This is a genomic window from Kitasatospora sp. NPDC032757 (genome assembly GCF_055579305.1).
Genome location: NZ_JBVINN010000019.1, coordinates 1 through 54,486 on the forward strand (window position 1 = coordinate 1; position 54,486 = coordinate 54,486).

Annotated in this window: 58 protein-coding genes (1 of these 58 only partly in view); 33 read left to right on the forward strand and 25 right to left on the reverse strand. The window is 71.7% G+C overall.

Going from position 1 to position 54,486, the window contains the following annotated elements:
- Nucleotides 1–140 precede the first annotated feature (140 nt).
- The 4 genes from ACZ5WK_RS21420 to ACZ5WK_RS21435 form a co-directional block, all read right to left on the reverse strand.
- The gene (locus ACZ5WK_RS21420; protein ID WP_465548979.1) at nucleotides 141–353 is read right to left on the reverse strand and encodes a DUF5615 family PIN-like protein; all 213 of its coding nucleotides are present in this window, start codon (nucleotides 351–353) and stop codon (nucleotides 141–143) included.
- Complete coding sequence (locus tag ACZ5WK_RS21425) at nucleotides 350–997, reverse strand: DUF433 domain-containing protein (RefSeq protein WP_035847110.1); 648 nt, start codon at nucleotides 995–997, stop codon at nucleotides 350–352. The genes ACZ5WK_RS21420 and ACZ5WK_RS21425 overlap by 4 nt, the downstream gene beginning before the upstream one ends.
- Nucleotides 998–1,073: 76 nt before the next feature.
- Nucleotides 1,074–2,327, reverse strand: coding sequence for a hypothetical protein (locus tag ACZ5WK_RS21430; protein ID WP_465548981.1), 1,254 nt, complete (start codon nucleotides 2,325–2,327; stop codon nucleotides 1,074–1,076).
- 46 nt (nucleotides 2,328–2,373) lie between these two features.
- Nucleotides 2,374–2,685: a calcium-binding protein gene (locus tag ACZ5WK_RS21435; RefSeq protein ID WP_465548983.1), complete on the reverse strand. Its 312-nt coding sequence runs from the start codon at nucleotides 2,683–2,685 to the stop codon at nucleotides 2,374–2,376.
- Nucleotides 2,686–2,771: 86 nt separating this feature from the next.
- Between ACZ5WK_RS21435 and ACZ5WK_RS21440 the strand changes: the two genes are divergently transcribed.
- Entirely contained in the window at nucleotides 2,772–3,659 is an 888-nt protein-coding gene (locus tag ACZ5WK_RS21440) for an LLM class flavin-dependent oxidoreductase (RefSeq protein WP_465548985.1), read from the forward strand.
- A gap of 493 nt (nucleotides 3,660–4,152) precedes the next feature.
- Here the strand turns inward: ACZ5WK_RS21440 and ACZ5WK_RS21445 are convergent, their stop codons facing one another.
- Nucleotides 4,153–4,341: a hypothetical protein gene (locus ACZ5WK_RS21445; RefSeq protein WP_396322864.1), complete on the reverse strand. Its 189-nt coding sequence runs from the start codon at nucleotides 4,339–4,341 to the stop codon at nucleotides 4,153–4,155.
- A gap of 149 nt (nucleotides 4,342–4,490) precedes the next feature.
- On the opposite strand from ACZ5WK_RS21445, the gene ACZ5WK_RS21450 reads away from it, so the two are divergent.
- The 3 genes from ACZ5WK_RS21450 (at nucleotide 4,491) to ACZ5WK_RS21460 (ending at nucleotide 6,875) form a co-directional block, all read left to right on the forward strand.
- Complete coding sequence (locus ACZ5WK_RS21450; protein WP_465548987.1) at nucleotides 4,491–4,925, forward strand: hypothetical protein; 435 nt, start codon at nucleotides 4,491–4,493, stop codon at nucleotides 4,923–4,925.
- 82 nt (nucleotides 4,926–5,007) lie between these two features.
- The gene (locus tag ACZ5WK_RS21455; RefSeq protein ID WP_465548989.1) at nucleotides 5,008–5,982 is read left to right on the forward strand and encodes a hypothetical protein; all 975 of its coding nucleotides are present in this window, start codon (nucleotides 5,008–5,010) and stop codon (nucleotides 5,980–5,982) included.
- A gap of 68 nt (nucleotides 5,983–6,050) precedes the next feature.
- Nucleotides 6,051–6,875 carry an HAD family hydrolase gene (locus ACZ5WK_RS21460; protein ID WP_465548991.1) on the forward strand — a complete coding sequence of 275 codons (825 nt, stop codon included), beginning with the start codon at nucleotides 6,051–6,053 and terminating at the stop codon, nucleotides 6,873–6,875.
- A 5-nt stretch (nucleotides 6,876–6,880) separates the two neighbouring features.
- On the opposite strand, the gene ACZ5WK_RS21465 is transcribed toward ACZ5WK_RS21460, so the two are convergent.
- The 6 genes from ACZ5WK_RS21465 to ACZ5WK_RS21490 all read right to left on the reverse strand — a co-directional run bounded on the left by ACZ5WK_RS21465 (nucleotide 6,881) and on the right by ACZ5WK_RS21490 (nucleotide 16,045).
- Nucleotides 6,881–7,054, reverse strand: a complete 174-nt coding sequence (locus ACZ5WK_RS21465; RefSeq protein ID WP_465548993.1) for a hypothetical protein — start codon at nucleotides 7,052–7,054, stop codon at nucleotides 6,881–6,883.
- 285 nt (nucleotides 7,055–7,339) lie between these two features.
- A complete protein-coding gene (locus ACZ5WK_RS21470) occupies nucleotides 7,340–9,151 on the reverse strand; it encodes a sensor histidine kinase (protein WP_465549199.1) in 1,812 nt (603 codons plus the stop codon).
- Between the two features lie 58 nt (nucleotides 9,152–9,209).
- Nucleotides 9,210–12,737 carry a thiol reductant ABC exporter subunit CydD gene (gene cydD / locus ACZ5WK_RS21475; RefSeq protein ID WP_465548995.1) on the reverse strand — a complete coding sequence of 1,176 codons (3,528 nt, stop codon included), beginning with the start codon at nucleotides 12,735–12,737 and terminating at the stop codon, nucleotides 9,210–9,212.
- Nucleotides 12,738–12,741: 4 nt separating this feature from the next.
- On the reverse strand, nucleotides 12,742–13,767 hold the full coding sequence (cydB, locus tag ACZ5WK_RS21480) for a cytochrome d ubiquinol oxidase subunit II (RefSeq protein ID WP_465548997.1): 1,026 nt from the start codon (nucleotides 13,765–13,767) through the stop codon (nucleotides 12,742–12,744).
- A 62-nt stretch (nucleotides 13,768–13,829) separates the two neighbouring features.
- Nucleotides 13,830–15,371, reverse strand: coding sequence for a cytochrome ubiquinol oxidase subunit I (locus tag ACZ5WK_RS21485; protein ID WP_465548999.1), 1,542 nt, complete (start codon nucleotides 15,369–15,371; stop codon nucleotides 13,830–13,832).
- Between the two features lie 290 nt (nucleotides 15,372–15,661).
- Nucleotides 15,662–16,045 (reverse strand): VOC family protein, encoded by a 384-nt coding sequence (locus ACZ5WK_RS21490; RefSeq protein WP_465549001.1) that lies wholly within the window; start codon nucleotides 16,043–16,045, stop codon nucleotides 15,662–15,664.
- Between the two features lie 156 nt (nucleotides 16,046–16,201).
- Here ACZ5WK_RS21490 and ACZ5WK_RS21495 point away from each other — a divergent pair, with 156 nt between their 5' ends.
- Nucleotides 16,202–17,017, forward strand: coding sequence for a nucleotidyltransferase domain-containing protein (locus tag ACZ5WK_RS21495; protein ID WP_465549201.1), 816 nt, complete (start codon nucleotides 16,202–16,204; stop codon nucleotides 17,015–17,017).
- 50 nt (nucleotides 17,018–17,067) lie between these two features.
- On the opposite strand, the gene ACZ5WK_RS21500 is transcribed toward ACZ5WK_RS21495, so the two are convergent.
- Nucleotides 17,068–18,444, reverse strand: coding sequence for an oxygenase MpaB family protein (locus ACZ5WK_RS21500; protein ID WP_465549003.1), 1,377 nt, complete (start codon nucleotides 18,442–18,444; stop codon nucleotides 17,068–17,070).
- Between the two features lie 106 nt (nucleotides 18,445–18,550).
- A complete protein-coding gene (locus ACZ5WK_RS21505) occupies nucleotides 18,551–19,429 on the reverse strand; it encodes an aldo/keto reductase (RefSeq protein ID WP_465549005.1) in 879 nt (292 codons plus the stop codon).
- A gap of 57 nt (nucleotides 19,430–19,486) precedes the next feature.
- Between ACZ5WK_RS21505 and ACZ5WK_RS21510 the strand changes: the two genes are divergently transcribed.
- Nucleotides 19,487–20,140, forward strand: a complete 654-nt coding sequence (locus ACZ5WK_RS21510; protein ID WP_465549007.1) for a helix-turn-helix transcriptional regulator — start codon at nucleotides 19,487–19,489, stop codon at nucleotides 20,138–20,140.
- Nucleotides 20,141–20,357: 217 nt separating this feature from the next.
- Here ACZ5WK_RS21510 and ACZ5WK_RS21515 read toward each other — a convergent pair whose 3' ends face one another.
- From ACZ5WK_RS21515 to ACZ5WK_RS21545, 7 genes are all read right to left on the reverse strand, one after another.
- Nucleotides 20,358–21,308 (reverse strand): LAETG motif-containing sortase-dependent surface protein, encoded by a 951-nt coding sequence (locus ACZ5WK_RS21515; protein WP_465549009.1) that lies wholly within the window; start codon nucleotides 21,306–21,308, stop codon nucleotides 20,358–20,360.
- A gap of 224 nt (nucleotides 21,309–21,532) precedes the next feature.
- Entirely contained in the window at nucleotides 21,533–23,032 is a 1,500-nt protein-coding gene (locus tag ACZ5WK_RS21520; RefSeq protein WP_465549011.1) for a sensor histidine kinase, read from the reverse strand.
- Nucleotides 23,033–23,045: 13 nt separating this feature from the next.
- The gene (locus tag ACZ5WK_RS21525) at nucleotides 23,046–23,822 is read right to left on the reverse strand and encodes a response regulator transcription factor (protein ID WP_465549013.1); all 777 of its coding nucleotides are present in this window, start codon (nucleotides 23,820–23,822) and stop codon (nucleotides 23,046–23,048) included.
- A 349-nt stretch (nucleotides 23,823–24,171) separates the two neighbouring features.
- Entirely contained in the window at nucleotides 24,172–24,864 is a 693-nt protein-coding gene (locus ACZ5WK_RS21530) for a hypothetical protein (protein ID WP_465549015.1), read from the reverse strand.
- Nucleotides 24,865–24,885: 21 nt separating this feature from the next.
- Nucleotides 24,886–26,097, reverse strand: coding sequence for an ABC transporter permease (locus ACZ5WK_RS21535; RefSeq protein ID WP_465549017.1), 1,212 nt, complete (start codon nucleotides 26,095–26,097; stop codon nucleotides 24,886–24,888).
- Nucleotides 26,094–26,912: an ABC transporter ATP-binding protein gene (locus tag ACZ5WK_RS21540; RefSeq protein WP_465549019.1), complete on the reverse strand. Its 819-nt coding sequence runs from the start codon at nucleotides 26,910–26,912 to the stop codon at nucleotides 26,094–26,096. Before ACZ5WK_RS21540 ends, ACZ5WK_RS21535 begins: the two co-directional genes overlap by 4 nt.
- Nucleotides 26,909–28,306, reverse strand: a complete 1,398-nt coding sequence (locus ACZ5WK_RS21545; protein ID WP_465549021.1) for an efflux RND transporter periplasmic adaptor subunit — start codon at nucleotides 28,304–28,306, stop codon at nucleotides 26,909–26,911. Before ACZ5WK_RS21545 ends, ACZ5WK_RS21540 begins: the two co-directional genes overlap by 4 nt.
- Nucleotides 28,307–28,566: 260 nt before the next feature.
- On the opposite strand from ACZ5WK_RS21545, the gene ACZ5WK_RS21550 reads away from it, so the two are divergent.
- The 11 genes from ACZ5WK_RS21550 to tgmC all read left to right on the forward strand — a co-directional run bounded on the left by ACZ5WK_RS21550 (nucleotide 28,567) and on the right by tgmC (nucleotide 36,905).
- A complete protein-coding gene (locus ACZ5WK_RS21550) occupies nucleotides 28,567–28,983 on the forward strand; it encodes an SRPBCC family protein (protein WP_465549023.1) in 417 nt (138 codons plus the stop codon).
- Nucleotides 28,983–29,411, forward strand: coding sequence for a MarR family winged helix-turn-helix transcriptional regulator (locus ACZ5WK_RS21555; protein WP_465549025.1), 429 nt, complete (start codon nucleotides 28,983–28,985; stop codon nucleotides 29,409–29,411). Before ACZ5WK_RS21550 ends, ACZ5WK_RS21555 begins: the two co-directional genes overlap by 1 nt.
- 307 nt (nucleotides 29,412–29,718) lie before the next feature.
- Nucleotides 29,719–30,387: a DUF4097 family beta strand repeat-containing protein gene (locus ACZ5WK_RS21560; protein ID WP_465549027.1), complete on the forward strand. Its 669-nt coding sequence runs from the start codon at nucleotides 29,719–29,721 to the stop codon at nucleotides 30,385–30,387.
- A 112-nt stretch (nucleotides 30,388–30,499) separates the two neighbouring features.
- Nucleotides 30,500–31,303 (forward strand): alpha/beta fold hydrolase, encoded by an 804-nt coding sequence (locus tag ACZ5WK_RS21565; RefSeq protein ID WP_465549029.1) that lies wholly within the window; start codon nucleotides 30,500–30,502, stop codon nucleotides 31,301–31,303.
- A 187-nt stretch (nucleotides 31,304–31,490) separates the two neighbouring features.
- A complete protein-coding gene (locus ACZ5WK_RS21570) occupies nucleotides 31,491–32,384 on the forward strand; it encodes a DUF2268 domain-containing putative Zn-dependent protease (protein WP_465549031.1) in 894 nt (297 codons plus the stop codon).
- A 463-nt stretch (nucleotides 32,385–32,847) separates the two neighbouring features.
- Nucleotides 32,848–33,060 (forward strand): hypothetical protein, encoded by a 213-nt coding sequence (locus ACZ5WK_RS21575; RefSeq protein ID WP_465549033.1) that lies wholly within the window; start codon nucleotides 32,848–32,850, stop codon nucleotides 33,058–33,060.
- The gene (locus ACZ5WK_RS21580) at nucleotides 33,044–33,559 is read left to right on the forward strand and encodes a DUF6879 family protein (RefSeq protein ID WP_465549035.1); all 516 of its coding nucleotides are present in this window, start codon (nucleotides 33,044–33,046) and stop codon (nucleotides 33,557–33,559) included. Before ACZ5WK_RS21575 ends, ACZ5WK_RS21580 begins: the two co-directional genes overlap by 17 nt.
- Nucleotides 33,556–34,389, forward strand: a complete 834-nt coding sequence (locus ACZ5WK_RS21585) for a helix-turn-helix domain-containing protein (RefSeq protein WP_465549037.1) — start codon at nucleotides 33,556–33,558, stop codon at nucleotides 34,387–34,389. Before ACZ5WK_RS21580 ends, ACZ5WK_RS21585 begins: the two co-directional genes overlap by 4 nt.
- 136 nt (nucleotides 34,390–34,525) lie before the next feature.
- Nucleotides 34,526–34,801, forward strand: coding sequence for a putative ATP-grasp-modified RiPP (gene tgmA / locus ACZ5WK_RS21590; protein ID WP_405360684.1), 276 nt, complete (start codon nucleotides 34,526–34,528; stop codon nucleotides 34,799–34,801).
- Between the two features lie 29 nt (nucleotides 34,802–34,830).
- Nucleotides 34,831–35,766: an ATP-grasp ribosomal peptide maturase gene (gene tgmB, locus ACZ5WK_RS21595; RefSeq protein ID WP_405365623.1), complete on the forward strand. Its 936-nt coding sequence runs from the start codon at nucleotides 34,831–34,833 to the stop codon at nucleotides 35,764–35,766.
- A complete protein-coding gene (gene tgmC, locus ACZ5WK_RS21600) occupies nucleotides 35,763–36,905 on the forward strand; it encodes an ATP-grasp peptide maturase system methyltransferase (protein ID WP_465549040.1) in 1,143 nt (380 codons plus the stop codon). Before tgmB ends, tgmC begins: the two co-directional genes overlap by 4 nt.
- Before the next feature lie 56 nt (nucleotides 36,906–36,961).
- On the opposite strand, the gene ACZ5WK_RS21605 is transcribed toward tgmC, so the two are convergent.
- Nucleotides 36,962–37,165 (reverse strand): DUF397 domain-containing protein, encoded by a 204-nt coding sequence (locus ACZ5WK_RS21605; protein WP_465549042.1) that lies wholly within the window; start codon nucleotides 37,163–37,165, stop codon nucleotides 36,962–36,964.
- A complete protein-coding gene (locus ACZ5WK_RS21610; protein ID WP_465549044.1) occupies nucleotides 37,158–38,021 on the reverse strand; it encodes a helix-turn-helix domain-containing protein in 864 nt (287 codons plus the stop codon). Before ACZ5WK_RS21610 ends, ACZ5WK_RS21605 begins: the two co-directional genes overlap by 8 nt.
- A gap of 335 nt (nucleotides 38,022–38,356) precedes the next feature.
- Here ACZ5WK_RS21610 and ACZ5WK_RS21615 point away from each other — a divergent pair, with 335 nt between their 5' ends.
- From ACZ5WK_RS21615 to ACZ5WK_RS21670, 12 genes are all read left to right on the forward strand, one after another.
- Nucleotides 38,357–38,728, forward strand: coding sequence for an ATP-binding protein (locus ACZ5WK_RS21615; protein ID WP_465549046.1), 372 nt, complete (start codon nucleotides 38,357–38,359; stop codon nucleotides 38,726–38,728).
- A complete protein-coding gene (locus tag ACZ5WK_RS21620) occupies nucleotides 38,725–38,982 on the forward strand; it encodes a hypothetical protein (protein ID WP_405360668.1) in 258 nt (85 codons plus the stop codon). Before ACZ5WK_RS21615 ends, ACZ5WK_RS21620 begins: the two co-directional genes overlap by 4 nt.
- Nucleotides 38,970–39,209: a hypothetical protein gene (locus ACZ5WK_RS21625; RefSeq protein WP_465549048.1), complete on the forward strand. Its 240-nt coding sequence runs from the start codon at nucleotides 38,970–38,972 to the stop codon at nucleotides 39,207–39,209. The genes ACZ5WK_RS21620 and ACZ5WK_RS21625 overlap by 13 nt, the downstream gene beginning before the upstream one ends.
- Nucleotides 39,206–39,487 carry a hypothetical protein gene (locus ACZ5WK_RS21630; RefSeq protein ID WP_465549215.1) on the forward strand — a complete coding sequence of 94 codons (282 nt, stop codon included), beginning with the start codon at nucleotides 39,206–39,208 and terminating at the stop codon, nucleotides 39,485–39,487. The genes ACZ5WK_RS21625 and ACZ5WK_RS21630 overlap by 4 nt, the downstream gene beginning before the upstream one ends.
- Nucleotides 39,488–39,797: 310 nt before the next feature.
- Nucleotides 39,798–40,418, forward strand: coding sequence for a hypothetical protein (locus ACZ5WK_RS21635; protein WP_465549050.1), 621 nt, complete (start codon nucleotides 39,798–39,800; stop codon nucleotides 40,416–40,418).
- Nucleotides 40,419–40,745: 327 nt separating this feature from the next.
- The gene (locus ACZ5WK_RS21640) at nucleotides 40,746–41,285 is read left to right on the forward strand and encodes a hypothetical protein (protein WP_465549052.1); all 540 of its coding nucleotides are present in this window, start codon (nucleotides 40,746–40,748) and stop codon (nucleotides 41,283–41,285) included.
- 431 nt (nucleotides 41,286–41,716) lie between these two features.
- Complete coding sequence (locus ACZ5WK_RS21645) at nucleotides 41,717–42,046, forward strand: WXG100 family type VII secretion target (protein WP_396322901.1); 330 nt, start codon at nucleotides 41,717–41,719, stop codon at nucleotides 42,044–42,046.
- 42 nt (nucleotides 42,047–42,088) lie between these two features.
- Nucleotides 42,089–43,585 (forward strand): WXG100-like domain-containing protein, encoded by a 1,497-nt coding sequence (locus tag ACZ5WK_RS21650; protein ID WP_405365626.1) that lies wholly within the window; start codon nucleotides 42,089–42,091, stop codon nucleotides 43,583–43,585.
- Nucleotides 43,582–44,115 carry a hypothetical protein gene (locus ACZ5WK_RS21655; protein ID WP_465549054.1) on the forward strand — a complete coding sequence of 178 codons (534 nt, stop codon included), beginning with the start codon at nucleotides 43,582–43,584 and terminating at the stop codon, nucleotides 44,113–44,115. Before ACZ5WK_RS21650 ends, ACZ5WK_RS21655 begins: the two co-directional genes overlap by 4 nt.
- Nucleotides 44,116–44,207: 92 nt before the next feature.
- Entirely contained in the window at nucleotides 44,208–44,696 is a 489-nt protein-coding gene (locus ACZ5WK_RS21660; protein WP_465549056.1) for a hypothetical protein, read from the forward strand.
- Nucleotides 44,693–45,022, forward strand: a complete 330-nt coding sequence (locus tag ACZ5WK_RS21665) for a hypothetical protein (protein WP_465549058.1) — start codon at nucleotides 44,693–44,695, stop codon at nucleotides 45,020–45,022. The genes ACZ5WK_RS21660 and ACZ5WK_RS21665 overlap by 4 nt, the downstream gene beginning before the upstream one ends.
- A 100-nt stretch (nucleotides 45,023–45,122) precedes the next feature.
- Nucleotides 45,123–45,917, forward strand: a complete 795-nt coding sequence (locus tag ACZ5WK_RS21670; RefSeq protein ID WP_465549060.1) for a DUF2785 domain-containing protein — start codon at nucleotides 45,123–45,125, stop codon at nucleotides 45,915–45,917.
- Here the strand turns inward: ACZ5WK_RS21670 and ACZ5WK_RS21675 are convergent.
- Nucleotides 45,907–46,827, reverse strand: a complete 921-nt coding sequence (locus tag ACZ5WK_RS21675; RefSeq protein WP_465549062.1) for a helix-turn-helix domain-containing protein — start codon at nucleotides 46,825–46,827, stop codon at nucleotides 45,907–45,909. The genes ACZ5WK_RS21670 and ACZ5WK_RS21675 overlap by 11 nt on opposite strands.
- A 255-nt stretch (nucleotides 46,828–47,082) precedes the next feature.
- Between ACZ5WK_RS21675 and ACZ5WK_RS21680 the strand changes: the two genes are divergently transcribed.
- On the forward strand, nucleotides 47,083–48,438 hold the full coding sequence (locus tag ACZ5WK_RS21680; protein WP_465549064.1) for an MFS transporter: 1,356 nt from the start codon (nucleotides 47,083–47,085) through the stop codon (nucleotides 48,436–48,438).
- An 85-nt stretch (nucleotides 48,439–48,523) separates the two neighbouring features.
- On the opposite strand, the gene hisC is transcribed toward ACZ5WK_RS21680, so the two are convergent.
- Entirely contained in the window at nucleotides 48,524–49,600 is a 1,077-nt protein-coding gene (hisC, locus tag ACZ5WK_RS21685) for a histidinol-phosphate transaminase (protein WP_465549066.1), read from the reverse strand.
- Nucleotides 49,601–49,984: 384 nt separating this feature from the next.
- On the opposite strand from hisC, the gene ACZ5WK_RS21690 reads away from it, so the two are divergent.
- The 3 genes from ACZ5WK_RS21690 to ACZ5WK_RS21700 all read left to right on the forward strand — a co-directional run bounded on the left by ACZ5WK_RS21690 (nucleotide 49,985) and on the right by ACZ5WK_RS21700 (nucleotide 53,803).
- Nucleotides 49,985–51,142, forward strand: a complete 1,158-nt coding sequence (locus tag ACZ5WK_RS21690; protein ID WP_396322911.1) for a LacI family DNA-binding transcriptional regulator — start codon at nucleotides 49,985–49,987, stop codon at nucleotides 51,140–51,142.
- A 167-nt stretch (nucleotides 51,143–51,309) separates the two neighbouring features.
- Nucleotides 51,310–52,608, forward strand: coding sequence for a metallophosphoesterase family protein (locus ACZ5WK_RS21695; protein WP_465549068.1), 1,299 nt, complete (start codon nucleotides 51,310–51,312; stop codon nucleotides 52,606–52,608).
- Nucleotides 52,609–52,876: 268 nt separating this feature from the next.
- Nucleotides 52,877–53,803: a hypothetical protein gene (locus ACZ5WK_RS21700; RefSeq protein WP_465549070.1), complete on the forward strand. Its 927-nt coding sequence runs from the start codon at nucleotides 52,877–52,879 to the stop codon at nucleotides 53,801–53,803.
- 118 nt (nucleotides 53,804–53,921) lie between these two features.
- Here ACZ5WK_RS21700 and ACZ5WK_RS21705 read toward each other — a convergent pair whose 3' ends face one another.
- On the reverse strand, nucleotides 53,922–54,486 hold the 3' portion of the coding sequence (locus ACZ5WK_RS21705) for a LysR family transcriptional regulator (protein ID WP_465549072.1). The gene runs 392 nt beyond the window's last position; the window shows 565 of its 957 coding nt (coding positions 393–957); its start codon lies beyond the right edge, outside the window — the gene reads right to left on this strand; the stop codon is at nucleotides 53,922–53,924.

A 54,486-nucleotide genomic window follows, 5' to 3' on the forward strand; every position in this document is an offset into this window, starting at 1 on the left:
TAGTCGCCCGGGGTGGCGGTGGCGTCGTTCGGGAGCGGGCGGCAGCAGCGGAGCCACCCGCTCCCACAGGTCATCCGGCACAAGATCAACAGGCACCCGGACAGCCTGCCGACCAAGATCGCCAGGCGCAAGAGTGCAGTTCAACTCATTCTGAAACGATCAGTAAGTTGCTTCGTGTCGTTCGTGACAACGATCTGAAAGCCGTCCGCTGCCGCACGTGCGTAGAGGTCGACGTCCCTGGTTCCCGCCCAGCCGCTGAGTTCGGCTACGTGCTCAACGACGTGGTGCTTCAGGAGCAGTCGCACGATCCGTGCCATGGGAAGCGGCACATTCTCGTCGAGCAGCAGCTTCAAGACGCTGCCTGCCTGATTTCCGCGTCCTCGTAACTGTCGACGTAGTCGGCGAAGTCCGCTGCGTCGCGCGCTGCCTCTGCTGTGACGCCCGGGTAGTAGTCGCCGATCTGCTCAGGTGGCACGCCGTCCCGTAGGAGAGCGGCAACCTCCGTAGCCGGGATGCGTGTCCCCTCGACGACCGGCTCGCCGCCTCGCACGGCAGGGTCGATGGACACGTGCGGCCGGGGTTCAAGAAGGTCCGGGATTCGTCGACCACCACGGTAGAAAGGCGCAAGCACGTCCACCATGTCGTGGATGACGACATTGCCCTTGCTCCGCACGAGGTCCACTGCGTGGTCCGGGTCTGCCAGATAGATCGTGTCACCGCCCGCGACCAGCCGGTAGGCCGAGAGGTGTTCCCTTTCGTCGAGGCCCTCGCGCAACGTGCTCAGCGCCCGCCTGATCTTCTGGAGGGATGCCTCCTCGCGAAGGCGGACACAGGCTCGGAGAGCGACCACGTCGCGAAAGGAGTAGAGGATCGGACGAGATGCTGAGATCTCCGGCACGAGGACAGCGCCGCGCTCGCCGGTGGCCCGCCGCCAGTGCGACAGCTGCCGCAGAGTCGCACCGGACAACGCAGCAGCCAGTTTGGGCTCGTACGACATGCGGCACCTCCTTGGCTCCAGACGACAATCCGACGCTACTTCATCGTCCCGTACGGGCATCAGGCTCGCCAGCATTTCACCCGGATGAGGCCGCCGAGACGCGCCGCGCTCTCGGGAGCTTCCGCCGTCGGCCGCCGGCGGCGAGTTCGCTGAGGCGCTCGCCGATCACGGAGACGCTGGGTCGGGGCGCCTGGGCGTAGTACCAGGACTTGCGTCGTCGCAGTAGGGCCTCGCCGTGCTCACCCCAGGTGAATCCGGGCTTCCGCAGCAGCTTCCGGAACACCTCATCGACTGTCTCCGGAAACGCGGCGGCCAGTCGGCGGAACGGCAGTGGTGAGATCGACTCCTCGCGCAGGTACGTGCGCAGCAGGTCCTGGTGCCGCCTGCGGCCCGCGAGGGCCGGGTCGGCGAAGAGGTCCCGCAACAGCCCGTAGTCCGCGTAGAAGTTGAGTCCGTCGACCTCGTCGTAGATGACGCCGATGGTGGCCGAGTCCGCAAGATCTTGTGGCAGTTCGAAGAACGGCAGACCCAGGCCAGGGAGCCGCCTGCCTCTGCCGCGGTCGGGCGCCCCGGCGACGGCGGCCTCCTGCCGGTGCCGGTAGTAGGCGTTGAGCCTGGCCTCGGCCTCGGCAGGGGGCAGGACCAGTTCGTCGCCGCCGCAGAATTCGACGAACGCGGCCCGGTCCTCCCGCATCCGCTGCCATCCCTGCTCGATCTTCTCGGGGTTGCGGAAGACCAGTTCGGGTTGGCTGGTGGCCAGGTGTAGCGCGGCCTGGGCGATCTCGGTGGCGCTGGACTTCGGGTAGGACGACATCATCCCGGAGATCAGCCACACACCGTCGGCCGAGTGGATGGACACCAAGCAGGCGAGAAGGAACTGTCCCTTGGACACTCCACGGAAGACCCTCGGCCCGACGTTCGAGTACACGCGGTACTCCAGGTCGTCGACCAGGTTCAGCAGGACGACGCCATCCCCGTCCTTGCGCCGGATCTCGAAGATGCCCTCGACCGGGCCACGCCAGCCGAGCAGCAGCTCCCGATCGACTTCGCTCAAGTCTCGCCGTGAGGCGACGAATCGGTCCACCACGGTGGTACCGCCCGGCAGGCGGTACCGCAGGATGAATTGGTCGGTGATCCGAACCGCCGTACCCTCGTCCAGCCGCCGCTCAGGGCCCGCGGCCTCCAGCAGGAGGGGAGTCAACCACTGGTCGAAGCGAGCGCTCTGCCCGAAGGTGACCAGTTCCCCCTTCAACTCGGCGCTGCGCTCGATGAGATCGCTGAGCGAGCGCTCATCGGTGCCGTGATTCGTGTCCCGTACGGCGATCGCCACGTCGCGCCTTCCTTGCAAGCCGGCTCCGAGGAGAGGTGCGAGCTGCTCAGCCGGCCCAGTGTCGGTAGGCCTCGACCCACTCGGCGCCGCCCGGGGCAGGGGTCGGCATCGGCAGGTCCAGGATCCCGATCCGCTGTCGATCGGGGCCGCGAGAGCACAGTGCGACGATCCGGCCGTCCTGACCAAGGTCGACGCCGCGCACGGTCACCTCGGCCCCGAGAACCGTCGCGTTGAACGGCACCGCGAGGTTCTCCTCGATCATCGTGAACAGGCCGGTCAGTTGCTCGTCCTCGGTGTAGGCGTCGACAGTGGCCTCATTGACCATGGCCTCAAGCTCGGCTTCACCCAGAAAACCCATGGCGCCACGTTAGCGGCCACGCAGGTGACGTCGCCGCGGGTTGCTCGAAACCTCACCTACCAGAGCGCACGCGTAGGGTCGAGGGCATGCGCTTGAGTACAGTGATCCTCCCCGTCCACCGGTGGGGCGAGGGGCAGAAGATCTGGCGGCGGGCCGAGGACATCGGATTCCACGCCGCGTACACGTATGACCACCTCTCGTGGCGGTCCTTCCGCGACGCGCCCTGGTTCGGGGCGGTGCCCACGCTGACGGCCGCAGCGACGGCTACGCAGAGTATGCGTTTGGGTACCCTCGTCACCTCGCCGAACTTCCGCCACCCGGTGACGTTGGCGAAGGAGCTGGTCACGCTGGACGACGTCTCGGGCGGGCGGGTGACGCTGGGGATCGGGGCCGGCGGGACGGGGTTCGACGCGACGGCGATGGGGCAGGAGGCGTGGTCGCCCAAGGAGCGGGCGGACCGGTTCGGGGAGTTCCTGCCGCTGCTGGACGAGCTGCTGCGCAATGACGCCACGACGCGCGAGGGGACGTACTACTCGGCGGTCGAGGCGCGGAACATCCCGGGCTGCGTCCAGCAGCCGCGGGTGCCGTTCTACGTCGCCGCGACCGGGCCGCGCGGGCTGCGGCTGGCGGCGGAGTACGGGCAGGGCTGGGTCACCTACGGCGACCCGCGCGGGCCGGCGGACGTCCCGGTCGAGCAGGCGCCCGCGGTGATCGCGGCGCAGCTGGCGAAGCTGGCGACGGCCTGCGAGGCCACCGGCCGGGACGTCGGCGAGCTGGAGAAGGTGCTGCTCCAGGGGTCGACGGCGGAGAAGCCGCTGCAGTCGCTGGACGCCTTCGTGGACTGGGCGGGTACCTACCAGGAGCTCGGCATCACCGAGCTGGTGATCCACTGGCCCGTGCCGGACTCGATCTTCGAGAACGACCTCGCCGTCTTCGAGAGGATCGCCACCGAGGGCCTCGCCCAGCTGTCCTGACCGAACACGCGGAAGGAGCGCCCACCCGCCGGGTGGGCGCTCCTTCCGCGTGTCCGCCCGCAGGCCGCCTGCGCGGCCGCCGATCCTGCCGCCGACCCGTGCGGAGATGGGGCGGGTGCGATGGATAGGGCGTGGACAGGCGGGTGGTAGCGGCGCCGGTTGCCGGGCGGAACGGCCGTGCCACCGGGAGCCCGGAGGCGCACATGGATGAGGTACATACGCTCCATCTTCGGCTCCGGAATTCGGTACTCGGGCCGGTCGGCGTAGACGCTTTATGCCATGGCATAAAGCGTCTACCCCGGAATCAGTACGACAAATTGCCCTCGGGCTGGTCCCATCGATTCGAACACGGGCGATGTCCGCGCAGGTCAGGACCGGATGGACGGAAGAGGACAACCCGAGATCATCGAGGCGCCCGGGAGGTGAATCCCCGGCCGCCCGTGGACGCGCGCACCACTGCGGCCGCCGGCGGCAGCCCGCCGGACGGCCGCCGTTACGGGTGGGGGCGGGTGCGCTGGGTGGGGAAGGGCGGCGGCGCGGTGGCGCGGCGGCGGGCGATCTCGGCGAGGGTGTCGACGATGATGTCGCCGATCAGGACGGGATCGCGCCGGGTGTCCGGCGTCCACGGCCGGTCCGGGGCGGTGGTCGGTGGGCGCTCGTCTTCGAGGTGGCGAGGTGGCATGGCTCTTCCTGCCGACGGGGTGGCCGTAAGCGGTCATGCCCATCCGCACCGGTAGGGACACCCCGGGTGGGGCCGAATCGGCCGGAAACCTCGGCCCGGGGGCCGAAACGTACGCGATCCCCATACGGGTTGGGGGTATTGTCGGCCGGGTGACGGCTGGCGGGCGGCGGGGTGTGCGGCAGAACGGCGGGCGGGCGACCGCCCGGCTGCTGCTGCTCTGCGCACTGCTGGCCGGACTGTTCCTGATGCACGGCTCGCCGACCTCGGCCGGCGGCTGCCACGAGCCGGAGCCCTCCGCGGCGGTCGCGGCGCCCGTCCTGGTGCAGCACCACGGCGGGCCGGACACCGGCCCGAGCCTGGCCGGGCCGCGGGCGCACGGCGGCGACCGGCCGGCCGTCTCCTGCGTGTCGGCCCGGGACCGGGACGGCGCCCAGCTGCCCGCGCCCGGCCCGCATGCCCTCGCGCCGGCCGCCCTCCCGCTCGCCGCCCTCGCCGGACCGCGCCGCCGGCCGGCCGACGGCCCGCGGGCACCGCCCGCCGCCGGGCGGCACCTGCTGCTCAGGGTGTGCGTCGCACGGACGTGACCGGGCCCGCGCCGGAGCTCCCCGCGAAGGGAGTCCGGGCGCGCCGCGTCCTGCCCGCACACACCGGAAGCGAACCCACCAGATGTCCCTCCCCACCCGTACCCGCCACCGTGCCCTGGCGCTCGCCGCCCTCTCCCTCACCCTGGCCGCCTGCGGCTCCGACGCGATGAGCGGGATGGACCACGGCGCGAGCCCGGCGGCGGCCACGTCGCCCGCCGGCACGGCCGCCGGCGGCCACCAGGGCCACCGGATGCCCGGTGCCGACGCCGCCGGCACCCCTGCCTCCGACACCCCTGCCTCCGACACCCCTGCCGCCGGCACGCCCGCCGGCACCGCCCCCGGGCTCGCCGCCGAGCGGAACGGCTACCGCCTCACCGGCGCCACCGAGACGCTCACCGCCGGCGCCCCCGCCGAGTACCGGTTCGCCGTCACCGGCCCGGACGGCAAGCCGGTCACCGCGTTCCTGACCGACCAGACCAAGCGGATGCACTTCTACGCGATCCGCTCCGACCTGACCGGCTTCCAGCACCTGCACCCCGAGATGGCCGCCGACGGCACCTGGACCGCCCCGCTGGCCGCGCTCACCGCCGGCACCTGGCGCCTCTACGCCTCGTTCGTCCCGGACAGCGGCGCCGGCCGGGGCACCGGCCTGGTGCTCAGCCGGACGGTGACCGTCCCCGGCGAGGGAGCGGCGGCCGCCGCCGAGCTGCCCGCCCCGACCGGCACCGCGACCGTGGACGGGTACACCGTGGCGGTCGCGGGCACCCCGGTCGCCGGGAAGGCGGGCGAGCTGGAGGTCACCGTCAGCAAGGACGGCAAGCCGGTCACCGACCTCCAGCCCTACCTGGAGACCTTCGCCCACCTCACCGCCTTCCACGCCGGCGACCAGGCGTTCGCCCACCTCCACCCGGAGGCGAAGGCCGAGGCGGGCGGCGCCGGCGGACCGACCCTGGCGTTCCATGCCGAGCTGCCGGCGGCCGGGGACTGGCGGCTGTTCCTGCAGTTCCAGACCGGCGGGCAGCTGCACACCGTCGGTCTGACCCTCAGGGCCGGCTGAACCCGTCCGCGCCGGGAGGCCGCCGCAGCAGCGGTGACCTCCCGGCAGCGGTAGGCGAAGATGGACCGGTGACCACACCCCGCACCGCCCCCCGCCTGATCGCCACCGACCTGGACGGCACCCTGCTCTGCTCCGGCGGCACCGTCAGCGAGCGGACCGCCGCCGCCCTCGCCGCGGCCGAGGCGGCCGGCGTGCAGGTGGTGTTCGTCACCGGCCGGCCGCCGCGCTGGATGCAGCAGGTCAGCTCGCACATCGGCGGCCACGGGGTGGCGATCTGCTCGAACGGCGGCGCGGTGGTGGACGTGCGGCGCGGCGAGCTGCTGGAGTCGTCCCCGCTCGACGCCGGGACGGCGCTCGACGTGGTGGCGGCGCTGCGGGCCAAGCTGCCCGGCACCGCGTTCGCCTTCGAGTACCCGGCCGGGTTCGCCCGCGAGCCCCGGTACGAGGTGCCGATGTGGGGCCAGAACGAGGACCACCCGATCGGCCCGGCGGAGGAGCTGCTGGGAGCCGGCGGCCCGGTGCACGGCCTGTTCAAGCTGCTGGCCAAGCACCCGGACCTCGACCCGGACAAGCTGCTCTCCGAGGCCCGCGAGGCGGCCGGCCACCTCGCCGAGATCACCCGCTCCGCGCCGATACCGCTGCTGGAGATCAGCGCGCCCGGCGTCACCAAGGCCAGCACGCTGGCCCGCTGGTGCACCGGGCGCGGGATCGACCGGAGCGAGGTGGTGGCCTTCGGCGACATGCCGAACGACCTGGAGATGCTGGCCTGGGCCGGCACCGCCTACGCCGTCGCCAACGCGCACCCGCAGGTGCTGGCGGCGGTGCCGCTGCACACCGTGAGCAACGAGCAGGACGGCGTCGCGGCGGTGCTGGAGCAGCTGATCGGCCGGTGATCCGGTTACCCGAAACGGCCGTTGACGTAGTCGGAGGTCCGCTGGTCGCGCGGGCTGCCGAACAGCTGCCCGGTCGGGCCGGCCTCGACGATCCGGCCCGGGGTGTCGTGGGTGGCCAGGAAGAACGCGCAGGACTGCGAAACCCGCTGCGCCTGCTGCATGTTGTGGGTGACGATCACGATGGTGAGCCGCCCGCGCAGCTCGGCGACGGTCTCCTCGACTTGCCCCTGCTGCGGTGTGACCGCGGCCCGACGCGTCCACTGCTCCCCCAGTCCGGTACCTCTCCGAGACGGGAGTAAAGCTATGTGTGCACACGAGCGCGCCGGAAGGGCGGGAAATGCACAACTTGCTCCGTTGGCCGGGAAGTTCTCCCTCGTTAAACTTTCACCGACTGCGCACCAACTGCCCGTCTGACCCCCTTCTCCGTTACAGGCAGTTCGAAGACGAGTCGTCGATGACCCGCCCTAGAGGCGGGCCGTCCAACGCACCATCGTCCCCTTCCCGTACGGCCCCGGCTCGTGCCAGGCGTCCCCGCCGAGCACCTCGGCCCGCCGGGTGAGGTTGCGCAGGCCGCTGCGCCGGCCGCCGGGCGGGATGCCGACGCCGTCGTCGGTGACGGTGAGCAGCACTCCGGGGCGCCCGGCGCGGTCCAGCGACTCCGGGTCGCCGCTCACCGGGTGGCCCTCGTCGTCCAGGTGCACGGTCGCGTCGACCTCCACTCCGACCCGCGAGGCCCGGGCGTGGCGGGCCGTGTTGGAGAGCATCTCCCTCAGTGCGGCCAGCAGTTGACGGCTGGTCTTCTCACCGACCAGGCTCTCCACCGGGCCCGTGAACGTCACCGAGGGCTTGAAGCCCAGTGCCGCCGCGGCCTGGCTGCCCTCGCGCAGCACCCTGGTCCGCAGGGTGTCCGGCGCGTCGCCGTGGTTGTCGTGCTGGAGCGCGTAGATGGTGGTGCGGACCTCCTGGATGGTGGCGTCCAGCTCGTCCACCGCATTGCCGATGCCGACCTTCACCTCGGGCACGACGGACCGCCGGGCGGCGCTCTCCAGCATCATCCCGGTGGCGAACAGCCGCTGGATCACCAGGTCGTGGAGGTCACGGGCGATCCGGTCGCGGTCCTGGAAGACGGCGAGCCGCTGCTGGTCCCGCTGGCCCTCGGCGAGCCGCAGGGCGAGCGCGGCCTGCGAGGCGAAGGTCTCGGCGAGCTGCTTCTCCGCGTCGGTGAACGGCAGCGCGCCGCGCGGGCGCCAGACGCAGAGGCCGCCCAGCACCCGGCCGGCGGCGACCATCGGCACCGCCATCGACGGGCCGAAGCTGCGCGCCAGCCGGATCGTCACGGTCGGGTCGCTGGACATGTCGTCCAGGTAGACGCTCTCGCCCCGCAGGAGCCGGGCGGCGAAGCTGTCCTGCGGCAGCAGCTCGCCGCGGACGAACTCGGCCGCCTCGCCGGAGGCGTGGGCGACCCGCATCTGCCCGTCCTCGCCCCCGTCCGCGGTCGGCAGCAGGATCATGCCGAGGGCGGCGTCGGCCAGCTCCCGGACCTGCTCGGCCGCGACGGTCAGCGCGACCTCCGCCTCGTCGGCGGAGAGCAGGGCCGTGGTCACGGCGGACGCACCGGCGATCCAGCGCTCGCGGCGCCGGCCCTCCTCGTAGAGCCGGGAGTTCTCGATCGCGACGCCGGCCGCCGCGGCGAGCGCGTGCACCACCTGCTCGTCCTCGGGGGTGAAGGCGCCGCCGCCCTTCTTCTCGGTGAGGTAGAGGTTGCCGAACACCTCGTCGCGGATCCGGATCGGCTCGCCGAGGAAGGTCCGCATCTCGGGGTGGTGCGCCGGGAACCCGGAGGAGCGGGGGTCGGCGCCGAGTTCGGGGAGGCGCAGCGGCTCGGGCCGGTCGATCAGTGCGCCGAGGATGCCGCGGCCGGCCGGGAGTTCACCGATGGCGGCGGCGGTCGCGTCGTCGATCCCGACGTGGATGAAGTCCGCCAGGCCGTGCCCGCCGGGCGCGATCACCCCGAGCGCCGCGTAGCGGGCGTCGACCAGTTCGGCGGCGCCGGTGGCGATCCGGTGCAGCGTGGCGTGCAGGTCGAGCCCGGCGCCGACCGAGACCACGGCCTCCAGTAGCCGCTGCATCCGGTCGGTGACGGCGGCCGCCGACTGGAGGCGCTCCGCCACCTCGGTGACCAGCGTGTCCAGCCCGAGCGAGGAGATCTCGGGCACCCGGTGGGGCGTCGGGTCCGGTGCCGGGTGGGGTGCGGCGGCGTCGGGCAGGTCGGGCATGGGGTCCATGGGGACGAGCGTAGTTTGTACGGTTTTCTGCCGAAGGACGGCACGACCGTCAGCGCCCGGCCAGGCTCTCCTCCAGCAGCCCGTCCGCCTCCCGCTCGCGCTCCCGCATCGCCCGCAGCCGGCTGCCGGGCTCGGCCAGCAGCGCCGACCAGGTGCCGCGCTCGGCCACCCGGCCGCCGTCCAGCACCAGCACCTCGTCGACGGTGGTGTCGTCCAGGCCGGCCAGTCGGTGGGTGATCAGCACGGTGGTCCGGCCGGCCGTGGCGGCCAGCAGGTCGGCGGTGAGCGCGTCGGCGGTGGGCAGGTCGAGGTGCTCGGCGGGCTCGTCCAGGACGAGCACGGGGAAGTCGGCCAGCAGTGCGCGGGCGAGCGCGAGCCGCTGGCGCTGGCCGCCGGAGAGCCGGGCGCCGTGCTCGCCGACCATGGTGTCCAGCCCGGCCGGCAGGGTGTCGGTCCAGTCGAGCAGCCGGGCGGCGGCGAGCGCCGCGCGCAGCTCGTCCTCGGTGGCGGCGGGCCGGGCGAGGCGCAGGTTCTCCCGGAGCGAGCTGTCGAAGACGTGGGCGTCCTGGGCGCAGAGCCCGATCACCCGGCGGACGTCGTCCCCGGCCAGCTCCCGACTGTCCACAGCCTGTGGACGGCCGGCGGCGAGGGTGACGCTGCCCGCCGTCTGGTCCAGGAACCGCAGCAGTGCCTGGGCCAGCGTGGTCTTGCCGGAGCCGGACGCGCCGACCACGGCGATCCGGCGGCCGGGGGTGAGGTCGAGGTCGACTCCGGCCAGCGCGTCCACCGCCTGCCCGGGGTGCCGGACGGTCAGGCCGCGCACCGCGATCGGCAGCGGCCGCCCGGGCAGCGCCGCCGGGGCGGCGGGTTCGGCGACGACGGCGGGCGCGTCCAGCACCTCGGCCAGCCGCGCCGCGGCGGCCCTGCTGCGCCGGCGGGCCTGCACCGCGAGCGGCATCCCGGTGACCGCTTCGAAGGCGGCCAGCGGGGTCAGCACGACCACCGCCAGGCAGACCGGAGCCAGCGCTCCGGCCTGCACGCCCTGGATGCCGACGGCCGCCGCGCCGGCCACGGTCAGCCCGGTGAGCAGCCCGATCAGCCCGGTGCCGAGCGCGGTGGTGGCGGCCGAGCGGGCGGCCAGCCCGGTCAGCGCGGCGTCGGCGGAGCGGACGGCGGCCAGCCGGCCGGGCAGCGCACCGGCGACGGTCAGCTCGGCCGTCCCGGTGAAGGCGTCGACCACGGCGGTCGCCAGCCGGCCGCGGGCCGGGGCCTGCCGCTGCTCGGCGCCGGCCGACCAGCGGGCGGCGAGTGCGGGCACCACCGCCCCGGCCAGCAGCAGCCCGAGGCCGAGCACCAGGCCGGCGGCGGGCAGGAAGGCGGCCATGGCGGCGACGGCGGCCAGCGACACCACGGCGGCGACGGCGGCCGGCAGCCGCCAGCGCAGGTAGTGGTCCTGGATGGCGTCGACGTCGGAGACCAGCCGGGAGAGCAGGTCGCCGCGGCGGAAGGCGGGCAGCCCGGCCGGGGCGAGCACGGTCAGCCGGCGGTGGACGGCGGCCCGGAGCGTGCCGAGCGTGCGCAGCACGGCGTCGTGCGAGACCAGCCGCTCGGCGTAGCGGAAGACGCTGCGGCCGATGCCGAAGGCGCGGACCGAGGTGACGGCCATCATCAGGTAGAGGACGGGCGGCATCTGGGAGGCGCGGGAGATGAGGTAGCCGGAGGTGGCCATCAGCGCGACGGCGCAGCCGAGGGCGAGCGCGCCGAGCAGCACGGAGAGCGCCAGCCGGGGCTTCACCGGCTCGGTGCCGGGCCCGTCGGTGCCGGTCTCATCGCCGGCCTCCGCGCCGTCCTCCGCGGCCGGCACCGGCCGGCCGCTGTGCGCGAGCACGGGCGGGCGGGCAGCCGCCGGCAGCGTGGGCCCGGCCAGCCGGACCCGCCGGTCGGCGGCCGCCAGCAGCGCCGGCCGGTGGGCGACCAGCAGCACGGTGCGCGCCGGGTCGGCGGCCAGTGCCCGGACGGCCTCCACGACGGCCGCCTCCGACTCGCCGTCCAGGTGGGCGGTCGGCTCGTCCAGCAGCACCAGCGGACGGTCGTCGGCGAGCAGCACCCGGGCGAGCGCCAGCCGCTGCCGTTGGCCGGCCGACAGCCCGGCGCCGTCCTCGCCGAGCACGGTGGCGAGCCCCTTCGGCAGCCGCTGCACGAAGTCGAGCGCGTGCGCGGCCCGCAGCGCCGTCCGCAGCTCGTCCTCGGCGGCGTCCGGTCGGTAGAGCCGCAGGTTGTCGGCGACGGTGCCGGCGAACAGGTGCGGGTGCTGCGGCACCCAGGCGATCTGCCGCCGCCAGCTCGCCGGCTCCAGCTCGGCCAGGTCGTACGCGCGCCCGTCGGCGGCGGTGACGGTGACGCTGCCGGCGTCCGGCACGGTGAGGCCGAGCAGGACGGCGAGCAGGGTGGACTTGCCGGCCCCGCTGGGGCCGGTGAGCGCGGTGGTCTCCCCCGGGCGCAGCGTCAGCGCGGCGCCGTCCAGCGCGGGCGCGGTCCGGCCGGGGAGCAGCACGGTCAGGCCGGCGGCCTCGACGACGGCGCCGCCGAGGGCGGGCGCGGTGACGGTGCCGGCCTCCGGCAGCGGCGTCTCCAGCACCTGGAAGAGCTCGTCGGCCGCGGTCAGCCCCTCGACGCTGGAGTGGTAGAGCGCGCCGACCTGGCGGATCGGGAAGTACACCTCGGGCGCCAGGATCAGGATCAGCAGCCCGGTCTCCAGGTCGAGCGTGCCGTCCACCAGCCGGAAGCCGATGGAGACCGCGACCAGCGCCACCGAGAGGGTGGAGAGGAGCTCCAGCGCGAAGGAGGAGATGAAGGCGATCCGCAGGGTGCGCAGGGTGGCCCGGCGGTAGTCGGCGGTGATCCGGGCGATGCCGGCGGCCTGGGCGCGGGCCCGGTTGAACACCTTGAGGGTGGGCAGCCCGGCGACCACGTCCAGGAAGTGGTGCGAGAGCCGGGAGAGGGTGGCCCACTGCCGGTCCATCCGGGCCTGGGTGGCCAGGCCGATCAGCACCATGAAGAGCGGGATCAGCGGCAGCGTCCCGGCGATGATCGCGGCCGAGGTGAGGTCGGCGCCGACGATCCGCAGCAGCACGATCACCGGGACGACCACGGCGAGCGCCAGCTGCGGCAGGTAGCGGGCGAAGTAGTCGTCGAGCGCGTCGATGCCGCGGGTGGCGAGGGTGGTGAGTTCGCCGGTGCGCCGGCCCGCCAGGTAGGCCGGGCCGAGTGCGGTGGCGTGGTCGAGCAGCCGGCGCCGCAGGGTGGACTTCACCCGGGCGACGGACCGGTGCGCGGTGAGTTCGGTGAGCCAGCCGACCAGCCCCCGCCCGGCCGCGGTGAGCGCCAGCAGCAGCAGCGGGGTGGTCAGCTCGCCGAGCGTGGCCCCCTGCTGGAAGGCGCGGACCACGATCTCGGCGATCAGGCTCGCCTGGGCGACCACCAGGGCCGCGCCCGCCCCGCCGAGGATCACCGATCCGGCGAGGAAGGCACGGGTGGTGCGGGCGTGGCCGAGGAGGCGGGGGTCGACCGGCTTCACGGCGTCAGGCCTGGTCGAGCGCGGCGGCCGGGTCGTGCCCGGGGATGTGCTGGACACCGATCCGCTTGCGGAACACCCAGTACGTCCAGCCCTGGTAGAGCAGCACGAGCGGGGTGAAGACCGCGGCCACGATGGTCATCAGCTTCAGCGTGTACGCCGAGGAGGCCGCGTTGCCGACGGTCAGGCTCCACTCGGCGTTCAGGGTGGAGGGCATCACGTCCGGGAAGAGCGACAGGAAGAGCATCGCCACCGCGGCCACGACGGTCGCCCCGGAGAGGAGGAACGCCCAGCCCTCGCGGCCCACCTGGTTGGCAGCCAGCGCGCCGGCCAGCGCGACGACCGCGGTCACCAGCGCCGCCAGGCTCCAGCCGTTGCCGTTGTCGGCCTGGGTCCAGAGCAGGAAGGCCAGCGCCAGCACCGCCGTCACCAGGCCGAGCCGCAGCGCCGCCGCCCGCGCCCGCTCCCGGATCCCGCCGACCGTCTTGAGCGCGGCGAACAGCGCGCCGTGGAAGGTGAACAGGCTCAGCGTCACCAGACCGCCGAGGAGCGCGTACGGATTGAGCAGGTCCCAGAAGGTGCCGACGTAGTTCTTCTGCGCGTCGATGTCGACGCCGCGGACGATGTTGGCGAAGGCCACGCCCCAGAGGAAGGCCGGGAGCAGCGAGGTCCAGAAGATGGCCTCCTCCCAGTTCCGCTGCCAGCGCGCCTCCGAGCGCTTGGCCCGGTACTCGAAGGCGACTCCGCGGACGATGAGGCAGACCAGGATCACCAGCAGCGGGATGTAGAAGCCGCTGAACAGCGTCGCGTACCAGTCCGGGAAGGCGGCGAAGGTGGCGCCGCCGGCGGTCAGCAGCCAGACCTCGTTGCCGTCCCAGACCGGGCCGATGGTGTTGATCAGGACGCGCCGCTCGGCGGTGTTGCGGGCCAGCGGCTTGGTCAGGATGCCGATGCCGAAGTCGAAGCCCTCTAGGAAGAAGTAGCCGATCCAGAGGACGGCGATCAGGACGAACCAGACGTCGTGGAGTTCCATGGTCAATCGGTCCTATCGATCCTCGGTGGTCCTCAGTGGTTCTCGGTGGTCCGCAGCGGTTCTCAGTACGCGAAGGCGAGCGGCTTGTCGGCGTCGTCCGAGGAGGGGCCGCGCAGCGACGGGTCCTCGGCGGGCGGCTGCTCGGAGGTGACCGGGCCTGCCTTGGCGTACTTGACGAGCAGCCGGACCTCGATGACGGCGAGGACCGCGTACAGCGCGGTGAAGGTGGTCAGCGCGCCGATCTGCATGCCGATGCCGACGTTCGGCGAGACGGCGCTCGCGGTGGTCATCAGGCCGAAGACGGCCCACGGCTGGCGGCCCATCTCGGTGAAGATCCAGCCGAAGCTGTTGGCGATCAGCGGGAACCCCATGGTGAGGATGCCGATCCGCCAGCTCCACTTGGTGAGGAAGGGGCCCAGCTCCCGTTTGGGGGTGAGCATCAGCCTGGGCACCTCGGTGTCGCCGGTGCGGAACTCCGGCGCGAGGAAGCGCCGCTTCCTGGTGGTCCAGAGCCCGATCACGCCGGCCACGAAGGAGGTCATCCCGAAACCGATCATGAGGCGGAAGCCCCAGTAGGTGACGAAGATGCTCGGGATGTAGTCCTTCGGGTCGCCGCCGTACTTGGCGGCCTCCGCGTTGGCGGTGTCGTTGACGCCGGGCACGGACGAGCTGAAGTCGCTGTTGGCGAGGAAGGACAGTATCCCGGGGATCTCCAGCTCCACCGAGTTGTGGCCCTTGCCGACGTCGCCGACCGCGAAGACCGAGAACGGCGCCGGCGCCCGGGTGTCCCAGAGGGCCTCGGCGGCGGCCATCTTCATCGGCTGCTGGCGGAACATCACCTTGGCGAGCGAGTCGCCGCTGAGCGCGGTGCCGAGGCCGAAGACGACGGCGAGGACGAGGCCGAGGCGGAGCGAGGTCCGCATCACGGCGGTCTTCCTGGGGTCGGCGGTGTCCGGCCGGCGCTTGGCCTTCCAGAGGTGGAAGGAGGCGATGCCGACCATGAAGGCCGCGCCGGTGAGGAAGGCCGCGGTCAGGGTGTGCAGTACGACGGTGACGGTGGTGTCCTGGAACAGCACGCGTGTGATGTCGGTCAGCTGCGCCTTGCCGGTGGCCGGGTCGATCGTGTAGCCGGTCGGGTGCTGCATCCAGGAGTTGGCGGCCAGGATGAAGTAGGCGGAGAGCACGGTGCCGAGCGAGACCATCCACATGCAGGCGCAGTGGAGCTTCCTCGGCAGCTTGTCCCAGCCGAAGATCCAGAGCCCGATGAAGGTCGACTCGAAGAAGAAGGCGATCAGCGCCTCCATCGCGAGCGGGGCGCCGAAGACGTCGCCGACGAACCGGGAGTAGTCCGACCAGTTCATGCCGAACTGGAACTCCTGGACGATGCCGGTGACCACGCCCATCGCGATGTTGATCAGGAAGAGCTTCCCCCAGAACTTCGTGGCGTGGAAGTACTTCTCCTTGTTCGTCCGTACCCAGGCGGTCTCCAGCCCGGCCACGATGGCGGCCAGGCTGATGGTGAGCGGGACGAAGAGGAAGTGGTAGACGGTGGTGATGCCGAATTGCCATCGCGCGATGGTCTCGTGAGCGATTGCCAGTTCCACGTCGCCCTCTCTCCAACCGGCCCATAAGGGCATGTTCAGGACAAACTTCATCTATATCCGTAGACCGCTGCACACCAGCGCAAGCTTGTCCGCTTGTGAACGTGAACACGTTCACAAGCTCAGTATCCATCATGCTTACGAGTGGTTTGCAGGCGGGGTGGGATTGACCGGCGGTGCCGTGCGCACAGTCTGCGGAGCCGCCCGTGGGCGCCACAACGAGCGGCCGGGCGAGTGTCGCGGCGATCTTGGACGATCCGGCGCTTGACAGGCGCCGGACCGTCCTCTTGGTACTAGTGGCTGCCGTACGGCCGGGTGATGATCTCCAGACCGTGACCGGCCGGGTCGAGGAAGTACAGCCCCCGACCGCCGTGGTGGTGGTTGATCTCGCCGGGCAGCTTCAGCTGCGGGTCGGCGTAGTAGGCGATGCCGTCCGCCTCGATCCGGGCGAAGGCCGCGTCGAACTCCTCGTCCGAGACGAGGAACGCGTAGTGCTGCAGGACGATCGACTCCGCCGGCACCGTCGCGAAATCGAGGGTGACGCCGTTGTCCGTGGCCACGGGGACGAACGGCCCCCACTCCGCCCCGACCTCAAGGCCGAGGATTCCCGCCAGGAACTCGGCTGACTCCCGGTTGTCCCGGGCGTGGACGATCGTGTGATTGAACTGGACTGCCATGCTTCGAATGCCTCCGTAAGGCACTCACGGGCTACCTCCATGCCTCACCCGGACGGTGACCGACACGCGATGCCGTACCACCGATCCTAGAACGGACCCCGGGCTCCCCCGCAAGGGCCGGTTCCGGCCCGTGCCAGACTCCTTCCCGTGCGGACGATGCAGACGATCATCGAGTCAATGGCCGGGCAACTGGCCGGAGTGCCGGGCGTGGTGGGCGTGGCGCTCGGCGGCAGCCGGGCCCGCGGGGAGCACCGGCCGGAGTCGGACTGGGACCTCGGCGTCTACTACCGCGGCGCGCCGGACCTCGACGCGCTGCGCGAGCTCGCCGGCCCCGGCGTCGAGGTGGCCGGCCCCGGCGCGTGGGGGCCGTGGGTCGACGGCGGGGCCTGGCTGGAGGTCGACGGGACGGCGGTGGACTGGATCCTGCGCGACCTCGACCGGGTCGGCCGGGTCTGGACGGACTGCCGCGCCGGCCGCTACGAGGTCGGCATCCAGGCCGGACACCCGCTCGGCTTCTGGTCGCCGTGCTACCCGGGCGAGCTCGCGGTCGGCCGCATCCTGGCCGACCCGAGCGGCGAACTGGCAGCACTGCAGGCGGAGTTGGCCGAGTACCCCGAGCCGCTGCGGGCCGCGCTGACCGCGAGCACCTGGGAGGCGGAGTTCCTGCTCGCCGGAGCGGCCAAGGGCGCGGCCCGGGCGGACACGCTGTACGTCGCGCTCTGCCTCTCGCGCGCCGTCGGCATCCTGGTCCAGGCCCTGCACGCGGACGCGCGCCGCTGGTGCCTCAACGAGAAGGGGGCCTTCGACGTCGCCGCGGGCCTGCCCGCCGCCCCGGCAGGCTTCGGGCCTCGTGCCCGCCGCCTTCTCGCCGCCCCGGGCGGCACCCGGGAGGAGCTGACGGCCACCGTCGCCGACGCCCGCACCCTGGTCGCCGACACCGTCGCCGCGCTCCGGGCAGGCCCGCAGGCGTAGCCCCCGGCAGCCCTTCGACGTCCGGCCTCCCGGCGACGCCCGGACGCGTCCTACGGCCGCCCCAGCAGCTGGGTGCCGGCGGCGGAGGGGCTGCGGGCGGTGAAGTAGTCGGTGAAGCCGCGGAGGAACTCCGCCTCGGTGATGGTGCCGTCCCCGTCCACGTCCAACTGCCGGAAGCCGTGCGAGAGGTCGGCGGGGTGGACGCGGGGGCCGCCGAACACGGCGCGGTACTCGGCGGCGTCGAGGGTGCCGTCGCCGTCGGTGTCGGCGGCGGTGAAGACGGCGCGCAGCGCGGGCAGCAGGCCGCGTTCGAGGTAGTCGGGGTCGCGGTCGCAGCCCGCCAGGGTGGCGGCGACGAACTCGCCCCGGCCGATCCGCCCGTCGCCGTCGGCGTCCATGGTCGAGCGGAGCTGCTCCCACCAGCCGTCGAAGGCGGCGCGGACGCGGCCCTCGGCGTCCTCCGTGAGCTCCAGCTGCCAGCAGACGTTGTGCGCCATGGCCTGGAGGTCGGGTGCGGTGAGGTAGCCGTCGCCGGTCTGGTCGAGGACCTGGTCGAAGAAGCGGTCCAGCCGGGGCGGCCGGGTGTCCCGCCGGGGCGGCCGCCGCCGCTGCGCCGGAACCGGCGGCCGCTGGAAGCGGTAGCGGCGCCGCTCGGGCAGCCGGGTCATCAGCGCCCGCCCGCCGTGGTGCAGCAGCCGGGAGAGGAGGGCCGCGCGGCGGGTGCGGACGAGGCCGAAGCGCTCGCGGTAGACGGCGGGGAGGTCGGCGACGGTGAGGGTGGTGACGACCCGGGCGGCAACCGCCCGCAGCAGCCGCCAGCCGACCGGCCCGAGCCAGTGCAGCCGCCGCGGGCAGGGCGCCTCGTGCAGCATCTCGTACAGCAGGTGGCGGGCCTGGTCGGTGAACTCCAACTGCTCGCGCACCATCGTGCGGAAGTAGCCGGGCAGTTCGGCCGCCGTGCGCGGCAGCGAGCCCTCCGGCAGCCGGAACGCGGCGATGGTCGCCGTGAACTCCCCGTACACCGACTCCAGTTCGTCCGCCGCATACGGGTCCCCGCTCAACTCCCGCATGGTGACGACGGATTCGAAGAGGGTGAGCAGCACCCAGGCCCGGGTGGCCGGGTCTTCGGCGTCGTACGGCCGGCCGCCCGGCGCGGTGCCGCGGATGCGCCGGTGGGCCCGGTCGAGGCGCCCGACCTCGCGGTGGAGCGCCTCCTCGTCCGCCTGGAAGAGCCGCTGGCCGCTGCCCATGGTGTGTTCGACCCGCCGCCACGGGTGGCCGCGGTAGGTGGAGTGCTCGGTCATCCCGGCCGAGACCACCGGGTGGGAGGCCTGGAGGACCAGCAGCCGCCAGGCGACGAGCGCGATCCGCCATTCGCTGAGATCCCGGCGGAAGGAAGCGCTCGGCCCGGACGACGACAGTGGCATGGAAAAGCCCCCGTGATTCTGTGAGTTTCCGCGTCGGCGGCGGCCTTCCCGCTGGCTCGACGGCGAAACTCCGACAGAATTAGACGGATTTACCTACCGACTGCGGCTACTGACCCTGGGCCAGCCCCTCCAGCTCCACGAGATCCTCCGGCGCCAGCCGCAGCGAGGCCGCGGCCACGTTCTCCTCCAGATGGGCCGGGGAGGAGGTGCCCGGGATGGCCAGGACCGTCGGCGAGACGGAGAGCAGCCAGGCCAGCATCACCTGGGCGCGGGTGGCGCCGTGCCGGTCGGCGACACGCTGGAGCGCCGGGTGCTCGGGCACACCCGTGCCGCCGAGCGGAAAGAAGGGCACGAAACCGATGCCCTTGGCCTCGCACGCCGCCAGCACCCCGTCGCCGTGCTCGGTGTCCAGGACGCTGAACTTGTTCTGCACCGCGACCACCGGCGCGATCGCCTCCGCCTCGGCGAGCTGGGCCTCGTTGACGTTGCTGACGCCGAGGTGCCGGATCAGCCCCTCCTCGCGCAGCTCGGCCAGGGCGGCGAAGGGCTCGCTGATCGACGACTGGCTGGGCATCCGCCGCAGGTAGACCAGGTCGAGCCGGTCCACGCCCAGCTCGCGGAGGTTGCGGTGGACGGCCTCGCGCACCTCGGCCGGGCCGGCCGGGTACATCCAGGTGCCGTCGGGGTACCGGCCCGGGCCGACCTTGGTGGCGATCACCAGGTTCTCGGGGTACGGGTGCAGGGCCTCACGGATCAGGTTGTTGGCGAAGAGGTCCTTGTAGAAGTAGAACCAGGCGGTGTCGATGTGGTCGACACCGAGCTCGACCGCCCGGCGCAGCACGGCGCGGCTCTGCTCGGGGTCGCAGGCCGGGCCCTGCCAGTCCCGCATCGGCAGCTTCATCGCGCCGAAGCCCATCCGGGTCACCGGCAGGTCGCCGCCGAGGAGCAGGGAGCCGGATGCGGTGAGATGAGGTGAGGTCGTCATGGCATCAAGCCTCCGGTCCGCTCGCCAACCGGCCGTCCGATCTGGCAGCTTGCTGCCATGAGTACTGATCGGATCATCACGCTGCACGGCGAGCAGGAGCTCGTCCGGCAGGCCGGCCACCTCTTCGTCGGCTCCCGCGAGGAGTTCCTGGTCGCGGCCGCCGACCTGATGACCTGGTCCACCGGCGTCAACGCCGCCTTCCGCGAGGGCAAGCGGCCGCACGTCGTCCCAGGTCTCACCATGCGCAAGCTGTACACCCGGCGGGCGCTGGCCGACCCGGAGTCGGAGCGGCGGCTGCTGCGGATCGCCGCCTCCGGCGTCGAAATCCGGATCTGCGACGGGCCGCTGGCCCGCGAGGCGATCATCATCGACCGGCGCACCGCGATCCTGGCCGGCGCCCCGGTGCGCGGCGTCCGGACGTACACCGTGGTGAGCTCGCCGGAGGTCGTCGACGGCGTGCGCTCGCTGTTCCGTGCCACCTGGGAGACCGCCACCGAACTCGCCGACTGCGCCCGCCCGCCGCACCTCACCGAGCAGGCCCGGCACATCCTCCGCACCCTCGCCGCCGGCCACACCGACGAGACCGGCGCCCGGCTGCTCGGGCTCTCGCTGCGCACCTACCGCCGTCGCGTCGCCGAGGTCATGACCGCCCTCGGCGCCACCTCCCGCTTCCAGCTGGGCCTGCTGGCCCAGGGCCTGCGGGAGGAGTGAGTCAGTCCCGCCGCCCGCCGGTGACCCCGGGACCGATCGCGAACCCCTTCGCCGGCCCCTCCGGGATCACGGCCTCCTCGCCGGCCCGCAGTTCACCCGATCAGGTGGTTTACCGCTGCCACAGCTCCGCATGAAACGCCGCGGGGGAGGCCGGATCACCGGCCTCCCCCGCGGGGTTGGGTTCGCGGCCGCCTCCCGATCGGGCGCGAACGGATGGTCAGGCGGGCTGGCCGGCCTTGCGGCGGGAGACGTAGACGGCGGCGGCGCCCAGGCTGATGGCGAGGCCTGCACCCAGGGCGAGGTACGGGGTGGCCGGGTTGGAGCCGGTGTCGGCGAGCTCGGCCCCCGTCGCGGTCGACGCGGTGGTCGACGCGGTGGTCGAGGACGTGGTCGAGGACGTGGTCGAGGTGGTGTTCCTGACACCGGTCTTCGCGGCGGTCGTCGTGGTCGACGACGTGGTGCCGGCGGCCGTGGTGCCGGCGGCCACGGCCGTGGTGTCGGCGACCGGGGTGACGGCGGCGGGCGGCTGCTGGGCCGCGGGGGCCGGATCGGTGCCCTTGGCGGGCTGCTGCGCGGCGGCGGCCCTGGCGTCGGCGAGCGCCTTGTCGGCGGCCGTCTTGGCGGCGGACGCGGCCTTCGTGGCCTCGCTCAGCGTGTGCAGCTTCCGGAGCTCGGCGACCCTGGCGTCGTCGAGGGCGTTGACGGCGGCGGTCCTGGCCTTCTCCGCGGCGACGTTGGCGGTGTCGGCGGCCTTGGCCGCCTCGGTGGCCTTGTACAGGCGGGTCAGGATGGCGACCCGCTCGTCCTCCGGGGTCGCCGGGTCGTCGAGCTTGGAGGTGGCGGCCTTGGCGTCGGCGAGCGCCTTGTCGGCGGCGGCCTTGGCGGCGGCGGTCTCCTTGGCGGCGGCCCGAGCCTCTTCGAGCTTGCCCAGGTAGGGCTGCGAGTCGTTCAAGAAGGCCTTGACCTTGGCCTGCTGCGCGGCCTCGGCGGCGGCGGCCGTGTCGTACGCCTTGGCGGCGTCGGCGGCGGCCTGCTCCAGGGCGGCGATGGACACGTCGTCCTGGGCCTGGGCCGACGCCGCGAAGGCGGGTGCCGCGGAGAACACAGCGGCGGGCGAGATCACTGCGGCGACCATGGCGGCCGAGACCAGCGTACGGCGGAGGTTCACGGGGATCCCTTTCGGATCGTGGAACAGCAAAAGCCGTTGTGAGAACGGTGGTTACCGCTCAGCGGCTTGATCATATGCAGACGGATTCCGTACGCTCCATGCCGACTTCCGGCAATGAGAACGGCCTCCGGACTTCCCGATCCGTGACGGGACCGACGACCTGCCTGCCGGTCATGCCCGGCCCCTCCGCGCAGGACCGCAACCCGGCCCCTCCGCGCGGCCCCTCAGCGCTGGTGCGGAAGCTCCACGCGGAAGGTCGCGCCGGCGCCGGGGGCGGTGTGGAGGGTGAGGGTGCCGCCGTGGGCGTGGGTGAGGGCGGTGGCGATGGCGAGACCGAGGCCGGCGCCGCCGCCCTCGTGGCGGCTGCGGGAGGCGTCGACGCGGTAGAAGCGGTGGAAGACCAGGGCGGCCTGGTCGGCGGTGAGGCCGGGGCCGGAGTCGGCGACCTCCAGGAGGCAGAGCCCGCCCGCGGTGCCGACGCCGATCCGCACCGGGGTGCCGGGCGGGGTGTGCTTGACGGCGTTGCCGACCAGGTTGGTGACCACCTGCCGCAGCCGGGCCTCGTCGCCGAGCACGGGCGCCGGGCCGGGGGCGCCGGTGCCGGCCGGGCCGGTGAGGGCGACCGGGCGGGACGGGTCGAGGGCGGTGAGGTCGTGCAGGGCGTCCGCGGCGAGGGTGCGCAGGTCCATCGGGGCGAGGTCGAGCGGGCGTTCCTCGTCGAGCCGGGCGAGCACCAGCAGATCCTCGACCAGGGTGCCCATCCGGACGGCCTCGCTCTCGATCCGGAACATCGTCCGCTTGACGTCGGCGTCGGTGGGCAGCGCGCCCATCCGGTACAGCTCGGCGAAGCCGCGGATGCCGGCGAGCGGGGTGCGCAGCTCGTGCGAGGCGTCGGCGACGAACCGCCGCATCCGGGCCTCGGACTCGGCGCGGGCGGCGAACGCGGCCTCGATCTGGGTGAGCATGCCGTTGAGCGCGATGGAGAGCCGGCCGACCTCGGTGCGCGGCGGGAGCGCGGGCATGCGGTGGGAGAGCTCGCCGGAGGCGATCAGCTCGGCGCCCTCCTCGATCCGGCGCAGCGGCCGCAGACCGGCCCTGACGGCGAAGAAGCCGAGCGCCCCGATCAGGACCAGCACCGCTCCGCCGATCGCCAGGAACGCGGCGCGCAGCCGGCCGACGGTGGCGTCGATGTCCTCGCGGGAGACGGCGACCATCAGGTACGAGGCGGTGGGGGCCGGCGCGGCGAAGGCGCTGGCGGGGGCGGGGGGCCGCTGAAGCGGCAGGACCAGCGCCCGCCAGGTGCGGTTGCCGCGCTGGTCGGGCAGGTCGAAGGGGGTGTCGGCGGTGGAGGCGGCCGGGTCGAGGCCGGTCAGCTGGGGCGCGGGGTCGTTCTCGGAGACGGGTTGGCGGACGACCTGCTGCACCTTGCCGTCGGCCGAGAGGTACTGGACGAAGTACTGGCTGGGCAGTGCCGCCAGGTAGTTGGGGGCCCCCCGCTTGCCGGTGACCGCCGGCTGCCTGTTCTCGGGCCAGGTGACCCGCCCGGGGGCGCGCTTCGACAGCGGCTCGGCGAAGCGCTGGAGCTGTTCGTCGAGCCGCTGCACCAGCTGCACCCGGACGGTGCCGAGCACGACGGTGTCGCTGACGGCGAGCCCGGTGGTGACCAGGGCGAGCACCAGGACGAGCAGCCGGGCGCGCAGGGACAGCCGGGTGAGCATCGGCATCGGGGCGGGGCCGTCAGTTCTGCGGGGGTCGGCGCATCGCGTAGCCGATGCCGCGCACGGTGTGGATGAGCTTGGGGCCGTGCGCGGAGCCGGAGTCGAGCTTGCGGCGCAGGTAGGAGATGTAGGACTCGACGATGGAGAGGTCGCCGCCGAAGTCGTACGCCCAGACGTGGTCGAGGATCTGCGCCTTGGAGACCACCCGGCCGACGTTGGCCATCAGGTAGTGCAGCAGCTTGAACTCGGTGGGCGAGAGCGCGACCGGGGTGCCGCCGCGGGTGACCTCGTGGGCCACCGGGTCGAGGGTGAGGTCGGCGACGACCAGCCGGCCGTCCTCGGCGGGGCCGCCGGCCCGGCGCAGGATGGCCCGGATCCGGGCGATCAGCTCCTCCAGGCTGAACGGCTTGGTGACGTAGTCGTCGGCACCGGCCGCCAGGCCCTGGACCTTGTCGCCGACGCCGTCCTTGGCGGTGAGGAAGAGCACCGGCAGGTGGTCGCCGGGGTGGCCGTGGGCGGGGCCGGCGATCTGGCCGCGGCTGGTCTGCTCGCGCAGCCGCTCGACCACGGTGAAGCCGTCGAGGTCGGGGAGCATGACGTCGAGGACGACCAGGTCCGGGCGCTCGACGGCGATCAGTTCGAGCGCCTCGGTGCCGCTGGCGGCGGAGGCGACCCGGAAGCCGGAGAACCGCAGCGAGGCGGAGAGCAGCTCGCGGATGTTGGGTTCGTCGTCGACGACGAGGAGGAACGCCTCGCCCGGGCCGCCGGCCACCGCGGAGGTTCCTGGTGTGGACACAGTGCCTTGCACGGGGGTTCCGCCTCCCGGTCGGACGATGGCGTTCAGCTTGAGGCTAGCCCGGGGAGGCTATGCGCCATCGATGAATGTTGGATTAACACCTTATCGGGCGGATTTGGGCCGACGGGCCCGCAGGGCCGGGCTGGGTGGTGTGCGCACAGGCTCGACGGCCCCCGGCGCGGAGCCGGCACGGGCCTCGACGGCCCCCGGCACGGAGCCCGCACAGGCCTTACCGGCCCGGGCGCGGGCCGGAGGGCGCGCCACGAGGCGCCCCCGGATCGGGAAAAACGCGCGGCCCGGCCGCCGGAGGTGTTCGGCCGGGCCGCGCGGACGTCCGGAGACTGCGGGGTCAGCCGCCGGACGATCCTCGGGTGCCACCTCCGCCGCCGAAGCCCCCACCAGCGCCGCCGCCGAAGCCGCCCGCCCCGCCGAAGCCGGTCGCGCCCTCGACGAGCTGGGTGGCGTTGTAGCCGCCGTCGGCGCCCGGGGTGCCGACCACGGTGACGCTCTGGCCGGGCTGCAGGTCGGTGACCTTGCCCTCCTTGTTGAGCTGGACCTTGGTGGCGTCGCCGGTGGTCACCTTGACGGTCTTGCCGTTGGCGTCGGTCAGGTAGACGGTGGTGCCGTCGACGGCCTTGACCGTGCCGCGGGTGAAGCCGCCCTGCCCGCCGCCCTGGCCGCCGCCCTGTCCCTGGCCCTGGCCGCCGTTGCGGCGGGAGCCGTTCTGCCCGGGACCGGCCGTGCCCCCGGACGCCCCGGCCCGCTGCTGCTGCCCGCCCGCGGCCACCGCCTTGCCGGAGCCGCCGGACCCGTGGCCCTGCTGGTACCAGACGCCGCCGGCGAACGCCGCCGTGGCGATCACCGCGCCCGCCAGCGCGAGGGTCAGCCAGGGCAGCTTCCGGCGCGGCGGCGCGGCCAGCTCGGCGGTGACGTCCCGGGCTCCCCCAGCCTCCGGCCGGGGGGACCCCCATGGCGGGGTGGCGAGCAGGACGACCTGCTCGGCGGGGGTGCCCGGGGTCACCGGGGCGATCTCGTTGCTCATGGGTGTCACGTCCTACTCGTGCTACTCGTGGCGGAGGGCGTCGATCGGGCGCAGCGAGGCGGCCCGGTTGGCGGGGTAGCTGCCGAAGAACAGCCCGATGGCGACGGCGATGCCGAACGCGCCGATCACCGACTCGGGGATCACCACCGGCTTGATGCCGACGATGCTGAAGTGCGAGCCGGCGATCCCGGCCAGCACGCCGAGCCCGGCGCCGATCACCGAGAGCAGGGTGGACTCGGTGAGGAACTGTCCGAGGATCACCCCGCGCGGCGCGCCGAGCGCCTTGCGGATGCCGATCTCCCTGGTCCGCTCGGTGACGGTGACCAGCATGATGTTGGTGATGCCGATCCCGCCGACCAGCAGCGAGATCGCGGCCACCGCGCCGAGCAGCACCGTGAAGGTCTTGGTGGTGGACTCCCGGGCGGTGAGCAGCGAGGCCTGGTTGCCGATCCGGAAGTCCGCCTTGCTCGGGTCGGCGATCGCGTGGGTGCCGAGCAGCACCCGGGTGATCTCGGCCTGGGCGGCGGTGGTGCTGTCGGCGGAGGTGGCCTGAACCAGGATCTGGCTGACCGGGCCGAAGCCGGTGAAGGCGTTCTGCACGGTCGGCAGCGGCGCGATCACCACGTCGTCCGGGTCGGTGAAGCCGGTGCCGCCCTTGGCCTGGAGCACGCCGACCACGGTGAACGGCGTGCCGCCGACGGTGATCTGCTTGCCGACCGGGTCGGCGGCGGCGAACAGCTGCTTGGCGGTGGTGGCGCCGAGCACCGCGACCTTGCGGGAGCCGAGCACGTCGTCGGCGGTGAAGTACTCGCCGTGGCCGATCTTCTGGTTGGCGGTCTCGAAGTACGCGGGGTAGGTGCCGACGATCGAGCCGGGGCTGTACGAGATGTCCCCGTACAGCGCGGTGCCGCTGGTGGTGACCACCGGCGCGACGGACTTGATCGCGGTCGACTCCGTGTCGCTCGCCAGGGCCTTGGCGTCGGCGACCGTGAGCTTCTTCGCGGTGGACGCGGTGCGCGAGCCGCCGAAGGACGAACCGGCGCTGACCGTCAGCGAGTTGGTGCCGAGCGAGGTGATCGACTCCTTGACCGCCACCGAGGAGCCGTTGCCGACGGCGAGCAGCAGGATCACCGAGGCGACGCCGATCAGCACGCCGAGCATGGTGAGGACGGAGCGCACCTTGTTGGCGGCCAGGCCGCCGACGGCGAAGCGGAGCATCTGCCAGAGGATCACGCGAGCACCCCCTGGAGTCCTGCGGCCGGCCGCAGCGCGGGCGGCGGACCGTCCACCGGGGCCTGCCGGACGTCACTGATGATCGCGCCGTCGACCAGCCGGATCACCCGCTTGGCGTGCAGCGCGACCTCGTCCTCGTGGGTGATCAGGACGACCGTGCGGCCGGTCGCGTTGAGGCCGTCGATGATGGCCAGCACCTCGTCGGTGGAGCGGCTGTCCAGGTTGCCGGTGGGCTCGTCGGCGAGCAGCATCGCCGGGGCGGTGACCAGCGCCCGGGCCACCGCGACGCGCTGCTGCTGGCCGCCGGAGAGCTCGTTGGGCTTGTGCCCGGAGCGTTCGGCGAGGCCGACCAGCGACAGCGCGGCCAGCGCCCGGCGACGCCGCTCGGCGGCCCGCACACCCGCGTAGGCGAGCGGCAGTTCGACCTGGGCGAGCGCGGTGGTGCGGGGGACGAGGTTGAAGGACTGGAAGATGAAGCCGATCTTGCGGTTGCGGACCAGCGAGAGCTGCTGCTCGTCCAGGTGGCCGACGTCGATGCCGTCCAGCAGGTAGCGGCCGGCGGTGGGCACGTCCAGGCAGCCGAGGATGTTCATCAGGGTGGACTTGCCGGAGCCCGAACTGCCCATCACCGCGACGAAGTCGCCCTGTTCGATGTCCAGGCTGACGCCCTGCGGCTCGCCGGTGGCCGGGTCGGAGGGGCCGCGCAGCGCGTGCACGGTGGCGTCGCCGTGGCCGTAGGCCTTGGTGAGCCGGCGGATCTGGATGACCGGTGGCGGTTCGGAGGGCACCCGCTTGTCGATGACGTGACGCATCATCCGCGGTTACCGCCTCGGCCCGCGCCGCCGCCGGTGCTGCCGCCGACCCCGGCCACGCCCGCGCCGGCGCCGCCGCGGCCGCCCTGGCCGCCGTTCGCGCCCGGGAAGGAGCCGTTCGGGAAGCCGTTGCTGCCGCTGGTGGTGGCGAGTTCGACCTTGTCGCCCTCCTGCAGCCCCGAGACCACCTGCACGGTGGTGTCGCCCTCGACGCCCACACCGACGGTGACCCGCTCGGTGGCCCCGTCCGGGTGGACGACGGTCGCCGTCCGCTCCGCGCCGGTGCCGGCCAGGGCCGCGGTGGGCAGCGAGAGCGCGTTGTCGGCCTCGCCGGTGACCACCGAGACGGTCGCGCTGAGGCCCGTCCGCAGCTTGCTGGTGTCCCCGGTGATCTGCAGCGTCGCCGCGTACTGCACGGCGGTCGCGCCGCCGGTGCCGCCGCTGCTCGTGGGCAGCGAACTGACCGAGAGGACGGTGGCGTTGAGCTTGGTGTCGGACTGCGCGTTCAGGGTGACGGTGGCCGCCTCGCCCTTCTTCAGCTTGAGCGAGTCCAGCTCGGAGAAGTTGGCGCTGACCTGCATCCCGGTCGGGTTGGTCAGCACGATGAAACCGCTCGGGGTGGCGGAGGTCGCCGCCGTCCCGCCGGACTTGCCCGTGGAGGAGCCGCTCGCGGTGCCCCCGCCGAGGGTGTCGCCCACCTTGCCCGTGATCGACGCGACCGTGCCGTCCACCGAGGCGGTGAGCGTCGTCCCGGCCAGCGCCGCCCGGGCGTTGGCGAGGTTGGTCTGCGCGGTGGCGACCTGCTGCTGCGCCTGGGCGACCGCCGCCTCGTCCACCTTGGTGGTGGTGATCGTGGTGGTCTGCGGAGCGGGCGTACTGCTCACGCCCGCTCCGCGCTCCCCACCAGCCGCGGCGCCGCCGTTGCCGGCGTTGCCGCTGCCGCCGCTGCCGCCACCGCTGGACGGCTGCGCGGTGCCCGGGATCTGCTGGGTGGTCGTGGTGGTGACCCCGGCCTGGGCCTTGGTGAGGTTGGCGTTCGCCGTGGTCAGCGCCGCCTGGGCCGCGTCCACCTGCTGCTGGGCGGCCGTCGTGTCGACGGTGGCCAGCACCTGGCCCTTCTTGACGGCGTCGCCGACCGCGACCTTGACGGCGGTCAGCCTGCCGCCGGTGGTGAAGTCCTGGGCCGCGTCGGTGGGCGAGGTCAGGGTGCCTGTTCCGGACACGGTGGCCAGGACCGTGCCCTTGGCCACGGTCGCCGTCCGGACCTGCGCCTTTCCGGCCGGCGTGCTGGTACCGCTGTCCAGGGTGGTGTACGCCAGGGCCGCGGCGCCCACCAGGGCCACGCCGAGCGCGGAGTTGACGAGGACGGCACCACGCCGTCGCGGGAACACCTTCATGCCGCACAGCTTCGCGGGGCGCTCTTGCGGAGCCCTGGGCGCGAGCTGGAAGAACGCTGACCGTCCGAATCCGGGCATTGCGGGGCAGGCCACCCTGCCCGGGCAGTCGCTTTGGCCACCGCCTGGCCGGCCGTTGACCGGACTCCCAGCAGACTCCCAGCCGTCCCCAGGCATCCGGGAGGGCGCGCACCGCTCACCACTCGACAGATAGTCGTCGCGCAGATAATCTATGGATACATCATCCGCCGGAGGAGGCCCCCATGTGGGAGTACGAGCACACCATCGAAACCAGCGCCACCGCTTCGGCGATCTGGCGGCTCTGGGCCGACGTCGAGAACTGGGGCGCCTGGAACGCCGAGATCGAGAAGATCGAGATCAGCGGCCCGTTCGCGACGGACAGCCGGATCACGATGACGCCCCCCGGTGACGACCCTGTCCTGCTGCGCATCGCCGAGGCGGTCGAGAACGAACTCTTCGTCGACGAGGCCGTCTTCGGCGACCTGCTGCTGCGCACCACCCACCGGATCGACCGGATCGACGGCGACCGGATCCGCGTGGTGTACCGGATGGAGATCACCGGCGCCGGCGCCGACGAGGCCGGCCCCCGGATCGGCCCGGCCATCACCGCCGACTGGCCCGACACCATGGCCTCGCTGGCCGAACTGGCGCTGCGCTGATGCCCCTCAGCCCCGGCGAGAGCCCCGGGTTCCTGCTCTGGCACGCCACGCTCCGCTGGCAGCGCGAGATCGCCGCGGCCCTGGCCCCGCTCGGCCTCACCCACGTGCAGTTCGTGCTGCTCGCCTGCACCTGGTGGCTCAACACCCAGGGCGAGCACCCCAACCAACTGGCCGTCGCCCGCCAGGCCGGCACCGACGTCAAGATGACCTCCCAGGTCCTGCGCACCCTGGAAGGCAAGGGCCTCATCGAGCGCGAGGTCGACCCGGCCGACACCCGCGCCAAGCGCCTGCGCGTCACCGACACCGGCGCCGAGCTGGCCCCCCGCGCGATCGCCGCCGTCGAGCTCGCGGACGCGCACTTCTTCCAGCCGGTCCCCGTCGACGAGGCGGTGTCCCTGCTCGGCCGCCTGGCCCATCCCCAGGCCTGAGACACCCCGCAGGCCACCGGCCCCGGAGTGGAAAGTCAGCCCCTCCGACTTCCCACCCCGGGGCCGGCCGCGCTCCACGAGCCCGAGGCGGCGTGGCGGTGCCCCAGGAGGGGCTCCAGCGTAGCGTTCACCCTCAATTCATTGCAACGAACAGGTGGTCGCCGTTGCATTAGTTGCAGGCCTATTGCAACGATATTCGTGCCATGACCTGCATTGATGCTGATTGTGCGCAACAAGCTTGTTGCCTGATACTCGAACGCAACGTAGCTTTTGCGAAGTCAGAAACAACGAGTGCAGGAGAGACACCATGCAGAAGTTCGCCACCGCCGCCCCGATCGCCGCCGTCCTGGACATCCCCGCCGGACGCATCCGCCTCATCGCCGCCGACCGGGCCGACACCAACGTCGAGATCCTCCCCGCCAACCCCGCCAAGAGCCGCGACGTGAAGGCGGCCGAGCAGATGACCGTCGACTACCGCGACGGCGTCCTGCGGATCGAGGCCCCCGCGGCCAAGAACCGGATCCTCGGCAACTCCGGAGCCGTCGAGGTCACCATCCAGCTGCCCGCCGGCTCCCGCGTCGAGGCGAAGACCGCCACCGCCGAACTCCGCGGCGTCGGCCGCCTCGGCGACGTCACCTACGCCAGCGCCCAGGGCACGGTCAAGCTCGACGAGACCGCCAACGCCACCCTCACCCTCCAGGACGGCGACATCACGGTCGGCCGCCTCGCCGGCCCCGCCCGCATCACCACCCAGCGAGGCGACATCGACATCACCGAAGCCATCCACGGCACCGTCGAACTGGGCACCCAGGCCGGTGACATCACCGTCGGCGCCGCCCGCGGCGTCTCCGCCTCCCTGGACGCCGGCACCGCCCACGGCCGCATCCACAACGCGCTCAAGAACACCGACGGCACCCCCGGCCTCACCATCCACGCGACCACCTCCTACGGCGACATCACCGCCCGCAGCATCTGACGGCCGGCCCGAAAAGGCCGACGACACCGTCGAGTTGCATGGCCGCACCTCCTACCGCGACATCACCATCGACCGCTACTGATCCATCTCCGCCCCTGGAAGAAGGCACATCATGACCAGCAAGCAGTCCGCCTGGACCGGCATGGTGGCGATCGATGACACCGCACTGGCCGTCACCGACACCGGCGGGACCGGCCGTCCCGTGGTCTACCTCAACGGCTCCTACGCCGACCAGTCGCACTGGCGGCGCGTCATCACCGACCTCGGCGGCGACTACCGGCACATCACCTACGACGAGCGCGCCCGCGGCAAGTCGAAGCGCGCCACGGACTACTCGTTCGAAGCGTGCCTGCGCGACCTCGACGCCGTCCTCGGCGCCAGGGGCGTGGACCGGCCGATCCTGGTGGGCTGGTCCTACGGCGCCATGCTCGCCATGCACTGGGCCGCCCGGAACCCGGACCGCGCCCTGGGGGCGGTGTCCGTGGACGGCGCCCTGCCGCACGAGTGGCTCGACGACGCCGCCCGGGAGCAGATCCGCAAGCTGTTCCGCCGGATGAGCCCGCTGTTCCCGATCGCCCGCCCGCTCGGCCTGGCCGCGCGGATGAGCGCCGCGCAACACGCCGAGATCAACATCGAGGCCAACGAGCTCTGCGCGCCCGCCGCCCTCGACCCGGTCTTCGACCGTCTGACCGTACCCACCCGGTACGTGCTCGCCACCGGCGGCAACCTGGGCGGCGACCCGAAGCTGATGGAACAGATCCGCGCCAACCTCGACCCGGTGCTCGCCCGCCACCCGAACATCCGGGTCAGCGCGAAGGTCGCGAGCAACCACTCCAAGATCCTGCGCAACGACTTCCGAGCCGTCGCCGACGCGGTGCGCGAAATCGCCGTCACCCCCGCCCACCAGGTCGCCTGAGCCGCGAGGCGCCGTCCCTGCCGGTGCTCAGGTCGCCCCCCAGCGCGGCGACGGCCATCACCAGACTCGGCACAGGTGGCCGCAGGGATCTGCCAACGACCGGTGCTCTCGCCACGCTCCGCCATCGCCGGCACGGTCAACCCGGCTCTTGACCCTCACGCAACGGAAGACCTTACGGTCCCGAGTCATGAAGATCGTTGTTCACGACACGGCGTCCGCCATGACCGACCTCCTGCAACGCCCGGTGGAGGAACGTCCCGACGCCCTACGGGAGATCTACAGCCCGCTCCGGAGCGTGATGTCCAAGGTGATGGGCGATGTGGATCTCGTTCAGATGCACCAGCAGCTGGGCAGTGGTTTCCGGATCGACCGTGAGGACGCACGGTACCTGCCGGCCGTGCGTCAGATGCAGGACGCCGGGGTGTGGAACCGGATCGAGAACTCCCTCGCCGCCGCGTGGGAGCGGATCAGCCGCGCGGTGCCCGGCGTGAAACACGCCGAGACCGTGCACGTCGTGGTGGTGCTCGGCAACCCCGACGATCACCACCTGACGGTCCGCAGTGCCGGCTTCTTCGGCTCGGGCGGATTCCCGGGCGCGATCCAGCTGACGATCTGGCCCACCGACACCAGCCTGAAGAAGATCGGCCCCGCCGCCGCACACGAGCTCCATCACAACGTGCGCTACGCGAACGTGGTCTGGAACCCGGCGACCGTCACGGTCGGCGAGCAGGTGGTCGCCGAGGGGCTGGCGGAGGCGTTCGTACGGGAGCTGGCCGGCGAGGAGGCCATGGGCCCGTGGACGAAGGGGCTGACCGGCACCGAGCTCGACAGCGCCTACGAAAAGGTCACGGCCGGGATCGACGTGGCCGGGATGCAGAACCTGCCCGCGTACGTCTTCGGCGACGCCACCGCACAGCTCATGGGGCATCAACCCGTGGGGTTGCCGGACTTCGCCGGGTACTCGACTGGACTGCGGATCGTGGACGCACACCTGGCGGCCTCCGGTCTGACCGCCGCCCAGAGCGTCGCCCTGCCGGCGCGCGAGATCCTCGTCAACGCGGGCGTGCCGACCGGCGTGTAACCGCCCCGTGGCAAACCCGATCGGCCTCCGGGCCGGACACTGCACAACCCCGGCCCGGAGCGGCGCCTGGGAGTCGACGACGCCACCGGGTGCGGCGACCCGGAATATCGCGTGCGCATCCTGCGGACCAGTCGGGACTTCTGCGATGACGAGGACGGCCGGGCCTGGCACGAGGCCGAGGCTGACATGCGGGCCTACCTGGATGCTCTGGCCGCAGCGCTCACGACACGCTGCGGCGCTCCCGTCCTTGTCGACCTGTGGTCCATTATCTGACTGCCGGCTTGGATGTTCCGCTGTCCGCGGCGTCGTCAACATCGTCAGCTGACGTGCGCCGGGCGTCCGCTGAGCTTGATCTTTAGTCCAACACGGGAAAGTTGCCGGGTCGGCGTAGACACGCCTTCCAGCTCTCCCTAGCGTCAGGACCTGACGGCCCGTTCGGGCCAGTGCGAAGGGGGCGATCACAATGACCGACAGCCCGACTCTGACGCGGCTGACCGGTACGTACAACGGTCCGAACTGCGATGACGACGACTGCCCGAACGTCTACGCCACCGACCGCGATACGTTCGTGGTCCAGGGCGACCACTTCGCGGCACTCACGGTTCCGAAGGGCGAGTCCGCGGTGGAGATCCCTCGGCACGTTCTGGAGGAGGCTGTCCGTGCTCTTGGATGGTGACCAGTGGCGCCGACACTTCGACGGGTACCGGCGCGACGCGTTCCGGCTTGAGGCCCAGCCCGCGTACACAATGCCGCGCGAGACCGAGAATCTCGCGAGGTTCCTGCGTGGCGAGCCGAAGCCTGAGAGCCACAATGCGGCCTGGCATCAGCGGGTTCAGGGGTTCGTGTCGTCCGGCAGGACGATCGGCCGCGTCCGGGTGGTGCGCCAACCGCTGACGGACTACCAGCGATATCAGTTCGCCTGGGGGATCCCGGGCAACATTGCGGCTGGTGAGGACATCCGGATTCTGGATGCCACCGAAGAGGACTACGGCATCCCTGACCAGGACTGGTGGATGTTCGACGAGAAGTCGGTCGTGCATCTCAACTTCCGCCCGGACGGCACGCAGATCAACCGCGAGTTGATTGACGAACGGGCGGTCGAGTGCCAGGAGTTGAAGAGGCTGGCAATCGCGCGTTCGGTGCCCTTCTCCGACTACGTGAAAGACCACGGGTGACGCTCGATCCCGATCAGCTCGGCCGATCGAAGCAGGATCTGGCCGGGAGCCTGAGGAAGCTGCGGCTGCAAGCCGGTCTCACCGGAGACCGACTTGCAGTGCGTTGTGGCATAAGTCAGAGCAAGATCAGCAAGATCGAGACCGGTAGAACCACGCCTAGCCTGGTCGATGTGGAACGCATTCTGCGAGCGCTAAATGCTCCGAAGGATCTGGTCCAGGAGATAACCTCACTTGCAAGAATGGCGAACACCGAGTGGCAGGACAAGCGGTCCTCGTGGCGTCGCGGAATCGAGAAGCGACAGGCCGAGCTGTCGGCCCTGGAGGCCGGCGCCACCGAGATGCGTTACTTCCTCCCCGCGATGATCACCGGTCTGCTTGCCACGCCGGAGTACATGCACGCCAGCCTCGGGCACTCGACGGGCGACAGGTCAGCGGTCGTCAACCGAAAGCTCGGAAGGCAGCCTGTGCTCTACAACGACTCCAAGTCCTTCACCTTCATCCTGACCGAGCAGGCGGCCAGGTGGGCTCTGCTGCCGCCCCTCGCCATGGCCCTGCAGATCGATCGGCTCGCCTCGGTGGCCCAACTGCCGTCCGTCCGGATCGGTGTGCTGCCGCTGGGCAGATCGCTGACGCGTGGCCCGATGAACACGTTCACGGTCTATGACGATCGACTGGCAACGGTGGAGACCTTCACCGGCCGAATGGTCTTCCGCGACCCCAGAGATGTTGCTCGGCACCTCGACATCTTCGCAATGTTCGAGGAGCGTGCAATATTCGGCGAGGAAGCGAGAAGCCTGCTGGCCGCATGGTCGGCCGCATATCGGGCGTGAACTGCCGCCGGTGGGATCTTTATTCGAGGTCGGGAATTCCGTTGATGGATCGACCTTGGCTACTTAAGTTGATATCTGCACAGAGAGGCCGGTAGGCGTCGAAGTTCTGCGCCGACGGACACAAGGAGGCAGACCGATGAAGCAATCGCTCGTACCCCCGTGGGGCACGACCAGGATGCAGCCGTTCGCGGAGGCCGTCGCGATTCCGGCGTTCACGCCGGTGATCGATCCCGGGACCCAGGTTGCCGTGATCGTGGACGACGACGGCCGCGTGGTCGAGTTGGGGAGCCACGGCACCAGTACGAGCGGCCTGACGCCCACCATGACGAGCCCCGGCGACGGGTCGGGGCCGGGCGGGGCGACCGATGCGGATTCCACGGAGTCGTACGACCAGGACCAGAGTTCCGGCTGATGGCCGACCGATGCGGGTCGGTGTTGGTGATGACCAACTCCCGTGATGTCACCGCGGATGTGGTGCTGCGCGTCCTGGCCGAGCGTGGCGTTCCAGTGGTCCGGCTCGATCCCGGTGCAGACCTCCACGCCGGTGCCTCGCTGACCGCCATGTACGGCATGGGCGGTCAGCGAGGCAGCCTACGCACCCGGAGTCGGGAGCTGGATCTCACGCGGGTCCGGTCCGTTTGGGTGCGCCGGGCCTCTCCGTACGGGGGTCCCGCCCAACTGGAGGAGCAGGACCGGCGGTTCGCGGCCGCCCAGGCACTGTGGGGTGCCGGAGGGATCCTTGCCTCGCTTCCGGGGGCGCACTACGTCAACCATCCGTGGGCCAACCGGGGGGCCGAGTACAAACCGGCACAGCTCGCGGTCGCGCGGCGGCACGGGTTCCCGGTGCCGGACACGCTGATCACCAACGAGCTGAGTGCTGCACAGGAGTTCGTGGCGGGCCAGGCCGGCGGGGTGGTCTACAAGCCGTTGTGGAACACCGCGTACGAGGTGGACGGTCTACCGCGCCAGGTGTGGGTACGGGAGGTGCGCGGGAACGAGCTGACCGCCGGGGTGGAGGTCTGCCCGCACCTGTTCCAGGCCAAGGTGGACAAGGCCTTCGACGTGCGGGTGACGGCAGTCGGTGACCGGCTCTTCGCCATCCGAATCGACAGCCCCGATCTCGACTGGCGTCACCGGCAGGGCCTCATGGAGTGTGCACCGGTTGTGGTGCCCGGGGAGGTGTCGCGCGCTGTCGCGGGCTACCTCGGTGAACTCCGGCTCGTGTACGGCGCGTTCGACTTCGCCGTGACCGGAGCCGGTGAGTGGTACTTCCTTGAGTGCAACCCCAACGGGCAATGGGCATGGCAGCTGCCCGAGACCACCGACGCGATCGCCCAGGCCATCGCTGACCAGTTGCAGAGAGGCCCCGACACATGAGCCCATCCGCAGAACTCCGTGCCGCCCTGGTCGACGGGCTGGCCGAGGACGGCACGCTGACCGATCCAACGTGGCGCAGAGCGGCGGAAGCCGTACCACGTGAGGTGTTCGTCGATTCGTACTTCGAGCCGGTGCCGGAGAGTTCGCCGACCGTCTACCGCCCGGTGCGGCGGAGCGAACCCGGCTGGCTGGAGGGGGTCTACGACGACCGGACGCTGATCACGCAGCTCGACGGCGCGATCCGTCCGGGGGATGTGGACGGGGAGCCGGTCGGCGGCTCCCCGTCCTCCTCGTCCACCCTGCCGTCGCTGGTGCTAGGGATGTGGCAGCAGCTCGGTGCCGCAGACGGGCACCGGGTGCTGGAGGTCGGCACCGGGACGGGGTACTCGACGGCCCTTGGCGCGCACCGGCTCGGCGATGCCAATCTGACGAGCATCGAGTACGACCCGATGGTGGCCGCGGCCGCAGCGGTGGCGCTCAAGGAGGCGGGCTACGCGCCTCGACTGATCACCGGGGACGGCCTGCGCGGGGATCCACACGGTGGCGGGTACGACCGGCTGATTGCCACCTGTTCGGTCCGGTACATCCCGATGCCGTGGCTGCACCAGGTGAAGCCGGGCGGCCGGATCCTGGTCACGCTGTCCGGTTGGAGCTACGCGTCCGGGCTCGCGCTGCTGGCGGTCACCGGGCCGGGGAGCGCGACCGGCCGGTTCCTGCCCGGTTACACCAGCTTCATGATCGCCCGCTCGCACGACCGCCCGCCCCGCCCGGCCCTCGCCCTGCTGCCCGGCCAGGAACGGCCGAGCCGGATCGATCCCGCGATCATCGGCACGTGGACGGGCAGTTGGGTCGCCCAGCTGGCCGCACCCTCGGCGGAACGGATGGGGGCGGGCGGAGCGCAGGTTCTCGTGGACGTGGCCACGGGTTCGCATGCCCGGACGATGCCCGACCCGGGCGGCGGCTGGACCGTGAGCCAGCGCGGGCCTCTGCGGCTCTGGGACCAGGTCGAGCGGGCGGTCGAGGAGTGGCAGGAGGCCGGCGCGCCGCATCAGGAAGGGTTCGGGATCACTGTGTCGGGAGCGGGCCAGCGCGTCTGGATCGGCACGGAGAACGGCCCGGGCTGGGACCTACCGATCTGAGCAGGATGAACCAAAGGAGTCGGCCCCTCGCTCGGGTGAGCGAGGGGCCGATGGGTTCAGGGAGTGGGCTGGGCGTGGCGGTCGAAGTCGCCCGCCTTGATGCCCCGGAGGAACGTGGCGAACCTGGCTGCGGAGGCGCGGAGGACGACGTCGCCGTCATCGGATTCGCGGAGTTCGACCAGGCTACCCAGCCTGCGGACTTCAACGCACGCATTGCTTGAGCCGGAGTAGCTGGACTTCTGCCATGCTGGGCTACCCATTTTTGCTCTCTATCTCTTTCATGACAGTTCGGATGAAGTCTCGGGAATCTTCTTCCGAGAGGGCTACGGACTTCATTCGAGCCAGGATCTCCCGATAGCTCGTCAGTTGGGCCGGCGCATCAAAGAGCGGGCAGCCAAAGCTGAAGTCGATTTGCACGGTGTCCAGTTCAGGCACCGGGCCGTTGATGTAGGTAAAGTTCTCGCTGGGGCCGGGCAGCGACTCGATGTCGAACGGAACAACTCGAACTGAAATTCCTGGGCTCTCGGAATCCTGGATGAGGGCACTGAGCTGCTTGGCAAGGACTTCCGGCCCGCTGAACTGCATGCGAAGTGCGGCTTCATGGACAAACGCGGTGTAGGGCGTGGAGCCCGATCGAACAATGTGCTGCCGCTGGAGCCGGAAGGCCATCCTGAGCTCAATATCCGATCGCGGAAGCGGCGGGATCGCACGAGCAAACACCGAGGCTGCATATGCGGGCGTCTGAAGTAGCCCTGGAATGAAGGTAATGGTGTAGGTGGCGATCCTCTCGGCGTAACCCTCGATCTCCGCCACGTCGAGCAGGTCAGTGGTCAGGCTGGGGCGGTACTCATCCCACCAGCCCTTCCCTCGCTCCCCGATCATGTCGGCGAGTGCGTCGATCAGGGGCTGATTGGCGCACATGCAGGCCGCCGCGATCGCACGAAGGCGTTCCACGCTGACGCCGGTCTTCCCGTTCTCCATCTGCGTCACCTGGGCAGGGGTCACCCCGAGCGTGCGGGCGAGGTGGCTGCCTCCGAAGCCGGCTTGCTCTCTCATCCTTCGCAGTTCGGCGCCGATCCGGCGCTGACGAAGGGTTGGGTTGGGGCGAAGGGCCATGGCGTCCTCTCTGCTCTGCTGAGGTCAGTGTGCCGCGCTGGCTGCGAAGGGGTCCATCGAGGGACGGGCCGCCTCGCCGGGGGCCGGCATCCCACCGGAGAGGGAACCTTGCCGCATCGGGCTTAAATTTCTGGCGGCGTGCGTTATGGTCGTTCTGACATCGATCCGACGGATCGTCAGTAACGCCTGTTTCCAGGGCAGTAGGCGCCTGCTGCCCTCGCACCGCAGAGCAGCCACGCGTGGCATCAACCAGCTCCGCCCTGGCCTGGCTCACGGCGACGATTCCGCCGGTTCGCCGACACCCCACTCCACACGACCTCATCCGGAGGTTCCTCATGCGTGCCTTCAACCCGCCCGACTGGTCCGCCGCCCGCGAGGAGCTGCGCTCCGCCCTCACCTGCGCCTCCTGGCCGGACGACCTCATCCAGGATGCCGAACTCGCCCTCCATGAGCTGTACGTCAACGCCTGGCGCCATGGCGGCAGCCCCGCCCCCACCGTGGTCGTCGTCCTCAACCCCGACTGCACCCTGCGCGTCTCCGTCGCCGACGACAGCCCCACCCTCCCCGAACCCCGCACCTGCGCCGACCCCTACGAGCTGTCCGGCCGCGGCCTGCACCTCGTCCGCTCGCTCACCCACCGCTTCGGCACCGACCCGCGCAAGCACGGCGGCAAGGTGGTCTGGTTCGAGCTGGAGGCCGCCGCGTGACCGGCCCCCGCATCCCGCTCTCCCCCGACGACCCCCGCATGCACGACTACACCGACGCCCACGTCACCGCCCTCCTGCGCGAACTCCACGACCGCGGAGCCTGGTTCGGCATCCAGTGGGGCTCCGCCACCACCCACCACAGCACCGTCGACGGCCGCATCCTCGTCAACTTCGGCCACGCCCCGGTCGCAACCCTCCTCAACCTCCTCCACCTCCTCCGCGCCACCGAAAGGGACCAGCCGTGGGAGTCCTGATCCCGATGGCCACCCAGGCCGTCCACACCGAACGCACCACCCTCGCCTACCTCACCGTCGAGCGCGTCCCCGACGCGGCCCTCCAGCTCCGCGCCGCCGTCGACCTCGACATCCACGCCACCCCCGGCGAACACCTCGCCCTCCCCCTCACCCACGACCAGGCCCACGAACTCCTCCACGCCCTCGCCGCCCACCTCGGCCACCGCGTCATCGGCATCCACCGATGAGAACCGGCACCGCGAACTTCCTCGTCGCCACCGCCCTCCTCACCCTCCTCGCCCTCGCCCTCGCCACCGTCGCCCTCGGCGTCGTCACCGCCCTCAGAGTCAACGACGAGGACGACCGGCAATCCCCACCCCCCATCACCCGACACGGCCGCTGGGAACTGCGCCAACTACCCGACGGCACCCACGAATACGCCTGGATCGCCCGCCAGGCCGGCCACTACGGCCCCGAAATCCGCCAACCGTCCACCAGACCCGGCCGCCACCGCATACCCAACTGACCCACCGCAGCACGGCACCCGGGCCCTCGCCTCCCAGGCGAGGGCCCGCCGCACGAATCGGCGACCACGCCGCGTGACGGACGCCACACCCAGCGGTGGAAACCACGCGGCCCGTTCCCCCATCAGATCCCCTGACCGATCGGATCGTCAGGCCGCATCAGGGGGAGAAGATGGCGGATTGGGCCAGCAGCTGGAGGTTCCGGGTTCAACGTCCGGCCGCAGGACCTGAAGACGGCCGCGCCGGCCTTCGCGAAGCAGAGTCCGATAGCGATCTGCTGGTCCAAATCAGCCCTGGAGTGGTGGCACACGAATGAGCACTAAGCTCACTGATGCAATGACGGAACGCTTGGTCAACATCAAGTGGACCGACCTGGAAGGCCGCAACAAGCATGCCGCCTCCCGATCCCGGCTGATGATCGAGTACCTTCGACGAGCCTCCCTCTGGGCCGATGTGCTGGGCGGTCCGCCGAAGTGGCCATTCTTCGACATCGCTGGAGCCCTCGCCCCGGAAATCCGGGTGGACCCCGATGTGGCCGAGCGGCTTGAGGAGTTCCTTGAGGAACACGTCGGCGGTATCTCGACCGAGAACGTCTGCCGCGCGGCCGTGCGTTGGGCAACGCTGCGGGACACGCCGGAAGTGCGACTTCCGGACCTGCCAGATCCGTTCGAGCCCCTCGTCCTCCTGTACGAGCGAGGCGGAGAAGTCATCGCTGACGAGAGCTGGGCCTTCAACTTTGCCGGCCTGCGAGTACGGATCAAGCCTTGGCGTGAACACCTCTCCGCGGAGCCCGCGATCGCCCTCGGCCTGGACGCCCTGGACGCCCTGGACAACGAGGAAGGACGTAGAGCAGGCGAGTTCGACACCATGGGCGAGTTCTCTGCCTTCCTCTTCCTCGGTGCGGAGGAAATCTCGCTCCCACCCGACGAATGACGCCCCCTCCGAGTGGGCGGCCCAGACCAGGGGCCGCCCACTCGCGAATCGGGATGCCACCACGGGCGAATTCTGCAGCCACACCTTTGTCGAGTTCGAGACCGACGAGGAGATGTACGCATACCAGACGAAGGTCTACGCCTACCTCCTCCTCAACAGCGAGGAAGTTCCGTGGCCCGCCCGACTAGAGAATGACAACACCTTGATCTCGCAGGCCGGTCCCGGGAACGCGGGACCCGGCCCCCCTTCGGCAAACCGCCACGGGGTGAAGAACTAACCATCTCCGGAGAAGAATTGACACCCCCAACGAACGCGGCGCGCGCCACCGTGGACCGCCTCAAGGCAATCGAGTGGAGGGACTTCAAGCGAGCGGACGAGTGCGCCTTCTCTCGGGCCGCCCTCATCAAGGAGTATTTCCGCCGCGCCGCACTCTGGCTCAACGCCTACGGTGAGCCGGACTGGTGGCCGTTCTTCGACCTCGCCGCCGTTGTCAATCCCACATTTCGTGCTGCCCCGGAGCTGATCGCGGAGGTCGAGGACTTCATCGAGGAGAACGTGGACAACCACTACGTCCTCACCAGCTTCGTTGCCGCCGTCCACTGGGCCGCGCTGCTTGAATCTCCGGAGATCCGACTCATGCCGCTGGAGGATCCGTTCGAACCTCTCATCCGCTTCTACGAACTCGGCGGCATTGCGTTCCGGCTGGAGAATGGCTTCATAGACATGGGAGTGACGATGATCCCGCGTGGCAACTGGCGACAGCACCTGTCGCCGACCCCCGTCATCGAACTGGACGACGCGGCTCTGGCTGCGGTGGACGCGAAGGGCTGGGCCGACTTCCGGAGACGGATGGCACCCCGCCAGTGAATCAAGGACGGCCAGGACTGACCGGTCCACGCTGCAGTGGGCCTGGCGTGTGGCGGCGGACCACGCCCGGTACGGCATCGGTCCTGCCCTTCTCGCCCGGCCGGGATTGGGGGTCGTCGGCGTCCAACTACTTCACCGCGCCGCGTCGGAGCCAACCGCCCGGCCACCGCCCGCCGTCAGCCGTTGACCGGGCTCCCGGCGGGCTCCCAGCCGTCCACAACCTCCCCGAAGCCCTCGACACCGCCGAGACCGCGGCGTCATGGGCGGCGGCGGGATCAGCATCGGCCCCAGGCCGATCGCGGAGCCCCCCGCAGCGACCAAGGGCGCTCAATGTGACAGACGGCACGCCCCCGGATGGAAACCACGTCGGACCGTCGACCCATCAGATCCCCTGACCGATCGGATCGTCAGGGCCATATCAGGGGGAGAAGATGGCGGATGGGCCAGCAGCAGGAGGTCCCGGGTTCAACGTCCGGCCACAGGACCTGAAGACGGCCGCGCCGGCCTTCGCGAAACAGAGTCAGGACCTCAAGACCGCGCTCGACAAGCTGAAGCACAGCCTCGCCGACGCCGGCAGCCCCTGGGGCGACGACAAGCAGGGCAAGGAGTTCGCCCAGGCCTACCAGGGTCCGCACGACCACGTGCTCTCCGCGCTCGACGTCCTCGTGAAGGGCCTGGCCAGCATCCACGACGGCCTGGTCGCCCACGCGGACAACCACCTCGACGCCGACCGCCGTGTCCACAAGGACCTCTCCGCATGACCGCGCCGACAGGCGGCCGGCCGTCGCAGGGGGAGCCGGACCATGGGTGAATCCGCAGCCGCGAAGATCGTCCGCAAGACCACCGGCATGTGGTGGCCCGACGCGGACCCCGGCAAGCTCCGCAAGGCCGCCGCCGCATGGGACGCGATGGCCACCGCGATCGACAACGTCACCGCCCCCACCAGCCAGGCCGCGGCCGCCCTCATCGAGAACAACCACGGCCCCGCAATGGACGCCTTCGCCACCTTCTGGCACCGCTACTACGAGGGCGGCAAGGGCTGGCTCCCCGACAGCGCCAAGGCCTGCCGCAACCTCGCCGAAGCGCTGCGGAAGTTCGCCGACGAGGTCGACAAGGCCGTCAAGAAGTTGGAGGAGGAGGCCGCCATCGTCGGCGCCTCCCTGGTCGCCGGCACCGCCCTCGCCTTCTTCACCGCCGGACTCTCCGAAGCCGCCGCAGGCGTCGCCACCGCAGGCGTCATCGCCGCCGCCGAGGCCCTCGGCGTCGCCGTCTCCGAAACCATCGCCGCGATCGCCGGAACCGTCCTGACCGGCGTCGTCTTCGGCGCCGTCGAAGCCGTCACCGTCGACCTCGCCGTCGCCCAGCCCATCCGCGTCTCCTTCGGCGACGGCGGCTACAGCCTCACCGAAGCCCTCTCCGCCGCCGAGACCGGCGGCGTCATGGGCGGCGCCGGCAGCGGCCTCGGCGCCGGCGGCCGCGTAGTCGCCACCGCCGCCGAGAGCGCCGACAGCGCCTCCGTCGCCCTCGCCGCCGCCGGCAAACTCGCCGCCGCCGCCGACACCATCCCCGGCCGCATGGTCACCGGCGCCGCCCTCACCGCCGGCGCCGGCGAGGTGTTCCAGACCGGCCCCGTCATGCCCCTCGACCTCGTCCTCGGCGCCGTCGGCGGCGCGGCGGCGCCCGGTCGCGCGAAGACGCCGCACACCGACACCGAGGGCTGGGCCGGCGCGGGATGGGTCGCCGAGCCCTCGGAGTTCGCCGGCAAGGCGTACGAGCAGATCCGCGCGACCGACAACAAGGTCGACCTGCCGAAGATCGCCAAGACCACGGGCGTCGACGAGACCGTGCTCCGCCAGATCAAGGCCCATCTCTTCCGATCGCAGCACGAGGTCGCAACCGGCCCACTCACCACGAAGAAGGGGCTCTTCACCCCCCGCGACGACATCGCCCAGAACTGGCTGGACGCCCAGGCGGGCACGATTAAGCCCAAAAAGCTCGAGCAGTTCAAGGCACTGCTGGCCCACGAGTACATCGAAAGCGAGTTGATGAAGGCCGGTCTGCCCTACGTGTCGAAACATCCGGATGTCTGGGACGAGACGGGTTGGAAGCAGTTCCCGAGGGATTTGGACAACGCCGGCGCCCACGACCTGGCTCCACACTCCGACGAGGGCCACTTCAGACACTGGCCGAAGCTCGGATTGGAGCCACCTTCCACCCTTGCTGGCGATCTTTCGAACATTGATAGCGTGGTTTCCGAGATCAAGCAGGAGCTGCGCAAGAACGGAGTGAAGCTCAAGTGACAGAGGATCCGTCGCGCGTCGTGCTGGACCGTCTGCAGGCCGCCCCTTGGGGTGACTGGGACCTCGCGTACAGCCACGCCCGGTCCCGGGCGCATCTGATGAGCGAGTACCTGCGCCGGTCCGCCTGCTGGGCGAACGCCTTCGGCGCCGAGAAGCTTTGGCCATTCTTCGACATCGGCCAACACATCGACCCGACCGTCCGCGCCGCTCCCGACGTCATGGCCGAACTCGACGAGTTCGTCGACAACACCATTGGCAGGCGCACGCTTGAGGAGACCTGCCGCGGCGCTGTGCACTGGCCCGCCTTCTGCCGCGAGACGACCGCCGACCTTCCCGATCTGCCCGACCCCTACGAACCGCTGCTGCTCATGTTCGAGCGGGGAGGCGGCTTCTACGTCGAGGAAATGATCGAGCTGGACGGCATCGCCATCCCCCTGCGCCGACTGTCCCACTACCTCTCCTCCGCCCCCGCCGTCACGCTCGACCACACCACCCTCGACGCCCTCGATGCCGTCGACACAGCCCGCTGAACGGCCTCAGGACACCCGCAGGCCTGGCCGGTCGACTGCTCGACGTCGAATGGTCCCCCGAGGATTGGGACACTCGCCTGCGCATCTCGCTGATGCGGGAGTTCCTGCGGCGCTCGGCGCTCTGGGCGCAACAGCTCGGTTCGGACGCATGGCCGTTCTTCGACGTGGCCGCCCTGATCGATCCGTCCGTACGCGCGGATTCCGATGTGGTCGAGCGCATCTCACGGAGCTGCGTCCAGCAGCAGTCGGCCGTTCAGCGGAGCTGTGAATGGGCGCTGCATTTCGCCGCTCTCGAAGAGGCCGGCGGAGTCCCGTTCCAGCGCCCGAACCCCTTCGAACCGCTCGTCTCCCTCTTCGAAAACGGCGGCGGCTTCGCCCTCGACGGGACGGGGATGATCAACATCGACGCGGACGCGAGCATGAGCAAGGGCAAGCTGGACGACTGGCTCCGACCGGCTGACACTCCGACGCGGGGCCGAGATCTGCAGACCCGAGAATTCGCAAAGCGCTCCGGAAGAAGACCTGACACCCATCAAGTCCGCCGACCGCAAAGTGGCGCAGATCCTGGAGGAGTACTTTGAGCGAGCATTCCGAGAGCTACGAGGTCACCGCGCATCCGACGCTCGACGCCGACGGCGTCACCATCTGGCAGAAGTACGGCGGAAGGGCCCCGGAGGGGTACTTCTACGACGGGTGGCACAAGATCGCGCCCGGGGACCCCCGCTACGACGAGCTGCTCGCGCAGGCACGGCGGAATCCGCAGCAGAACGCGTATGACGACGACGAGGACGAGGAAGAGGCCACGGTTCACCCCGAGACCCTGGCCATCCTCCAGGAGATGCAGCGGAAGACACGGGAGCGGAACTCCGGCCACGCCCCCGGCGGCCGCCACCGGAAACCCAGCTGAGCACGCACTCGAAGGCCCTCGTCCGCTCCTGGGCGAGGGCCTCGCCGCACGGAAAAAAATTCCCGGTGCCGTACGGCAGTGCGGGCCTATCCTGCCTGCCGTGACCGACTGGAGCAGGATCGAAGCCGACGACTGTGCCGTACCCGCCGACCGCCCCCTGGAGGAGCTGGTCCGCGAACTCTCCGCCGCCTTGGCGGATCCCGATCCGTCGGTCCGGGACGGAGCGCCCTACGCCGTCCTCTCGACCTGGATCGAGCGCGGGGTGATCGACGCACCCCGCCGGCTGGCGCTGGGGGACGAGATGGCCGCCCGGTTCCAGGACCGGGAGATCCAGGCCCGCACGTTCGCCCCCCTCGTGCTCGACATGCTGGTGGAGAAGGGGGACTTCAACTCGGCCTGGGTCGACGCGTTCGAGCGTTGGTACCCGGCGGAGCAGGACCTGCGCGGCCATGACGAGAAGCTCGGCTGGCTCCATGCCGTCGCGCACGGCGCGGACCTGCTGGACCGGTTGGGCCGCCACCCCGAGGTGGATCCGGTGCGGATGCTGCACCTCGCCGCCGCCCGGCTGACGGCGCCCACCGATCACGTGCTCGACCAGCTGGAGGACGACCGGCTGGCCCGGGCGATCGCCCGGGTGCTCACCCGGACCGACCTGAGCGAGCACGACGTGACCACGTGGCTGGACCCGATCGCCGCCCGCTTCGGCTCCGACCGCATCATCACCCCGGTCCCCGCGCACGTCACCAACTGCCTGCGCACGCTGCGCCTGCTCTACGTCCTCGCGGACCGGGGCGTCCGGCCGCCGGGCGCCGACGCGGCGCCGGAGGCCCTCCACCACGCGGCGGCGGTCAAGGAACGCGTCGCCGCCGTCCTCGACCGGATCGTCAAGCGGTAGGCGCGGAGTTCGGGAGGCCCAGGGCGGCGGTCGGCGCCGCAGCGGCGCTGGCCGCCAGCAGTCGCAGCCCCGCCTCCGACGACGAACCGGGCGCCGCGCTGAAGAGCAGCATCCGGTGGCCGGACGCCTCCGGCAGGGGCAGCGCCTCGAAGTCCAACTCCAGCTCCCCCACCACCGGGTGCCGGAACTCCTTCGTCCCGAACAAGCAGTCGTGCACCGGGTGGCGTGACCAGAGCGCCGCGAACTCCGCGCTCTTCATCGACAACTCTCCGATGACCTCGGCCAGTTGACGATCATCCTGGTAACGCCCTGCGGCCAGCCGCAGGAACGCCACCTGAGCCCGCGCCTCGGTCTCCCAGTGCGGGTACAACTCCCGGGTGCGCGGGTCGAGGAAGAGCAGCCGGCTCAGGTTCGGCCGGTCCGCCGGCCGGCCGGGGGCCGCCAGGTCGACGTGCCCGGCCAGCAGGGCGTGGCCGAGCGGGTTCCAGGCCAGCACCTCGTTGCGGCGGCCGACCACCACCGCCGGAACGTCGACCATCGCCGCGATCAGCTGCCGGACGGCCGGCCTCGCCCGCTCGAACCGCTCGGCAGCCGCCCGCCCCTTCGCCGAACGGCCCGGGCGGGCCAGGTTGCGCAGGTGGGCGTGCTCGTCGGCGTCGAGCCGCAGGGCCCGGGCGATGGCGTCCAGCACCTCGTCGGAGACGTTGCGGCTCTGCCCCTGCTCCAGCCGCGTGTAGTAGGTGATGCTGACGCCCGCCAGCTGGGCCAGCTCCTCACGCCGCAGGCCGGGCACCCGCCGCCTCGTCCCGTACGTGGTCAGGCCGACGTCCTCTGGTTGCAACCGGGCGCGGCGGGTGCGCAGGAACTCGCCCAGCTCGGTCGGTGTCTCGGGTGCGGTGGCTGCGGTCATGGACTCCAGTCAACACCGCCGGGCGCCACGGAGCCTGTCACTGTCAGTGCCACCCTTCGCGGGGGTCTGGGTACCCCGGGCGCCGCCGCGCAGGCTGATGCCGCACCCCGAGACCTCGTCGAGTCGAAAGGCAGCGGACCGATGACCGCCACCCTGTCCGAAGCACCCGAAGCCCCCGAAGCACCCGAAGCCCCCGGAACACCCGAAGCAACCGGAACACCCGGAACACCATCAGTCCCCAGGACCACCACCGGCATGACCGGCCGGCAGCGGCTCGTCCTGGTCGTGCTGCTGGCAGCCCAGTTCATGCTGGCCGTGGACTTCTCGATCCTGAACGTCGCCCTGCCGGTGATCGGCCAGGGCCTCGGCTTCGGGCTCGGCAGCCTGCAGTGGATCGCCACCTCGTTCGCCCTCGCCGCGGCCGGCTTCACCCTGCTCTTCGGGCGGGTGGCCGACCTCCTCGGACGGCGCCGGGTCTTCCTGCTCGGCCTGGCCGTGCTCGGCGTCTCGTCCCTGGTCGGCGGCCTGGCCACCAGCCCCGGAATGCTGCTGGCCGCCCGGGTCGCCCAGGGCCTGGCCACCGCCGCCGTCACCCCGGCCGGGCTGGCGCTGCTCACCACGGCCTTCCCCGAGGGGCCGCTGCGCGCCCGGGCGCTGGGCCTGAACGGCGCGCTGATGTCGGCCGGCTTCACGTCGGGCGCGGTGCTCGGCGGGCTGCTCACCGACCTGCTCAGCTGGCGCTGGGCCTTCTTCGTCAACGTGCCGGTCGCCCTGGCCATGCTGCTGGTCGCGCCCCGGCTGATCGCCGAGAGCCGGCCGGAGGGGCGGAGCCGGATGGACCTTCCGGGCGCGGTCACCGTCACCGGCGGCCTGCTCGCCCTGATCTACGGGCTGACGACGGCCGGCGAGCACGGCTGGGGCGACCCGCTGGCACTCGGGGTGCTTGCTCTGGCCGCGGTGCTGCTGACGGCGTTCTGGTTCGTCGAGCGGTCCGCCGCGGCCCCGCTGGTGCCGGTCCGGGTGCTGCGGCGGCGCACGGTGGTCTGGGGCAACGCGGCCGGGCTGCTGGCCTTCGCCACCGAGACCTCGCTGGTCTTCCTGCTGACCCTCTACCTGCAGCGGGTGCTCGGCTTCTCCCCGCTGGCCACCGGCCTGGCCTTCGGCGTGCTGGGCGCGGGCACCGTGCTCGGCGGGGTGGCGGCGCCGCGGCTGATCGGCCGGCTCGGCAGCCGGGGCGCGCTGATCGCGGGCTTCCTCGTCCAGGCGGTGGCGACCGCCTCGCTGGTCCTGCTCGGCGCGGACCGGGCCTGGCTGGGCCTGCTGCTGGCGGCGACCTTCGTCGGCGGGGTGGGCAACATGCTGGCGATCGTCGGCTTCATGGTGACGGCCACCTCGGGCCTGCCGGACGAGGAGCAGGGGCTGGCCACCGGCGTCGCCACGATGACCCAGCAGGTCGGCATCACCCTGGGCACCCCGGTGATGAGCGCGGTCGCGACCGCGGCCGCCGCGGGCACCTCCGTGCTCACCGGCGTCGGCTGGGCGATCGCCGTGAACGCTGCCCTGGTGCTGCTGGCCGCCGCCGCCTCGGCGCTCTTCCTGCGGCGCGGGTGAGGCCGCCCGCAGAACGACGGAGTGGGAAGTCGGACCGACCGACTTCCCACTCCGTCGTGGTGCGTGGCAGAGCCCCTCGCGCGTCCTACAGCTCCTTGCGGAAGGCCTCGGCCACCGCGAGGAAGATCGAGTTGCCCTCGACCTCGCCGATCGAGATCCGGACGCCCTCCGGGAACGGGCGGACGATCACGCCGGCCGCGGCGCAGGCGGCCGCGAACTCCTGCGAGCGCTCGCCGAGCGCCAGCCAGACGAAGTTGGCCTGCGAGTCCGGGATCTCCCAGCCCTGGGCGCGCAGCCCGGCGACGACCCGGGTGCGCTCCTCGACCAGCGCCTCGACCCGGACCATCAGGGCCTCCTCGGCCCTCAGCGAGGCGACGGCGGCGTCCTGGGCGAGCTGGGTGACGCCGAACGGCACCGCGGTCTTGCGCAGCGCGGTGGCCACCGGCTCGTGCGCGATCGCGAAGCCGACCCGCAGGCCCGCCAGGCCGTACGCCTTGGAGAACGTCCGCAGCACGCAGACGTTGGGGCGGTCGCGGTAGAGCTCGATGCCGTTGGGGACCTCGGGGTCACGGATGAACTCGATGTACGCCTCGTCGACGACCACCAGGATGTCGGCGGGCACGGCGTCCAGGAAGCGCTCCAGCTCGGCGCGGTGGATCACGTTGCCGGTGGGGTTGTTCGGGTTGCAGACGAAGATCAGCCGGGTCCGCTCGGTGACGGCGGCCAGCATCGCGTCCAGGTTGTGGTCCCCGCCCTCGGTGAGCGGGACCGGGACGGGGGTCGCGCCGGCGACCTGGGTGATGATCGGGTAGGCCTCGAAGGAGCGCCAGGCGAAGATCACCTCGTCGCCGGGGCCGGCGGTGGAGAGGATCAGGGACTGGGCGACGCCGACCGAGCCGGTGCCGGTGGCGATGTGCTCGGCCGGGACGCCGAAGTGCGCCGCCAGCTCGGCGGTCAGCTCGGTGCCCGCCATGTCCGGGTACCGGTTGAACGAGCCGGCCGCCTTGACCGCCGCGTCGAGCACGCCGGGCAGCGGCTCGTACGGGTTCTCGTTGGAGGACAGCTTGTAGGCGTCGGCGCCGGCCGGCTTGCCGGGCTTGTAGGTGGGGATGCCGTCCAGGGTCGGCCTCAGCCGGGGCCCCTGCGGTGCCGTTCCACTCACGGTCCTGCTCCTTCTCTTCCACTCGGTCGAGCTCGGTCGAGCTCGCGGCGTTCTCACCGCTTCGAGCTGCTTCCGGCGCGTCCACGCCCGTCTCGGACGGGATCGCCGCCCGGCCCGGGAACTCGCAACGCACCCGGACCACCCGGTCGGGTGCCCTGAACGATACCGACCGCGGTCACCCGTAGGAGTGAGATGCCCGGTCGGGTTATGGGCGCAGATCAGCCATTCTGGCGGGTTCCATTGGCACATGTCAGAGGTAAGACGGCTGGTTTCGTGCGGGTATCGAAGGGGCGCGCAGAGGCTCACTCTTGGAGAAACGTATCTCCAAGGGCCCCCGATGCGCCGGTCACAGACCCTTGTCAGGAGCCATACGATCGGTCCGCCATGACAGCAGCAGCCAACCAGAGCGGTCGGCGACCCACCACCTCACGGCGTCTGGAGCGGGCCGGCATCCGGGATGTGGCAGCAGCCGCAGGAGTGTCGATCACCACCGTCTCCGACGCGTTGAACGGTAAGGGCCGCCTGCCCGACGAGACCAGAAGCCGGGTGCGCGAGGTCGCCGAACGCCTCGGCTACCGCCCCTCGGCCGCCGCCCGCACCCTGCGCACCGGGCGCTCGGGCCTGATCGGACTGACCGTCACCACGTACGGCGAGGAACCCTTCACCTTCACCGAGTTCGCCTACTTCGCCGAGATGGCCCGCGCCGCGACCAGTGCCGCGCTCGGCCGGGGCTATGCGCTGGTGGTGCTGCCCGCCTCCTCCCGGCACGACGTCTGGGGCAACATCGCCCTCGACGGCACCGTGGTGATCGACCCGCCCGACCAGGACCCGCTGGTCAGCGAGCTCTACCGGTCCGGCGTCCCGGTGGTCAGCGACGGCAAGCCCGGCAACTGCCCGGTCACCGCCTGGGTCGACAACGACCACGAGGCCGCCGTGCTCGGCATCCTCGACCACCTCTCCGAGGCCGGCGCCCGCCGGATCGGCCTGCTCACCGGCACCAGCACCGACACCTACACCCGGCTCTCCACCGAGGCCTACCTCGCCTGGTGCGCCAAGGTCGGCCAGGAGCCGGTCTACGAGGCCTACCCCGCGCACGACCCGGCCGCCGGCGCCGTCGCCGCCGACCGGCTGCTCGCCCGCCCCGACCGGCCCGACGCCGTCTACGGCCTCTTCGACCCCAACGGCACCGACCTGCTCGCCGCCGCCCGCCGGTACGGCCTGCGGGTGCCGGACGACCTGCTGCTCGTCTGCTGCAGCGAGAGCGACGTCTACGCGGCCACCGAGCCGCCGATCACCACGCTCTCTCTCAAGCCCCGGCGGATCGGCACCACCGTCGTCAACCTGCTCATCGACGCCATCGAGGGAGTGGACTCCGGGACGGGCGTCGACATCGCCCGGCTCTTCCCGCCCCGGTTCCGCACCGCCGGCAACGGCCCGCCGCCCGGCACCCTGATGCCCACCGAGCTGATCGTCCGCGCGTCCTCCCAGCGCCGGAGCCCGCGCACCACGGTCAGCCCGCCGCGTCCGCCGGGCGAGGTGTAGGAGCGCCCTGGGCTCGCCGCCCGCACCCGTGCGACGAGCCCAGAGGCGGTCTAGACCATACCTAGCCGGGACAAAACGGACCTGACGGACCACCCGGCTGACGCTCCGGAGGATTGGATACCCACCAGGTGACGACGCCGGGAGAGTGGTCTTCCTATGATGGGCGAATGACACCCGAGGACCGCTTCCCCGGGCCTGAACACCCGGACTCAGGCCGCCGCCACCAGCCGGACCTCGACGTGCTGCCCTACGGCACCTACTACGAACCGGAGCCGGCCGGGTACGCCGAGGCGGCGTACGAGTCGGAGACGTACAGCGGCTACGGCGGCGCCCGCTACCTCGAACAGCACTGGCCGGGCACCGGGCACCCGGAGAACGGCCACGATCCGCAGCGGGACGGCCACGGCCGGCCGGAGCACCACCACCCGCAGGACCACGGCCTGCCGGACCACCACGGCCCGCAGAACCACGGCCTCCAGGACCACCACCCGCAGGACCACCACGGCCCGCAGGCCGCGCACGCCGGGTACGAGCCGACGCTCCCCGACCGGCCCTCGCCCGCGCACCAGAGCGACGACCCGCCGACCATCGAGCTCGGCCCCCCGTTCCCCGAGCCCGGCCTGCCGTACCACCCCTACCCCGCGCCCGCCCCGAACGAGCCGCCCGGCCCGCTCTACGTCGTCGGCGACGTGCACGGCTACCTCGACGAACTGCTCGCCGAGCTGCGCCACCAGGGCCTGATCGACGCCGACGGCCACTGGTCGGCCGGCCGCTCCCGGATCTGGTTCCTCGGTGACTTCACCGACCGCGGCCCGGACGGCATCGGCGTCATCGACCTGGTCATGCAGCTCGCCGCCGAGGCCGCCGCCGCCGGCGGCTACTGCCGGGCCCTGATGGGCAATCACGAACTGCTCTTCCTCGGCGCCTCCCGGTACGGCGACGAGCCCGTCCAGTCCACCGCCGGCACCGCCTCCTTCCTCGCCGCCTGGCGGCTCAACGGCGGCCAGCAGCACGACCTGGACCGGCTGGAGGCGCACCACGTCAGCTGGCTCTCCCGGCTCCCCGCCATGGCGCTGGAGGACGGCCACCTGCTGCTGCACTCCGACACCACCGCGTACCTGGAGTACGGCGAGTCCATCGCCGAGGTCAACGACGCCGTCCACGACCTGCTCGCCGACGAGGGCGTGGACGAGTGGTGGGACTGCTTCCGCCGGTTCACCAAGCGCTTCGCCTTCCGCGGCGACGCCGGGCCGCAGGCCGTCCACGAGCTGCTCGACACCTACGGCGGCTCGCGCATCGTGCACGGGCACAGCCCGATCCCGTACCTCACCGGCGCGGTGCACGCCGACGACGGCGCGCCGCTGCACATCCCCGGCCCGTACATCTACGCGGACGACCTCGCCGTGGCGATGGACGGCGGCGTCACCATGGAGGGACGCCTGCTGGTCGCGCGACTGCCGATCTGACGGTCAGACAGTCCTACCGGCCCGCTGGGCCTGAAGTCCGCCCGGGCGCCCCACCGAACACCCGTTCCCGGCGCCCGGGCCGGACCGCACGCGCGGACCGGGGCGCGAAATTCCGGAAAGTTACTGTCAGCGCGACCGCACCCGCCCCTACCATCGAGGCACACCACACCCGGCCGCCCGTGTGGCGGCCGTCTCCGTGCCCGTCCCTGCCCGCCCGCGGGCCTGGGCACGGGGGTCCCCCCGGCCGGAGGCCGGGGGATGGGTTCGCATGAACGGGGTCCCCATGAACAACGCCCCGCACCTGCTCGCCGAGGACCGCCCGGACTTCGAGCGCCTCCTCGACGAAGCACTGCGCGACGGCACCATCCTGACCGCCCTGCGCACGCCCGGCGCCCTCACCGGCGACCAGCTGCGCATCCAGACCCTGCGCGCCGCCGACGGCGTCGCGGCAGCGGCGGCCACCGAGTACCAGCACTACCTCCGGCTGCGGGAGAGCCTGCGCAGCACACCTCCGCCCGCCCAGGACGGTGAACCCACCGCCCCCGGGCTGCTCACCCAGCTGCGCTCCGCCAACGGCGGCGCCGGGCTCTTCCCGGTGCTCACCGTCCTCACCCCGATCCTCGCCTGGACCGCCGCACTGATCCTGCTGCTCCTCGGGTACGGGCTGCGTGCCGCCGACCCCGAGATGGCGCTCGCCCGCTCGGTACTGACCGCCGGCTGGCTCGCCCTGGCCGCCGGGGTCGCCGCGATGGCGGTCGGCATCGTCGGGCTGATCCTCACCGCCCTGCGGGACGGCTCCACCGTGCCCGCCCCGGCCGGGGCCGACCCTGACCTCGCCGCCGAGCTGGCCGACGCCCGGCGCGAGTGGCAGCGCGCACTGCGCGACCGGGCGCTGCTGCCGTACCTGCACACCGCCCTGCGCGCCGACCCGGCACCACCGACGGCCGCCGTCATACCGGCGCAGGCGGGGGAGGCGGCCCGGCCCGACGCACCCCGGCCCGACCCTTCCCGGCCCGATTTCAGCAGCCCCGACTTCAGCAGCCCCGGCTACACCGGACCGGGTTTCAGCAGCCCCGGCGCCGAGGGGCTCACCGACCAGGAGGGCCGGGAGCCGCGCAGCGCCACCTTCACCACCCCGGACTTCACCGGCCCCGGCTACACGCCGCCGGCCTTCACCAGCCCCGACGACGTCTGAGGCCGAGGACCCTCCCCGGCCGCACCGGGGCGGGCGGGGCGGACCGGGGCGTGCGTCCGCAGCAGGGCCGGGCCGTTCGGTCACTGCGCCGCGGCAGGCGGACGGGCCGCCTGATCGATCACTCGTCCGTCGCGGTGGCGTCCGTCGCGGTGGCATCCGTCGCGGTGGCATCCGTCGCGGTGGCATCCGCAGCGGCGGCATCCGTCGCGGCGCGGACGAACGCGCGGACCCGCTCGGTGGTGTTGCTCTCCCTCCAGACCAGCCCCCGTTCGATCGGCGGCGCGTCGTGGACCGGCACGTAGGCGATGTCGGGGCGGGGGTAGTACCGCCGGGAGTGCTCGCCGACGGGCAGCACGCCCTGGCCCAGTGCGACGAGGGTGAGCATCTCCGAGAAGGTGTTGCCCACCGGCCCCTTCGGCACCGGCCGGCCGGACGGGGTGCGGTCGGGCGTCCGGTCCCGCTTGAACCCGGCCGAGGTGGCCGCCGGGTACTGCACCACCGGATGGTCGCCGAGGACTTCGACCGACACCCGGGCCTCCCGCGCCAGCGGATGCCCGGCGGCCACCGCCAGCACCCGCCGCTCCGAGAGCAGCACCGGCCCGCAGACCAGGCCGTCGCCGTCGAAGGGATAGGCGGCGATGAGCAGGTCGACGGAGCCGTCCAGCAGGCTCGGACGGGAGTTG

What these genes read in the sequence shown, in the direction of transcription:
- ACZ5WK_RS21425 (WP_035847110.1), bottom strand. Translation starts at nt 997, where the DNA reads ATGTCGTACGAGCCCAAACTGGCTGCTGCGTTGTCCGGTGCGACTCTG.
- ACZ5WK_RS21435 (WP_465548983.1), bottom strand. Translation starts at nt 2,685, where the DNA reads ATGGGTTTTCTGGGTGAAGCCGAGCTTGAGGCCATGGTCAATGAGGCC.
- ACZ5WK_RS21440 (WP_465548985.1), top strand. Translation starts at nt 2,772, where the DNA reads ATGCGCTTGAGTACAGTGATCCTCCCCGTCCACCGGTGGGGCGAGGGG.
- ACZ5WK_RS21445 (WP_396322864.1), bottom strand. Translation starts at nt 4,341, where the DNA reads ATGCCACCTCGCCACCTCGAAGACGAGCGCCCACCGACCACCGCCCCG.
- ACZ5WK_RS21455 (WP_465548989.1), top strand. Translation starts at nt 5,008, where the DNA reads ATGTCCCTCCCCACCCGTACCCGCCACCGTGCCCTGGCGCTCGCCGCC.
- ACZ5WK_RS21470 (WP_465549199.1), bottom strand. Translation starts at nt 9,151, where the DNA reads ATGCCCGACCTGCCCGACGCCGCCGCACCCCACCCGGCACCGGACCCG.
- cydB (WP_465548997.1), bottom strand. Translation starts at nt 13,767, where the DNA reads ATGGAACTCCACGACGTCTGGTTCGTCCTGATCGCCGTCCTCTGGATC.
- ACZ5WK_RS21490 (WP_465549001.1), bottom strand. Translation starts at nt 16,045, where the DNA reads ATGGCAGTCCAGTTCAATCACACGATCGTCCACGCCCGGGACAACCGG.
- ACZ5WK_RS21495 (WP_465549201.1), top strand. Translation starts at nt 16,202, where the DNA reads ATGCAGACGATCATCGAGTCAATGGCCGGGCAACTGGCCGGAGTGCCG.
- ACZ5WK_RS21500 (WP_465549003.1), bottom strand. Translation starts at nt 18,444, where the DNA reads ATGCCACTGTCGTCGTCCGGGCCGAGCGCTTCCTTCCGCCGGGATCTC.
- ACZ5WK_RS21505 (WP_465549005.1), bottom strand. Translation starts at nt 19,429, where the DNA reads ATGACGACCTCACCTCATCTCACCGCATCCGGCTCCCTGCTCCTCGGC.
- ACZ5WK_RS21510 (WP_465549007.1), top strand. Translation starts at nt 19,487, where the DNA reads ATGAGTACTGATCGGATCATCACGCTGCACGGCGAGCAGGAGCTCGTC.
- ACZ5WK_RS21520 (WP_465549011.1), bottom strand. Translation starts at nt 23,032, where the DNA reads ATGCCGATGCTCACCCGGCTGTCCCTGCGCGCCCGGCTGCTCGTCCTG.
- ACZ5WK_RS21530 (WP_465549015.1), bottom strand. Translation starts at nt 24,864, where the DNA reads ATGAGCAACGAGATCGCCCCGGTGACCCCGGGCACCCCCGCCGAGCAG.
- ACZ5WK_RS21540 (WP_465549019.1), bottom strand. Translation starts at nt 26,912, where the DNA reads ATGATGCGTCACGTCATCGACAAGCGGGTGCCCTCCGAACCGCCACCG.
- ACZ5WK_RS21545 (WP_465549021.1), bottom strand. Translation starts at nt 28,306, where the DNA reads ATGAAGGTGTTCCCGCGACGGCGTGGTGCCGTCCTCGTCAACTCCGCG.
- ACZ5WK_RS21550 (WP_465549023.1), top strand. Translation starts at nt 28,567, where the DNA reads ATGTGGGAGTACGAGCACACCATCGAAACCAGCGCCACCGCTTCGGCG.
- ACZ5WK_RS21555 (WP_465549025.1), top strand. Translation starts at nt 28,983, where the DNA reads ATGCCCCTCAGCCCCGGCGAGAGCCCCGGGTTCCTGCTCTGGCACGCC.
- ACZ5WK_RS21560 (WP_465549027.1), top strand. Translation starts at nt 29,719, where the DNA reads ATGCAGAAGTTCGCCACCGCCGCCCCGATCGCCGCCGTCCTGGACATC.
- ACZ5WK_RS21565 (WP_465549029.1), top strand. Translation starts at nt 30,500, where the DNA reads ATGACCAGCAAGCAGTCCGCCTGGACCGGCATGGTGGCGATCGATGAC.
- ACZ5WK_RS21570 (WP_465549031.1), top strand. Translation starts at nt 31,491, where the DNA reads ATGAAGATCGTTGTTCACGACACGGCGTCCGCCATGACCGACCTCCTG.
- ACZ5WK_RS21575 (WP_465549033.1), top strand. Translation starts at nt 32,848, where the DNA reads ATGACCGACAGCCCGACTCTGACGCGGCTGACCGGTACGTACAACGGT.
- tgmA (WP_405360684.1), top strand. Translation starts at nt 34,526, where the DNA reads ATGAAGCAATCGCTCGTACCCCCGTGGGGCACGACCAGGATGCAGCCG.
- tgmB (WP_405365623.1), top strand. Translation starts at nt 34,831, where the DNA reads ATGACCAACTCCCGTGATGTCACCGCGGATGTGGTGCTGCGCGTCCTG.
- tgmC (WP_465549040.1), top strand. Translation starts at nt 35,763, where the DNA reads ATGAGCCCATCCGCAGAACTCCGTGCCGCCCTGGTCGACGGGCTGGCC.
- ACZ5WK_RS21605 (WP_465549042.1), bottom strand. Translation starts at nt 37,165, where the DNA reads ATGGGTAGCCCAGCATGGCAGAAGTCCAGCTACTCCGGCTCAAGCAAT.
- ACZ5WK_RS21610 (WP_465549044.1), bottom strand. Translation starts at nt 38,021, where the DNA reads ATGGCCCTTCGCCCCAACCCAACCCTTCGTCAGCGCCGGATCGGCGCC.
- ACZ5WK_RS21615 (WP_465549046.1), top strand. Translation starts at nt 38,357, where the DNA reads ATGCGTGCCTTCAACCCGCCCGACTGGTCCGCCGCCCGCGAGGAGCTG.
- ACZ5WK_RS21630 (WP_465549215.1), top strand. Translation starts at nt 39,206, where the DNA reads ATGAGAACCGGCACCGCGAACTTCCTCGTCGCCACCGCCCTCCTCACC.
- ACZ5WK_RS21635 (WP_465549050.1), top strand. Translation starts at nt 39,798, where the DNA reads ATGAGCACTAAGCTCACTGATGCAATGACGGAACGCTTGGTCAACATC.
- ACZ5WK_RS21645 (WP_396322901.1), top strand. Translation starts at nt 41,717, where the DNA reads ATGGCGGATGGGCCAGCAGCAGGAGGTCCCGGGTTCAACGTCCGGCCA.
- ACZ5WK_RS21650 (WP_405365626.1), top strand. Translation starts at nt 42,089, where the DNA reads ATGGGTGAATCCGCAGCCGCGAAGATCGTCCGCAAGACCACCGGCATG.
- ACZ5WK_RS21660 (WP_465549056.1), top strand. Translation starts at nt 44,208, where the DNA reads ATGCGGGAGTTCCTGCGGCGCTCGGCGCTCTGGGCGCAACAGCTCGGT.
- ACZ5WK_RS21675 (WP_465549062.1), bottom strand. Translation starts at nt 46,827, where the DNA reads ATGACCGCAGCCACCGCACCCGAGACACCGACCGAGCTGGGCGAGTTC.
- ACZ5WK_RS21680 (WP_465549064.1), top strand. Translation starts at nt 47,083, where the DNA reads ATGACCGGCCGGCAGCGGCTCGTCCTGGTCGTGCTGCTGGCAGCCCAG.
- ACZ5WK_RS21690 (WP_396322911.1), top strand. Translation starts at nt 49,985, where the DNA reads ATGACAGCAGCAGCCAACCAGAGCGGTCGGCGACCCACCACCTCACGG.
- ACZ5WK_RS21695 (WP_465549068.1), top strand. Translation starts at nt 51,310, where the DNA reads ATGACACCCGAGGACCGCTTCCCCGGGCCTGAACACCCGGACTCAGGC.
- ACZ5WK_RS21700 (WP_465549070.1), top strand. Translation starts at nt 52,877, where the DNA reads ATGAACGGGGTCCCCATGAACAACGCCCCGCACCTGCTCGCCGAGGAC.